Raw genomic sequence first — 50193 nt, forward strand, 5'->3', positions numbered from 1 at the left:
TGGATTTTGTTGCTGCTTGGCGGTCTTGCGGTGCTCGCATGGCCCCTGAGCCGCTTGGCCCCGGTGGCCCCCCGGCAGGCGGCGGCGATCCCGCGTGGCGTGTTCTGGCAAGCGAGCCTGTTGCCCGCGCTGATCACGCCGCTCCTGTTGTGGCCCGTTGAATTTCGCGTCCTGCCGGTGTTGGTCGCGGACTACCTTGGCCTGCATATGCTGGTCTATGGTGGCCTGAGCCTGTTCATTCTGTGGCGCGCGGGGATACTGCGCAGAGACGGGCGGGCGCTGATCTGGGGCGGGGTGTTGGCGCTTTACGGGATTGCGGTGTTTGGCGGGGCGCTGGATCGGTATGTTTCGAGTTTCATGCCCCATGCCGGGCGGATCGCGGTCATTGCGGTGCTGTGTCTGGGGGCCATTCCCTACATGCTGTCGGATGCGATCCTGAGCGCGGGCGGGGCTGCGCCGATATGGCGTCGGCTGATTGTAAAACTCGCGTTTCTCGGCTCACTCGGCATCGCCGTGGCGCTGGATTTCGAGGGGCTGATGTTCCTTCTGATCATTCTGCCGGTGATTGTGTTGTTTTTCAGTGTGTTCGGGCTGATGGGCGGATGGGTGGGCCGCCGGATCGGCACGCCCTATCCGGTGGGGCTGGGGCTTGGGCTGGTGCTGGCGTGGTCACTGGGTGTGACCTTTCCGATGTTTGCGGGTTAGAGGCTTCCAAACCGGTTTGAGGTTCGGCTTGCAACCCGCGCGGAACGGTGCTTAGGGTCAGATCGTTAATCAGTCGCGCAGACCGCGCGCCACATGATTGGAAAGACTATGACCCAGACCGCACCGATGAATGACGTCACCAACTTGCCCCGCCCCACCGCACGGGAAAGCGACCCGACCACATTGGCCGCTGAGATCACGGAGCGGTTGACCTACCGCATCGGGAAGGACGCCGCCGCCGCGACGGAGCATGACTGGCTGACGGCAGCGACGCTGGTGGTGCGCGACCGGATCGTGGATCAGTGGATGCATTCCACGCGGGAGACTTATGCCAAACAGGGCAAGCGGGTTTACTACCTGTCGGCGGAATTCCTGATCGGGCGGCTTTTGCGGGATGCGGTCACGAACCTTGGCCTGATGGAGAACCTGCAAACCGCGCTGAGCGATCTGGGCGTGGACTATGATATCCTCGCGGAATTGGAGCCGGATGCGGCACTTGGCAATGGCGGCCTTGGCCGTTTGGCCGCGTGTTTCATGGAAAGCATGGCGAGCGTGGATGTGCCTGCTTACGGCTACGGCATTCGGTATGTGCATGGGCTGTTCCGGCAGGATGTGCGCGATGGCTGGCAGGTCGAGTTTCCGGAGACATGGCTGCAACACGGCAATCCATGGGAATTCCCGCGCCGCGAATCCTCATATGAGATCGGGTTCGGCGGCCATGTGAATTATGACGACAATGACACCTGCATCTGGACCCCGCGAGAGCGCTACATGGCGGAGGCGTATGACACGCCCATCGTCGGCTGGCAGGCCAAACGGGTGAACACCTTGCGCCTGTGGAAGGCCGAACCGCTGGATCCGATCCGGCTTGAGGCGTTCAACGCGGGCGACCATATCGGCGCGCTTCAGGACAGCAACAAGGCGGAGGCGCTGAGCCGCGTGCTCTATCCCGCCGATGAAACGCTCGCTGGGCAGGAATTGCGGCTGCGGCAGGAGTATTTCTTCTGCTCCGCCAGCTTGCAGGACATTCTGCGCCGGCATTTGCAGCAATATGACAGCCTGAGCAATCTGGCCGATAAGGTCGCGATACAGCTTAATGACACGCACCCGGCGGTCAGCGTGGCGGAGCTGATGCGCCTGATGATGGACGTGCACGGCATGGCGTTTGACGACGCGTGGGATTTGACCAAGCGGACCATCGCCTACACCAACCACACGCTGCTACCCGAGGCGCTGGAAAGCTGGGCCGTGCCGCTATTCGAGCGGATGTTGCCGCGCCATATGCAGATCATTTTCCAGATCAACGCGCGGGTGCTCAAAGAGGTGCGCGTCACCAACGCCTTCTCGGATGAGCAGATCGCGGCCATGTCCCTGATTGATGAGAATGGGGAGCGCCGGGTGCGGATGGGCAACCTTGCCTTTGCGGGCGCGCATTCGATCAACGGCGTCTCGGGGCTGCACACCGATCTGATGAAAAAGACGGTGTTTGCCGATTATCACAAACTCTATCCGCTGCGGATCAACAACAAGACGAATGGGATCACCCCGCGCCGTTGGCTGGCGCAGGCGAACCCTGATTTGTACGCGCTCTGCCGCGAGGTGGCGGGCGATGACATCCTCAGCGATCTTGATCAGTTGAAGGCGCTCGATACCGTGGCGGAGGACGCCGCGTTTCAGGAACGTTTCCGCGCGATCAAGCGGGCGAATAAGGGCAAACTTGCCGATCTGGTGAAGGATCGCATCGGGCTTACCGTCCATCCTGACGCGATGTTCGATATCCAGATCAAGCGTATCCATGAATACAAACGCCAGCTTCTCAATATCATCGAGACAGTAGCACTCTACGATCAGATGCGCAGCCATCCTGAGCGGAACTGGGCGCCGCGCGTCAAATTCTTCGCCGGGAAGGCCGCACCGAGCTATCATAACGCCAAGCTGATCATCAAACTGGCCAATGACGTGGCGCGCGCGATCAACCGCGATCCGGCGGTGCGCGATCTTTTGCGCGTGGTGTTCCTGCCGAATTACAACGTCAGCCTTGCCGAAGTGATGGTGCCGGGCGCGGACCTGTCGGAGCAAATCTCCACCGCGGGGATGGAGGCATCGGGCACCGGCAACATGAAGTTTGCCCTCAATGGTGCGCTGACCATCGGTACGCTAGATGGCGCGAATGTGGAGATGAAAGAGAATGTCGGCGACGACAACATCATCATCTTTGGCATGACCGCAGCAGAAGTCGAGGCCGCGCGGCGCGACGGGCATAACCCGTCCGCGATCATCGACGGATCGCCCGAGTTGAAACAGGCGCTCAACGCGATTGAAAGCGGCGTGTTCTCCCCCGGTGATGAGCACCGCTACCGCGATTTGATCGGCGGTTTGCGCACATCCGACTGGTTCATGGTCGCGGCCGATTTTGAGGCCTATGCCAGCGCGCAGCGCCATGTGGATGGCCTGTGGAAAACGCCCGCAACATGGGACGCGATGGCGATCCGCAACACGGCGCGGATGGGCTATTTCTCCTCTGATCGGACGATCCGGCAATACGCGCGCGAAATCTGGGGCGTGTTGGATTGATCCCGGCACGGAACCAACCCAAGCTCTGATGCGATAGTTAGGGAAGTATGAAGGACAGGCGGGGCGGATCGCGCCCCGCACCCACGACAAACGGGAGACAGGAATGACCCAGCCGGCAGCGCTGACCAACAGGGACGATATCGCGGCAATTCTGGCGGGGCGGCATGGTGATCCTTTCTCGGTGCTGGGGGTGCATGACGGGATCGTGCGTGCCTTTGTTCCCGGTGCCGAAGAAGTCAGCGTCGAAACCCCGGATGGCAAACCGCTGGGCAAACTGACCTGCCGCGACAGTCAGGGCTTTTTCGATGGAGAAGCGGCCAAAATCGGCCCGGTGCGCCTGCGCGCGCGCGGCCATGGCGCGGAGTGGTCCTATCTTGATCCTTATAGTTTCGGCCCGGTTCTGGGGGAGTTGGATGACTACCTGATCGGGGAGGGGTCGCATCTGCGCCTGTTTGACAAGATGGGCGCGCATGTCACCACGCATCAGGGTGTGGAGGGCGTCAGCTTTGCCGTTTGGGCCCCCAACGCGCAGCGCGTCAGCGTCGTGGGGGAGTTCAACCATTGGGATGGTCGCCGCCACGCGATGCGCAAGCGGCTCGGCAATGGTATCTGGGAGATATTCATCCCCGGCGTGCCCGATGGCACCGCCTATAAATACGAGATCGTCGCCAATGATGGCCGCCTGATGCCGCTCAAGGCGGACCCGTTTGCCTTTGCCAGTGAGATGCGCCCGAAAACCGCCTCCCGCGTGCATCGCAAAGGCGGGCATGAGTGGCAGGATCAGGGCCATATGGAGCATTGGGCGGGCGTCGATAAACGCCGCGTGCCCGTGTCGATCTATGAGGTTCACGCCGGGTCATGGCAGCGCGCCGATGATGGCGGTTTTCTGACGTGGGACGAGATGGCGGATCGCCTGATCCCCTACGCGGTGGATATGGGCTTTACCCATATCGAATTTCTGCCTGTGTCCGAGCATCCCTATGATCCAAGCTGGGGCTATCAAACCACCGGGCTTTACGCACCCTCCGCCCGGTTTGGCGATGTGGACGGCATGGCCCGGTTTGTTGAGGGCGCACACGCGGCCGGGCTTGGCGTGATCTTGGATTGGGTGCCCGCCCATTTCCCAACCGACGCGCATGGTCTGGGCCAATTTGACGGCACGCATCTTTATGAACACGCGGACCCAAAGGAGGGGTATCACCCCGACTGGAACACGCTCATCTACAATTTCGGGCGGCGCGAGGTGGAGAATTACCTCGTCAACAACGCGCTGTTTTGGGCGGAGCGGTATCATGTGGACGGCCTGCGCGTGGATGCCGTGGCCTCCATGCTCTACCGCGATTACAGCCGGAAAGAGGGCGAATGGATCCCCAATGATGAAGGCGGGCGCGAGAACAAGGAGGCGATCGCCTTCCTGCGCCGCATGAACACCGAAGTGTACGCCCACCACCCGCATATGATGAACATCGCGGAGGAAAGCACGGCCTTTCCCGGCGTGTCTGCCCCGGTCGATCAGGGCGGGCTTGGCTTTGGGTTCAAGTGGAACATGGGCTTCATGCATGACACGCTGAGCTATCTGCAAAAGGAGCCGATATACCGCAAGCATCACCATGGGGAGATCACTTTCGGCCTTGTCTATGCGTTCTCGGAGAATTTCGTGCTGCCGATCAGCCATGACGAGGTGGTGCATGGCAAAGGCTCGATGCTGACCAAGATGTCAGGCGCCGATGACTGGCAGAAATTCGCGACCCTGCGGGCCTATTATGGCTTCATGTGGGGGTATCCCGGCAAGAAGCTGTTGTTTATGGGGCAGGAATTTGCCCAGCGCGGCGAATGGGCAGAGGCCCGCGCGCTCGACTGGTGGCATCTGGATGATCCGATGCACAAGGGCGTGCAATCCACCGTGCGTGATCTGAACCGGGTTTACCGCGATTATCCCGCGCTCCATGGTCGAGATAATGAAAGCGACGGTTTTGTGTGGTGCGTGGCGGATGACGCGGAAAATTCGGTCTTTGCCTGGGTCCGGCGTGCACCGGGGGGCGAGCCTGTTCTGGTCGTCACCAATTTCACGCCCGTGCCCCGCGAAGGCTATGACATTCCGCTTCCCGATGATTTGACCGGCACATGGTCGGAGATCGTGAACACGGATGCCGCGGATTATGGCGGCTCCGGCATGGGGAACGCGGGCAAGGTAGAGGCCAAGGGCAACCGCCTTACGCTGACCCTGCCGCCGCTATCCACACTCATTTTGGCGCATGATCCGGGGTAAACCCGGACGGGACGCATAACAGGGAGAAACAAGAATGGAACACAGAAATGCACCGCTTGCCCGTGACGCGATGGCCTATGTCCTCGCTGGGGGCCGGGGAAGCCGCCTCAAGGAATTGACGGATGTGCGCGCGAAACCCGCCGTCTATTTCGGGGGCAAGGCGCGGATCATCGATTTCGCGCTGTCCAACGCGGTCAATTCCGGCATCCGCAAGATCGGTGTTGCGACCCAGTATAAGGCGCACAGCCTGATCCGGCACCTCACGCGGGGCTGGACCTTCCTGCGGTCTGAACGGAACGAGAGCTTTGACATTCTGCCCGCGTCGCAGCGGACCAGCGACAACTGGTATGAGGGCACCGCCGACGCGGTGTTCCAGAACATCGACATCATCGAGGACGCCGCCCCGAAATACATGGTGATCCTTGCGGGCGATCACATCTACAAGATGGACTATGAGCAGATGTTGCAGGACCACGTCCGGTCCGGCGCGGATGTGACCGTGGGCTGTCTTGAAGTGCCCCGGATGGAGGCCACGGGCTTTGGCGTCATGGCCGTGGATGAAAGCGACGCGATCACCGATTTCGTGGAGAAGCCCGCTGATCCGCCGGGCATTCCAGCGCAACCCGATTTGGCGCTGGCGTCCATGGGCATCTACGTTTTTGAGACGAAGTATCTTATCGAGTTGCTGAAAGAGGACGCGGACGATCCGAACTCCAAGCATGATTTCGGTGGCGATATCATCCCCAAGATTGTGGCCAAAGGGCGCGCACAGGCGCACCGCTTCCCCCGTTCCTGCGTGCGCTCCCCGTCCGAGCATGGCTCCTATTGGCGCGATGTGGGCACCGTGGATGCCTATTGGCAGGCGAATATCGACCTGACCCACACGGTGCCGGAGCTGGACCTTTACGACACGGAATGGCCGATCTGGACCTATGCGGAAGTGAAGCCACCCGCGAAATTCGTGCATAACGAAGAGGGGCGCCGTGGCTATGCGGTGACCTCGCTCGTTGCCGGGGATTGCATCATCTCTGGGACGGAGATGTCGAATTCGCTTTGCTTTACCGGGGTGCGCACGAATTCCTATTCCTACCTCGATCAGGCGGTGATCCTGCCCGGGTGCGTCGTCAACCGGCGGGCGCGATTGACCAAGGTTGTTCTGGATCGTGGCGTCATCATCCCGGAGGGGCTGGTGGTCGGCGAAGACCCGGAGTTGGACGCCAAACGGTTCCGCCGCACGGAAAATGGCGTCTGTCTCATCACGCAAAACATGATCAACAAGCTGGACCAGTAAATGAAGCTCCTTTCTGTCTCCTCCGAAGCATTTCCGCTGATCAAGACCGGTGGGTTGGCTGATGTCGTGGGGGCGCTTCCTGCCGCCCTTGCGCCTGAGGGGATAGAGATGCGCACGCTTCTGCCGGGCTATCCGGCGGTGATGGAGCGGATCAAGGGGGCCAAGGTCGCCGCGCGCGTCAGCGCGCTCGGGGTTGAGGCGCGGGTGCTTGCGGTCACGGAAGGCGGGCTTGACCTCTTTGTGCTGGATGCGCCCGCCCTCTATGACAGGCCGGGCGGGCCATACACGGATGCCACCGGGACAGACTGGCCCGACAATTGGCACCGCTTTGCAGCGCTCAGTTTCGTGGCGGGCGAGATCGCAAAAGGCTTGGTGCCCGGTTTCGTGCCCGATCTTGTCCATGCGCATGACTGGCAGGCGGGGCTGGTCCCTGCCTATCTGCGGTTCGGCGGCGCACACCAGCCCAGCGTGATGACAATCCATAACATCGCGTTTCAGGGGCAATTCCGTGCAGATATCTTCAGCCAGCTTGGCCTGCCGGATGCCGCGCATGGGATCGACGGGATCGAGTATTATGGCGATGTGGGGTTCCTCAAGGGCGGGATGCAGCTTGCCGATGCGATCACCACCGTCAGCCCGACCTATGCGCAGGAAATCCTGCATCCGGAGTTCGGCATGGGGTTGGAAGGGGTCGTCGCGGCGAAACGGGACCGGGTGATCGGCATCGTCAACGGGATCGACACCACCGAATGGAACCCGGCTCAGGATCCGCATTTGCCCGCGAAATACGGTCCCCGCCGCCTGCCGAAACGCAGCGCGAACCGCGCGGCGGTGCAGGACGCATTCGGATTGGATGACGGGCCGGAGCCGATCCTGTGCGTGATCTCTCGCCTGACATGGCAAAAGGGCATGGATGTGCTGGCCGACAGCCTTGACGATCTGGTGCGCGCGGGGGCGAAACTTGCGCTCCTAGGCTCCGGGGATCGCGGGCTGGAGGGCGCGCTCCACGCGGGTGCAGCCCGCCATCCGGGCAAGATCGGGGTCAAGATCGGCTATAGCGAGCCGATGAGCCATCTGTTGCAGGGCGGGGCGGACGCAATCCTGATCCCCAGCCGGTTCGAGCCGTGTGGCCTGACCCAGCTTTACGGATTGCGCTATGGCTGTGTGCCGGTCGTCGCCCGCACCGGCGGGCTGAATGACACGGTGGTTGATGCGAATATGGCCGGGGTGCGCGCGGGCGTGGCCACGGGCGTGCAATTCACCGGCGTGACCCGCACCGCGCTGATCGGAGCGGTGGAGCGGACGGTGGCCCTTCATGCCCAGCCCGACATCTGGCAGCGGATACAGGTCAACGGGATGCGCGCCGATGTGGGGTGGGAGCAGTCAGCGCGCGAATACGCCGCCCTCTACCGGAGCCTCATGTGAGCATGAAAGCAGGTGTTGACGTGACCCCGCAGGGCGCGCGGTTCTGCGTGCACGCACCCCGCGCGCGGGCGGTGTCGCTCTGTCTGTTGGAGGCAGGGCAGGAGGTGCGGCACCCGATGACGCAACAGGGTGCGCATTGGACGATAGACCTGCCCGGTCTCGGCGATGGCGCGCGCTATGCCTACCGGGCGGAGGGCGCGCACGCGCCGGAGCAGGGCTTGTGGTTCGATCCCGCAAAGCGCCTGATCGACCCAGCCGTGACCGAAATTGACCGGGCTTACAGATACGATCCGGCTCTTGGTGAATATGGGGCGGAGACGGGGGATTTGATGCCATGGGGCCTGTTGCGCGCGCCCCTGAGCGGGCAGCCCCCCGCGCCTTTGTTCCAGCCGGGTGGGCTGATTTATGAGTTGAACGTGCGCGGTTTCACCATGCGCCACCCCGATGTGCCGGAGGCTGAGCGCGGCACCGTCGCGGCCCTTGCCCATCCGAGTGTGATTGCGCATCTGACGGCGCTGGGCGTTGATGCGGTGGAGTTGATGCCGATCACGGCGTGGATCGACGAGCGGCATTTGCCGCCCCTCGGCCTGACGAATGCGTGGGGCTATAACCCGGTGACGTTCCGCGCACTTGATCCGCGCCTCTGCCCCGGTGGGGTGGCGGAATTACAGGCGACGGTCGCGGCGCTGCGCGCGGCGGGGATCGGCGTGATCCTTGATCTGGTGTTCAACCACACCGGGGAGAGTGACACCGGCGGGCCAACCCTGAGCTATCGCGGGCTGGACCCTGACGTGTACCGCACAGGGCCGCATGGGCTGGTGAATGACACGGGCTGCGGCAACACGGTTGATTGCGCGCGGGATGCGGTGCGGGCCGATATCCTTGAGACATTGCGCCATTTCGCGCGCTGCGGGGTGGATGGCTTCCGGTTTGATCTGGCCCCGATCATGGGGCGGAATGCGGACGGGTTCTCTGCGCAGGCGGTGCTGTTTCAGGAGATGGCAGCCTGTCCCGTGATCTCCTCCCGCGTGTTGATTGCGGAGCCGTGGGATATCGGGCCGGGGGGCTATCAGCTTGGGAAATTCCCGGATCGCTGGCTGGAATGGAACGATGCCGCGCGCGATGACATGCGCCGGTTCTGGCGGGGCGATGTGGGGGCTGGGGTGCTGGCCACGCGGCTTGCGGGTAGCAGCGATGTGTTTGACGGTGCTGCGACGCGCAGCGTCAATTTCATTGCCGCCCATGACGGCTTTACTCTGTGGGACATGGTTGCCCATACCCACAAGCACAACCATGCCAATGGCGAGGACAATCGCGACGGCCATAACGAGAATATCTCTTGGAACAACGGGGTTGAGGGCGCGAGTGATGACCCGCGTGTGACAGCGGCACGACGGCAGGACGTGAAGGCGTTGCTTGGCACGTTATTCGCCAGCCGCGGCACGATCATGCTGACCGCAGGCGACGAGTTTGGCCGCAGCCAGCAGGGCAACAACAATGCCTATGCGCAGGATAATGAGATCACATGGCTGGATTGGGCAGGCCGTGATCTGGAGATTGAGGCCCACGCGCAGGCACTCGGCCAGATGCGGCGTGCGCATCCCGATCTGCGCGATCTGGCGTTCCTCACAGATGAAACCGTGACATGGCATCGCCCCGATGGCGGGCAGATGCGACCCGAGGATTGGGCCAGGCGGGCGTTTGCCAAGGTGCTGCCGACGATCGCGATCCTCGTGAACGGCACGGACGCGCCGGTGCATTTCACGCGGGAGGACCAGATGGTGCCGGCGCGGAGTGTGATCATGATCGAAGGACAGGCCGGGTGATTGTTCGGACCGGCTCACCCATCAAGTAAGAAGGCAAAAAGATGCTGACATCAGACCCGGATTGGTGGCGCGGGGCCGTCATCTATCAAATCTATCCCCGCAGTTTTCAGGACACGACCGGCTCCGGCTCGGGCGATCTGAAGGGGATCACGCGGCGGCTTGATCATGTGGCGTCGCTTAATGCGGATGCGATCTGGATCAGCCCGTTCTTTACCTCGCCCATGGCGGATATGGGCTATGATATTTCCGATTACCGGGATGTCGATCCGATGTTCGGCACGCTGGCGGATTTTGACGACCTCATTGCTCGCGCGCATGAATTGGGCCTGCGGGTGATGATTGATCAGGTGCTGTCACACACATCCGATCAGCACGCATGGTTCAAGGAAAGCCGCAAAAGCCGCGATAATCCGAAAGCCGATTGGTATGTCTGGGCGGATGCAAAACCCGATGGCACCGCACCGACGAATTGGCTGTCTGTCTTTGGCGGGCCAAGCTGGGAATGGGATAGCGTGCGGCGGCAATACTACCTGCACAATTTCCTGACCTCCCAGCCGGACCTCAATTATCATAACCCCGATGTGCAGGATGCGATCCTTGATACCGTGCGGTTCTGGTGTGAGCGGGGGGTGGATGGGTTCCGGGTGGATGCCTGCAACTACCATTTCCATGACACCGAATTGCGAGACAACCCGGTTGCGCAGCGCAGCGCTGGCTCCAGCTTTATCGAGGCATCGAACCCCTACAGTTTCCAGCAGCATGACTATGACAAATCGCGCCCGGAAAACGTCGCGTTTCTGGAGCGGTTGCGCGCGGTGCTGGATGAATTTCCCGATCGTGCCAGCGTGGGGGAGATCGGGGATGAGGGGCGGTCGGTGCAGACGGTCGCGACCTACACGTCGGGCAAGCGGCTGCACATGGCCTACACGTTTGACCTCCTTGGCGATGAATTCAGCGCGGATCATATCCGCACGGTTGTCGAACGGTTCGAGCGGGAGGTGGCGCGCGGCTGGGTCACCTATTCCTTCTCCAACCATGATGTGACGCGGCATGTGACGCGGTTCGCGCGGGAGGGGGAGGACATAGATACGCTTGCGCGGTTCTGCCTGACGCTGTTGGCCTGTTTGCGCGGGTCGATCTGCCTTTATCAGGGGGAGGAGTTGGCGCTGCCCGAGGCGGAGGTCGCGTTTGAGGATCTGAACGATCCTTACGGCATCCGGTTCTGGCCGGGCTTCAAGGGCCGCGATGGCTGCCGCACGCCGATGGTATGGGAGGCGTCAGCGCCGATGGGCGGGTTTTCCACCGCGCCGAAAACATGGCTGCCGGTCTATGGCCCGCATCTGGAGCGGGCGGTGGATGCGCAGGGCGACGGCTCGATCCTTGCGCATTACCGGGAGGTGCTGGCCCTGCGCCGGGCGACGCCCGCGCTGGTGAAAGGGGATATCCGGTTTTTGGATGCAGACGGGGACGTGCTGATTTTCGAGCGCAGCCATGAAGGGCAGGTCGTCACCTGTGCCTTCAATTTCGGCGCGGCTGCCGTTGAGGTGGATGTGGCGGGCGACCGGGTGCTGCTTCCGCCGCGTGGGGTTGAGTTGCGCGGTCTCTAAGCCTCCGGCGGGAGGTATTTAGGGAAAAAAGAAAACAGGGGGCCTGTCAGTAATGGGGCGGGCGTTCATCCGCGAAATAGGCGCCACCATCCTTGGTCGCGTCGGCCTCTGCCGCGCGGCGGCGCAGGGCCTGCACGCGGCGTTCAAGGAGGGCGATACGCTCGGCCTGATCGGCCACGATGGCACTCAGATCATCGGTCAGTTTGGCCTGATGGGCGAGGGCCTCTTCCAAGCGCGTGATGCGGTCGTCGGTCATGGCATTTCCGGGGTTGGGTTCGGCACGGGGCGGCCCGCGAAGAACGCGTCGAGATTGTCGAGCGCCATATTCCCCATCGCCTCCCGCACGAGCAGGGACGCGCTGCCGAGATGCGGCAGGAGCACGGCATTTTCCAGCGCCATCAGACGGGCGGGGACATGCGGCTCCTGATCATAGACATCAAGGCCTGCGGCGAAGATGCGGCGCTGTTCGAGTGCGTCAATCAGCGCCGCCTCATCCACCACGTCGCCGCGCGCGGTGTTGATCAGGATGCCAGTGGGTTTCATCGCCGCGAGGGCCTTTGCGTCAATCAGGTGGCGATTGCCGCCGGGCGCATGGATGGCGACGACGTCCGCCGTGGCGCAGACTTCCTCAATGCTCCCCAATTGTTCCGCCGGGAAATCGGCGGTTTTGGGGGAGCGGTTGTGGAACACGATCCGCATCCCGAAACCGTAATGCGCCTTGCGCGCCATTGCCTGCCCGATCCGGCCAAAGCCGATAATGCCCAAGGTCCGCCCGGTGACGTCCTCCCCCATGAGTTGCGTCGGGTGCCAGCCCTGCCAGTTGCCCGCGCGCAGCATCCGCTCCCCTTCGCCCGCGCGGCGCGCAGCCATCAGCATCAGGGTCATGGCGATATCCGCCGTGGCATCGGTCAACACACCGGGGGTGTTGGTGACCATGACGCCCGCCTGCGCGGCGGCAGCGGCGTCGATATGGTTATAGCCAACACCGAAATTGGCGATGATTTTGGTCCGTGCGGCGGGAAAGGCGCTGGCGGGGAAAGTGTCCCCCAGTGTGGCCATGATCCCGTCATACTCAGACAAGGCCGCCTCCCGCGCGGATTGGTCCAGCGGATCGGGGCTGTCATGGAGGGTGACGTCAAACAGGCGCTCGGCGCGTGCGATGATGCTGTCGGGGAAGCGGCGGGCGAGCAGGACTTTTGCCATCAGAACATCCTCCCGCCGATGGGAATATCCTTGTCCGGGCGCAACAGCACCACCTCCCCCGCCTCATCCGGTGCGCCAAGCACGAGCACTTCGGACATGAATTTACCGATCTGGCGGGGCGGGAAATTCACCACGCCAAGCACAAGCCGACCGGGCAAATCCTCGGGCGTGTAGTGGCTGGTGATCTGGGCGGAGGTTTTGCGCTCTCCGATTTCGGGGCCGAAATCGACCCACATCTTGATCGCGGGTTTGCGCGCCTCTGGAAAGGGTTCGGCGCGGATCACACGGCCGACGCGGATATCGACCTTCATGAAATCGTCAAAGGTAATCTCGGTCATCGTATCCTCCCCAAGCCTGTCTGCCCTGTTATGGGCCGGAGGGGCGGGGCCGACAATGCAAAATCGCCCGCATCGGGGGACGCGGGCGATCAATCGTCTGGGGAGAGACTTGCTTACTTGGCGGCTTTATCCGCCATGTCTTTCAACTCAGCCATCGAGTCTTTCATGCGCGCGGCCACGATTTCATAGGCTTCGGTGTTTGCCTTTTTCGCGGTCTCGGTCAGTTCGGACATATGCGCGATCGCTTTCTCGTAAGCGGCCTGCATCACGGCGCCCTGTGCCTGCGCGGCCTCAGGCGTCATTTTGGAGACGTCAAACTCAGCCAAGGTTTTCTTGGCTTCTTCCATCGCTTCTTCAAACAGGGAAACCTGCTTTTTGAACATGTCCTGGAAGCCCGCTGCGGCGGCTTTGTTCGCCTCGACAAGCGCGTCCATGTTGGCCTTTTGTGCGGCCATCATCGCGTTGGTGTCGACGTTCGGCATGGTCGTGCCAGAAAACATCTTGGTGAAATCATTGGTCTTGAAGAACTCCGCCATGGCTTCGGCGTCGAACGGGAATTGGTTTTTCGTGAACATCGGGGTGTCCTCCATCGGGTTGATGAAACACATATGGTGCACTGCAACATAAAAATCAAGAGGAGATTATGCTGCGGTGCACAATACTCCTATTTCCCCAATTCGCGCGATCGTTCCGCCGCAGCCGCGACCGTGCGTTTGATCAGGGGGGGCAGGCCGGTTTGGTGGTCCATCAGCACTTCAAGCCCAGCGGCAGTGGTGCCTTGGGGGGAGGTGACGTTGACGCGCAGTTGGGACGGGTCTTCGTCCGCTTCCATCGCGAGCACGCCTGCGCCTGCGACCGTGGCTTTCGCCAATTGCATCGCGAGGTCCTCCGGCAGGCCCTCTGCCACGCCCGCAGCTGCCATGGTTTCGATCATATGAAACACATATGCGGGGCCGGAGCCGGACACGCCCGTGATCGCGTCCATCATCGTCTCGTCTTCAATCCGCACGGTTTGACCCACGGCAGAGAGCAGGCTTTCGGCCATGGCCATCTGCGCCTCGGATGCTTGAGCATTTCCGACCAGCGCCGTGATCCCGCGACCCACGGCAGCGGGTGTGTTGGGCATGGCGCGGATAATGGGCGCGCGGCGACCCAGCGCGCCCTCGAACCAATCAATAGAGGTGCCTGCCGCGATGGACAGAAACACCGTATCCGCTTTCGCCAGATCCCCGATCTGGGGCAGGGCTTCGGCCATCATCTGCGGCTTGACGGCCAAGAGGCAGACAGCGGGCGCCTTGGGCAAGGGTGTGTTGAGGTGCAGCCCTTCGGCTTGCAGTGCTTCCAACCGGGCCGATGGGTAGGGGTCAATCACCGTTATGGATGATGCGCTCAGTCCCTGCGCGAGCCAGCCTTCCAGCATGGCCGATCCCATTTTTCCGCATCCCAACAGCACAAGGCCGCGGGCTTCAATGGATTGCATAGACATTTGATCCTCCTTCGCGTGATACGCTCAGGCCCGACCATACGCCCCGGAAATGGCAATGCCTAGCGCTTCGTCCCGCGAAGTTTCCCCCCGGCAGGCAAGCTGGAAGGCGGGATAGTACCGCTCGCAGGCATCCACCGCGTTGGCGATCATTTCGTCGATCTGCCAGCCGCTCGCATGGGCCCCACCCGCAAGGTTCAGGCCATAGCGGAACACGATCATCTTCTGCGCGGCCCATGTGGTGAACGACCCGGACCAAAGCCGATCATTCGCCCCGTCGATCACATCAAGAAGCTGCGCGCGGGTGCCCTCCGGCGGGGTCAGGTCAAACGTGCAGATCAGGCGGAGTGTCTCATCCATCGGGGACCAGGCGAGCGATAGCGAATAGCTTTGCCATTGCCCCTCGATGATCATGGCAATCTGGTTGTCGGCCACGCGGTCGAATTCCCATGCGTTATGGGTGGCGAGCGACTCAACAAGGTCGATCGGATCGGCGTCCTCGAAATCAAGGGTGAGTTCCTGCGCGTCCATGACATCTCCCTCTCACAGATATGCCGCTTGGCGGGGTGTCCGCCACCTGTGGCTGAGGAACTTCCAATCCTTCGTGGTGTTTGGAAATCACGCCACAACATATGGTTGAACGCTCAACCCGAGTCTGTAAAGCGGAAAGTGATTGGCGCTGGGGGTGCGGGACCGCGCGCCGAACCCCACGCCCGGTCACCCTTCCGCTTTTTTCGGTCAATGCTCTTGACCTTTGGCGCGAAAGGAAAACAGTTGTCTCCCGCCCTGCGGCGGGAAGAACAAGGACCGACCGGCATGACCACCCCGCGCATCGCGAACCCACCCCATATCGTGACACTCGTCCTATTGGCAGGAATAGGCGCGCTGTCGATGAATATCTTTCTGCCCTCCCTGCCGGGAATGGCAGAGTATTTCGCGGCTGACTACGCGCTGATCCAATTGGCGATCTCCGCCTATCTCGGTGTGATCGCGGTGTTGCAACTGATCATCGGCCCCTTGTCTGACCGCTACGGGCGGCGACCGGTGATGCTTGGCTCGCTGGTGATCTTCTGCTTGGCGACGCTGGGCTGCCTGTTGTCCACGACGATCGAGACATTCCTGATCTTTCGCTTCGTGCAGGCCGCCGTGGCCGCCGGGATCGTGCTGAGCCGTGCGATCGTGCGCGACATGGTGGCACCGGACAAGGCCGCCAGCATGATCGGGTATGTCACCATGGGCATGTCGCTGGTGCCGATGATCGGGCCGATCATTGGCGGTTGGCTCGACAGCCTGTTTGGCTGGCAATCCACTTTTGTCGCGCTCTTGGTGTTTGGTGTGGCGGTCCTGCTGATCGCGTGGCGCGATCTGGGGGAGACGAACATGGACCCCTCCGACAGCTTTACCGAGCAGTTCAGCGCCTATCCCGAGTTGATCCGCGCGCGGCGGTTCTGGGGGTATGCGCTGACGGCGGCGTTTGCGAGCGGGGCCTATTTCGGCTTTCTCGGTGGTGCGCCGTTTGTTGCGTCCGAGCTGTTGGGGCTTAATTCCGCGCAGGTGGGCATGTATTTCATGGCCCCTGCCGTCGGCTATCTGATCGGGAATTTCCTGTCGGGGCGCTATGCGTCGCAGGTCGGGCTGAACGGGATGATGGCCGCAGGCGGGATCGTTGCCACGATGGGCGCGGCACTGGCGCTTGTGCTGTTTGGCGTGGGGTTGGAGCATCCGATGTCGCTGTTTGGCTCCATCGCGCTCATTGGGATCGGCAACGGATTGACGCTGCCCAGTGCGAATGCGGGGATCGTCAGCGTGCGGCCCCGGCTTGCGGGCTCTGCGTCCGGCTTGGGCGGGGCATTGATGATCGGTGGCGGGGCGGCGGTCGCGGCCTTTACCGGCAGCCTCCTGTCGATGGAGAGCGGCGCGTGGCCGCTCCTCATCGTGATGCTGGTCGCATCGGGCCTGTCGATCCTGACGACGCTTTATGTGATCCGGCGGGCGCGGACGGTGGGTGATCTGGACTGATCCCTGATCCGACCGCGCCTTCCCTTGGATCAGAGCCAGAGTGCCGCTGCGCCACTCACCGTGATCAGCGCGAACAACACCGCTGGCGGAAAGGCCAGTGGTGAAATTCCACCGCGCAGCGCCATTGCCGTGCTCAGCACCATCAATAGGCCGCAATGCACCGTGGTGAGCACCACCACCTGACTGTCCATCACGCCCAGAGCCGCCAAAAGATAGGCCGCCGCGACAAAGATCAGGAACAGGCTCGCCGCGTGCCACGCAAAGCTGACCGTAACGCGCGGGCCATTCGGCAAACCCGGTGCCGTGAGGACAGGTGCTGCGTTCTTTGGCCCCCCGACGAAGATGTGAGCCGCCGCCGTCACGGTACCGAGTGCGGCTGCAAGGAAAAGGAAAGGGGTGTTCATGTCATATCTCCATGCATGAGGAAAAAGGGTCAGTTGCCCAGAATCATTTCAAAGATGGCATCGCGGCCAAGGGACGGGTCGGGGGGATAAATCCATTGGGTGTTGATCTGCGTTTTCATCGCGGCCCCCTCGGCGCGGGTTTTGCCCACCGCACGGTCCCAGCCGGTTGTGAACACCGCGCCATAAGGGCCAAGGGCAAGACATGTCGCGTAGAAAGGCTGGCTGTAGGCCTGCGTCGACTGACCCGCGAGGTCAAGCACCGCATTGCGCCCCGCCGCGATTCCCATCGGCATCGCGTGTTGGCAGGACATCAGCGTGGCGTGGGTGTCATCGGCCATGGCCCGCGCCACGTCGCCCGCCGCGAAAACGGTCTCTGCCGCGCCGACGCGCAAATCGGGGTGGACCACCAGCCTGCCATCGGCAGCACGCTCTGCCTCCAGCGTTGCGGTGAGGGGAGACGCCCTGAACCCCGTGGCAAAGATGACCGTCCGGCACGGTAGATCGCTGCCGTTTGAGAGGCGCACCATCTCGGCGGTGACCTCCTCAACAGTGGTTTGGGCGTGGAACGCGATATCCCCCTCGGCAAGGGCGGTGGCCACTTCGGCCTCCATCGCGTCACCCAGCCCCGCGCCCGGTGTCGCGGCCTGATCCAGAATGTGGATGCGCGGCACCGCGCCCAAACGAGCCCGCAAGCCGGTGGCGACCTCCAGCCCGGTAAAGCTTGCTCCGACAACGACAATGGTGCCCGCCGCATCATCCGCCAGATCAAGCGTCGCCAGATGCTGGTCAAGGATTGCTGTGCTGTCATGGGTATCGACGGCAAAGCCAAATTGATCCGCACCCGGAACGGCAGGAACGCGGATCGCGCTGCCGGTCGCAAGCACCAACCGGTCATGCCCATGGGTCGCGCCGCCGGATAGCTGCACCTCGGCGCCGCTGACGCGCGTGATCTTACCGACCGTCAGCTCAACCCCGATCTCATCAAAAAGCGGCTGAAGTGGGACGCGCATGTCGTCGCGCGCGCCCTCATAGAGCCGGGGGCGGATTGTCAGGCTACCGCTGTCAGAGATCAACTCAATCGCCAGATCATCCAGACCGATGCGCTGTCGTGTGGCTGCCGCCGCCATCGCGGCCCAGACCCCCGCAAAACCACCTCCGGCGATCACAACGTTTTTCATCATGTGCTCCTGTATCTTTCCTGTCTGGCTGGCATATGATTTGCGCGGATGCGACTGAAGCGAATAAAATGCGAAACGGAATCGCAAAAATGAGACAGTGATGATCGACTGGGATGACTACAAACTGGTGCTGAGCATTGCGCGCGCGCGGCGGATCGCCGGGGCAGCGGAGGATTTGGGCGTGACCTCCTCCACCGTCTTTCGGCGCTTGGCGGAACTGGAAACGCGGTTGGGCCACCCGCTGTTTCATCGCGATCAGGGCCAATATACCCCGACAGAGCAGGGCATTCCCCTTATCGACGCGGCCGAGCGGATGGAGCAGGCGAGTGCCGCCGCGATGCGCCAGATCACCGGGCAGGGCGCTGAGGTGAAAGGCAGCGTGACCATCGCGGGCAGCGAAGTGTTGGCGCCGTTCTTTCTGGCGCGCCATGTGGGGGTGATCGCGGCACAGCACCGGGCGCTGGAAATCACGGTTTTGGCGGGCAATCAGGTGCTGAGCCTCGCCAATCTGGAGGCCGATATTGCCATTCGCCCCGCGCGCCCGACCGATCCGGCACTGTTCGGGCGCAAACTCGCCACCATCCGCTGGGCCGTTTATGGGCCAAAAGACGCGGAGGAACGGTTCATCGGGTTTGCGGGCGGGGCGTTGCCGAACCGGACGATGAGCGCGCAAAAGCAGCACCTTCCCGACCATGCGCCGCAGGTTTTTTCCAACAGCCTGATCCTGAGCGCGAGCCTCGCGGTGCAAACCGGCTCCTGCGTGCTGATCCCCATGCTGCTCGGGGAGCAATGGCCGGGATTGATCCGCCGCTCCGACCCGATGGCGCATGAATTTGGGGAGCTGTGGATCGTGTGTCACCACGACATGAGAAAAGCCGCGAAGGTGCGGCTGGTGTTCGACGCACTGATCGAGGCGGCGAAAACGGATCGTGCTTTGTTCGAGGGATGACAGTGCAGGGGGAAGGTTTGGCGCACCCATCAGGATTCGAACCTGAGGCCTCTGCCTTCGGAGGGCAGCGCTCTATCCAGCTGAGCTATGGGTGCGTCGCAAGTCGGATACACCACGCGCCTACGATCCGCAATCGGGTTCTTGCACTCCGGCGCACCGCCGCCCTAGGCTGCACGCTCAGAGGAGACCGATGACCCAAACCTTCAACGTCATGGCCGTCGTTCAGGGCGGACGCCTGCAATATGAGGCGCTTTTGTTCATGGCGTCCTTGCAGGCGGCGGAGCCGGATCGGCGCTTTCGCGTGTTTCTGGCAGAGCCGCAACCGGCCCCGCGCTGGCGGGACGATCCTCGGATCACGGATGAGGATCTGCGCGCGCGATTGGTGGAGTTGGGGGCCGAAATCGTGCCTTTCGAAAACGTCGTCTTCGGGCAGGACTATGCCCATGGGAACAAGATCATGGCGCTCACGGCCCTGCCCAAAGGCGAGCCGTTTGTGTTTTTTGACACGGATACGCTGTTTCTGGGGCCGCTGAGTGCGGTGCCGTTCCCGTTTGAGCGGCCATCCGCGTCGATGCGGCGGGAGGATAGCTGGCCCTCGATTGAGCTTTATGGGCCGGGCTACACAGAAATCTGGGGATCGCTCTATGAGCGGTTCAAGCTCGACTTTCAAAGCTCCCTCGATCTCTCGCAGCCTGACGAGTATTGGGAGCGTTACCTTTATTTCAACGCAGGCTGGTTTTATGGCGCGTGCCCGCACGCTTTTGCCGACCTGTTTTGCCATTACGCGGCAGAGATCGCGCGGGAGCCCGGGCCAGTGCTGGAGGGCCAGGCGCTCTATCCGTGGCTTGACCAGATTGCCTTACCGCTGGTCATTCATGCGCTGGGCGGTGGGCGGCCGGGGCCAGACTTGGCGGGGTTGGATGGGGATGTAACCTGCCACTGGCGCACCTTGCCGCTTCTTTATGCGCGGGAAAGTGACAGCGTGGTTGAGGTGCTGGAAAGCGTGGCTCAAGCGCAGAAAAACAAGAAATTCCTGCGCGAATACCCGGCGTTCAAGGCGATAATTTATGGCAATCGGGGCCAAAAGGCGCGCGCGATGTTTGATCGCGACAACCTCCCCCGGCGGGAGCGCGCCCTGCGCCGGGAGTTGAAAAAGGCGGGCCTGTGGATGCGCTAGCTGCGCTGGCCTTTCTGCACCCCACGCCCGGCTTGCAAACCGAACAGGAACGCTTCGGCCAAGGGTGGGGTTTGTGCGCTGGTTTGCGGTGCGGGGTGTGCGTGCGGCACGTCGCTGCGCCGGGCGGAGGCCAAACCGATCAGGATCAGCCCGATGCCGACATAGACCGCGCCAATGATCCCGGCGGCAAACAAGGTGCCCTCCAGCGTGGCAAGGTAAATCCATGCAGCGACCGTCAGAAAGCCCGCGCCGACGGCAAGGCAGAGCGCGCCGCCTGTGCCCAGAGCCGCGCTTTTGGCAGCACGGCTCGCTTTTTGTTCGATCTGGTCAAACATGAGGGATCACTTGCGGCCCGACATCATGCCCACCAGAAAACCAACGCCAGCGGCAATGCCAAGCGCGGTTGCAGGTTGGGTGCGGACAAATTCGTTGGCCTGATCGTTGAGGTCGTTCGCCGCGCCGCGCGCGCGGTTGATCTGATCTTCGCCCGCGTCGCGCAGGGCTGCGGCTTTTTCTGCGGCGGCGTTCTTGGCGGCGGCGCCCTGCGCCTTGCCCAACTCACCGAGCGTATCGGTGAGCGCCTGAACGTCTGCTTTTAGCGTTTCGATCTGTTTGACGAGGTCGTCTGTCGATGCGGAAGTCGTGCTTGCGGCGCGTGCCATGTCATTTCTCCTTGCTTTGTTAAGCATGTGATAGAGAAACGCGGGCCGCGCGCAGGAGTTCCATAAAGGAGCGTCCATAAAATATTGGAACTGAATCCGCCCCGCCAACATTCTTTAGTTATCGGAAAGCGGCGGGAAAAGCCCGCATCGCTGATCTAAATGGGAGAAAACCGAAATGCTTTATTGGGCAATCGTCTTCTTTATCGTGGCGCTGATCGCTGGTGTTCTAGGATTTGGTGGTATTGCGTCTGCATCGGCAGGCATCGCGCAAATCCTGTTCTTTGTCTTTATCGTGTTGTCCGCGATCGCGATGGTCGCGCGCGCGCTGCGGGGCAAGACGCCTTAACCACGGTTGTGACTAATGAACGGAACAGGGCGGCCAATGAAGCCGCCCTTTTTCCTGTTATCCCGGCACCTTGATCATGCGGCCAAGAAACCCGCCGGCAAAAACATGGATATGCAAATGCGGCACTTCCTGATGCCCATCGGGGCCTGCATTGGTCAGCAAGCGATAACCGGTGCCGTCCTCTAGCGTGACGCCCAATTTGCGGCAGACAGCGCCGATGGCGCGAGTGTAATCCACGATCTCCGCATCGGTCGCTTCGGCGGCGAAATGGTCATAGGTGACATAGTGGCCTTTGGGGATGACCAGGACATGCTGCGGCGCCTGCGGATTGATATCCTCAAAGGCCAGCGAATGCTCTGTTTCCAGAACCGTCTTGTTCGGGATTTCCCCGCGCAGGATTTTGGCAAAGATGTTCTGATCGTCATAGCTATAGGGCATCGGGGCGTTCCTCACTCCTTGAAAATGCGATGATCGCGCAGGCAGGTCGTTGCCTGTTCGGGCGGCACGCTGAGGAAGCGGGCCACGTTTTCGACATTGATGGGCAGACTGGCGCGGTCATCCACGCTGTAGAAATGCGTGAGGTTGAGATCGCGCAGCGCGTCGCTTTCATCCTTGAACTGGCGGTGCAGGGCCATCAGGAGCGGGCTTGCGACGGTCACGTCACTGACATCCGCAATCATGCCGATGCGTTTGGCGTGGCCCAGCATATAGGCATCATCGACGGTGCAGCGAATCTCCAGAACCCGCAAACCGCAGTCATCCTGCTGAATGTCGCGCAGCGTGTCGATATTCGCGGGATCAAGGCAGATCACAAGCCGTTCGGTATCGTGATACTCAAACAGCATTTTGAGGAATGCGCGCCGGTGCCGGCCCCGCTTTTCCTTGCTGCTTTCGATCCCGCCAAGGGCGGGCAGGGCGTCGCCCTCCTCATCAAACACATAACCGAGCGCCTCTGGCCCGTCGATTTGCCGCACGCCATCCACAAACCGCTTCGCGACATGCCATTTCTTGCACACCACGACCAGCACATCATGACCCCGCCCGATCTGCCCGCCGCGTTCCCAGAAACGGCCGGTAAACCGCCGCCCGATCCGCCCGCGTTTGGTGATGTAGCTATATAGCGGGATCGCCGTATCGGCGGTCTCGATCCGGTCATCGGCGGACAGGAACAGGTCGGACAATTGTGCCTTCAGTTTCCGTGCATTGGGGGAGACCTTGCGGGTAAACAGGGCCGATTGGGTGCGCAGCAACTCGTAATGGTCGTCATATTGCACCATCGGCAGCCCGTAATCGGAGAACGCCAGCAGCGTCAGCGTTTGCGATTTCACCTCCGCGCGCGGCACGAGGTGCATCACCAGTGTCTGAAAGAACGTCTCATCAGGGATCCATGTGGTGCGGAAAAAGCGGATCACGTCCCGCCGCTTGGCCACGAAATCGAGGATCTTGTCGAGGGTTTCACGCCGCAGCACGCACCATTGCGACCCGATGAAGATGCGCAGGTCTGACGGGATGTCTCGCTTCAGCCCCAAGGCGCGTTGCAGATTGAGCGCGCGGTAGAACAGCGCCTTTTGCTCCCGCTCATTGAAATAGTGACGATAGATCAGGCGATCCTCTTTCAGGCCGGTCTTGATCCAGTCGCTTTCCAGAAAATCGTGATGCTCCACGAAATCATAGGGATTGTTCTCCAGATAGCGGACGATGTGCCCGCGCGGCTTGATCGGCATGCAATCGCCGGAGATGAAGTAGAAATGCGTGGCATCGGGGAAGGTCTCGCGCGCGGCACGGAGTGCCGAAAGCGTGCCTTCCACCAGCGACCATTCCCCCCAGCCGCCCTTTACCCGCTTTTTGGCGAAGGTGATGTTTGGGTTGTCGCCCAGCGCCTCTTGCAGGCGGGCATAGTCCTCTGCCGGGGCGGAGCGGTCGAAATGGATCGCCACACAATCGCCACCTGCCGCCAGTAATTCTGCCTGCGCGATGATCGCATCGGGCAATTTGTGGCACAGAAGGATGAAGGCGATTCTGACCATGGGCGGGCGGACCTTATGACTATCCGTCTGGAATAAGTGCATTGCGCGTCAATTGCCAGCCCGCCGCCATCTTGACAGGCTCAGATGGCTTGCACACAACGAACCTCACGGCTGAGAGGAGCAAACCATGCCATTTCCCGGCACTTGGATGACCGAAAGTGAAAGCATGATCTACCGCGTGGTGCCCAAATGCGCGTGCTCCACCATTGGTCAGATCATGTTCTATTCCGACCATGGCCATTATTATGACGGGGATATCCACGACGCGACTTCTGGCATCCACAAATGGGCGCTGGATCGCAGCCAGCCCATATTGGAACGGGGCGTGACGGCGCGGGAGACCTATACATTCACCTGTGTGCGCAACCCGTATAGCCGGGTGCTGTCCTCCTTTTTCGACAAGATTTGCGGCATTCAAAGGAACGGTAAACGCTATCGCGGCAATCTGGTCCCGATGCTGACCAAGCGGTATGGGATCGAGGTGGAAGGCGATTTTGACCAGATCGCTAGTTTCCGCCGGTTTCTCCTGTTCGTGCGCGATACGATCCGGTTTCGCAAACCGATGGACCCAGATATCCACTGGTCCGCCTGCTCTGGCCATGTGTCGACCCTGATCCGCAATGGCGGGCGCTATAACCTGATCTTTCCGACCGAGCGGTTCAATGACGGGATGAAAGAGGTGCTGGCAAACACGCAGCACGCCTATGACATTGATATCGACACGATGCCCCGCTTCAACGAAAGCGAAGGCCATGGGCCAAAGCGGCTGCATCCGGTGGAGGACTATTTCGACGATCTGTCAAATCACCTGATGCAGGAGATTTATCGTCGGGACTTCAACCTCTTTAAATACGCGAAAGAACCCTATGCCGGGCCACCGGTGCGGGAAATGGACCTCGACGAAATCCACGCGAAACTCAACGGATAAGGCGGCGCTCCCGCACGTCGGCTTCGCCTCCCTTTGGGGTGAGGGCGAGAGACAAACGCTGCGGGGCAGCGTTTGCGCCCGAACGCGCGGAATGAAATGAAGCGCCGGGAAAGGCCGGCGCTGCGCGCCGGTTTAAGATTGCGCTGAGGTGTTTGAGGAACAGGTGTGTTCCTCAAATCACCCGCTCGATTGTGGGTGTCACGATTCGCCCGCGCGTCAAGGCCGCTCGTTCCTCGGACCTTGACCCACGGCCGAATCGCGGGGCTGCTCTCGCCACACCAAGTCCAATTCACTTTCTTCAAATATACCCCGCCGGAGGCACCCGCCCGCGTAAGCGGGCGGCCCGGCCCAACGGGAGGACGGAGCGCAGCGACGGAACGACGGGCGGGAGCGCCCCCGGTCATTAAAGGCCGAGGCAGTGCCGCAAGATGCCCTTCTGCGCATGGAGGCGGTTTTCCGCTTCATCAAAGATCACCGATTGCGGACCGTCCATCACGCCGTCGGTTGCCTCTTCGCCCCGATGCGCGGGTAGGCAGTGCATGAACAAGGCCTGCGGGCCCGCTGCCGTCATCAGCTCTTCGGTCACCTGATAGGGTTTGAGCATGTTGTGCCTGCGGGAGCGTTTGGATTGATCATCATGCATCGACAACCATGTGTCCGCGACCACCAGATCGGCCCCTTCAGCGGCGCGCAGCGCGTCCCGCTCGATCGTGATCTCCACCCCTTGCGCGCGGGCGAAGGCCACGGCCTCAGCCTCGGGATCCAATGGTTCCGGCCCGCTGAATGTCAGGTTGAAACCGAATTGCCCTGCGGCATGGATCATGCTTGCGGCCACGTTGTTGCCATCCCCGAACCAGACCACTTTCTTGCCGGCAATCGGCCCGCGATGCTCCTCAAATGTCATGACATCGGCCATGATCTGACAGGGGTGGCTGCGGTCCGTCAGGCCGTTGATCACCGGCACGCTGGCATAATCCGCCATCTCATTGAGCGTGTCCTCGGCGAAGGTGCGGATCATGATCGCATCGACATAGCGGCTCAGCACGCGTGCGGTATCGGCAATCGTCTCCCCATGGCCAAGCTGCATATCGGAGCCGGACAGAACCATCGTCTGCCCGCCCATCTGGCGGATGCCCACGTCAAAGGAGATGCGCGTCCGCGTCGAGGGTTTCTCGAAAATCAGCGCGACCATGCGGCCAGAGAGCGGCTGTTCATCATCGGGTGCGCCTTTGGGGCGGCCCGCGCGTGCTGCTTTCATCGCATGGGACTGGTCGATGATCGCGCGCAGCGCGGCTTTGTCCGTCTTATGCAGATCAAGGAAATGGGTCATGTCACTCCTTTCCCGGGCGCTACCCGGTGAATTCCAGGATCAGCACCGGATCGCCATCCTCGCAAGGGGCCACCCGCGTGCCGTGAAAGCCTGCCGCGCGATAGGTCGCGACGGCGGCAGCGTTGTCAGGGGCCGGGTCCACCACCACACGGATGGCCCCGGCGTCGATCAGGTCACGCGCGCGCTGGCGCAGATACCCTTTGGCATGCCCTTTCCCAAGGAAAGCCGCGTCCCCGAGAAAGGTATCAAGTGCGCGGGTGCCCACAGGCTGGTTGGCATATTGGGGCATCGGCCAATGATGGGCGGGATAATCCTGCACAAAGGCAAAGGGCGCCCCGTCCAGACACACCACACGCATATCCATCACCGGATTGTCGAGATCTTCGAGCATCAGGGCGATCTCCTTCTCCGGGCTACCCCACCAGCCGCCGATATGCGGCGACGCGAGCCAATCACCGATCATCGGCAGATCGGCCCGCGTCAATGGCCTGAATGTGTACTCAGCCCGCATCGCTCTTGATCGAGGCGGCCGCCTGATCCAGACGGCGCAGGGCCTCATCAACCTCCTCAATAGTCAGATTGAGCGGCGGCAGGATACGGATCACATTGTCCCCACCCGGCACCGTGAGGATATGCGCGGCATAGCCCGCATTCACCACGTCGATATTCGGCACCTTGCATTTGACACCGATCATCAGGCCTTCGCCCCGGACAAGCTCGAACACATCCGGGTGGGCCGCAATCAGCCCCTCAAGCCCCTGTCGCATATGCCCGGCAAGGCGGGAGACATGATCAAGGAACCCGTCCTTGAGCATCTCATCCACCACCGCGATGCCAACGGCACAAGCGAGCGGATTGCCGCCATAGGTCGTGCCGTGGGTGCCTGCGGTCATGCCGCTGGCCGCATCCTCGGTTGCAAGGCACGCTCCCAGCGGGAAGCCCCCGCCGATCCCCTTGGCCACGGCCATGATATCGGGTGTGATGCCGGACCATTCATGGGCAAACAATTTGCCCGTCCGGCCCATGCCGCACTGGATTTCGTCCATGATCAGGAGGATGCCATGCTGGTCGCACAGATCGCGCAACCCTTTGAGGCATTGCGGCGGAACGGGCAGAATCCCGCCCTCGCCTTGCACCGGCTCGATCATGATCGCGGCGGTCTCATCCGTGATCGCGGCGGTCAGCGCGTCGTGATCGCCAAAGGGCAGGATATCAAAGCCCGGCAAAAGGGGGCCAAAGCCTTTGGTCAGCTTCTCCGCCCCCGCGGCAGAGATCATGCCAAGGGTCCGGCCATGGAACGATCCCTGAAAGGTGATGATCCGATGCCGCTCCGGCTGGCCCTTCGCGTGGTGATATTTGCGCGCCATCTTTACCGCGCATTCCGTCGCTTCCGTGCCGGAATTGGTGAAAAACACCGTATCGGCAAAGGTATGCTCGACCAGCCGCTCCGCGAGCGCCTGCTGGTTGGGAATGTTGTAAAGATTGGACGTGTGCCACAATCGTCGTGCCTGCTCTTCCAACGCGGCAACGAGGGCCGGGTGCGCGTGGCCAAGGGCGGCAACGGCAATGCCGGCTCCCATGTCCAGATAGCGCTCACCGCTCTCGGTAATAAGCCAGGGGCCCTCGCCTTTCTCAAAAGACAGAGGTGCCCGCGCGTAGGTTGGCATGACGGGCGTGATCACGTTCAATAACTCCTGTTCAGGACCGCAAAAAGGAAAACCCTCCGGCGCGGTCAGCCAGAGGGAAGTGTCGTTATCGGGGGAAGTGGCGCGCCTGTCAATAATTGTGGGGGCAGGGGGCGGGTTCTGGACTGGCACACACGGCGCTGTCCGGCCTGACAGAAAAACCGCGCTGTGGCCCGCGCCGCTGGCGAAATCCCCCTCGCCAAATCCGCCGAACAGGCGCATGAATGTGCCCATGATCGAGAATAAACCCCTTGCCGCCCTGTTCATGCTGACCGCCGCCGCCTTTGTCGCCGGATCGACCCTGTTTGCGAAGGCGCTGGGCGTGGCCGGGATGCATCCATTTCAGGTGTCGTCGGGGCGGTTTATCTTTGCGCTGTTGGGGCTGGCGGTGGCCTCCCTGATCCTGCGGCCCCGGATCATCCGACCGAACCTGCCCTTGCACACCTTGCGGGTGGTGCTGGGATGGTTGGGGGTGACGTGCATGTTTGCCGCGGTCGCCGTGATGCCCGTGGGGGAGGCGACGGCGATCAGCTTTCTCAACCCGATCATCGCGATGATCCTTGCTATTCCGCTGTTGGGAGAGCGGGTCGGCCCATGGCGCTGGGCGGCGGCGGTGATCGCTTTTGCGGGCGCGCTGATCCTGATCCAGCCGGGGGCCGACGCGTTTCAGCCAGCGGCCCTGATTGCACTGCTTGGCGCGGTCTTCATGGGGGCCGAGGTCATCACGATAAAGCGGCTGACGCGGGCGGAAAAGCCGCTGCAAATCCTGATCGTGAATAATGTGATCGGTGTGGTGATCGCGTGCAGTGTGGCGAGTTTCGTCTGGGTTTGGCCAACGCCGCTTCTGTGGGGGTTGATGGCGGGGACGGGGCTGTTGATGGTCTGCGCGCAGGCGTGTTTCCTGAATGCGATGGGCCGGGCAGATGCGAGTTTCGTGGGTCCGGTGTTTTACGCCACGCTGGTATTCGCGGCACTCTATGATTTCGTGATCTATGGCGTGGTTCCGGTGCCGACAGCGATTGCCGGGGCCCTGTTGATCCTTGCCGGTGCCGCGCTGATGGTGTGGCGGGAGAGCCGGAAGGCGTGAGGGGTGATCCTGCGGCGGTGAGAGGCGAAACGGAAAGTTGGTCCAGCGTCCGCCTGGGGGCGGGCGGACGCTGGACCGGCGCCTTCGGCGCTATTCGGTCCGGCTTGCGGTAGAACTGCGCGCATCTTGGCCCGGGATCAAGCGCGAAGCGCGCCGGGCCAGCGCCGGACCGGCCCTTCGGTCTGGCGCTTTGAAGCTGGGAACGCACTTCGGATACTGCGTCCGATGTGGCTGAGATAAAGCATGAAGCAGCACCGATACAGCGCCAGCCCCCGGCCCGGCGCTGGCCCGTCGCGCTACCCCGTTTCGTTCTCATCGGGGGAGAAGAAGCCGGGGTCATCGCGCAGGTGGAAATCCTCCGGGATGCAATCCGGCCCGGCCAGAAAGGTCGCGACGCCAAAGCAGTGATGCATCCGCGACAGCGCGCGCAGCCGCTCCCCGGTGATGTCGCGGTAAAGTTGCAGGTAATCGGGGCGGCCATACAGCTCCTTGATCTTGGCGCGGTGGGCGGCGACGCAGGCGTGGTGCTGGGCGGCGATGTCCGGATCGGCCATGAACGCGTCGAACTCCGCGCGTTGGCGTGGGATCATCCGCTGGATCGCGGTGTCCTGTTCGGCGTTGTTGTTCATCCGAAACCAGTAGGCCAAACCCTGATCTCGGTCCACATGGTTCACCCGGCCCCTGTCCCGCTTCACGAGGTAACTCTCTGCCGAGCGGACGGCGTAATGGTTGAGCGTGACCAGATCATAGCCCCATGTCTGCACCGTGTTGCGCCAGCCCGTGCGCAACATCGCATCGGGAAACCGCTGGCCTGAGCCATTGACCCAGTTGATCAGATGCATCGCCTCCGATTTCAGGCCCTTGGGACGGTGCACGCCGAATTTGTTGTAATAGCCAAGCGGGCGGAACATCGTCTTGAACCCCCATGCCTGATGCGGCTTGCGGATGTATTCCGGCGCGCAGGCGGTGAACTGCTCGGTCGTGAACCGCTCCTCGAATGCTGCCACATCGCCATTGCCAAACAGCCGCCACGTCATGGAGATCATGTTGGCATCCGGCACCGCGGCAAAGAGGTCATGCAATGTCCCCTCCCCCGCATGGATGGAGATATATTCGTCCACATCCATCGGGATCACCCAATCGGCGTTCATCGCGATCTCGGTCGATTGGGCATCCTGATAGGCCGCGTGTTGTGGCTTCATCCCCACTTCGCGGTAGGGGTTCTGCCGGTGGGTCAGGTATCCCTTGGCCTGCAACAGATCGAAAAACGTGTCCGTCCCGTCATTGCAGTCATTGGTATAGACCAGAAAATCCGTGACCCCGATGGCCCGGTGATAGGCCAGCCATTCAAGGATGAACGGCCCCTCGTTCTTCATCGTGGTGACAGCGAGGATGGTGTCGTTCCGCATCGGCTCTGAGGGCGGCTTCATCGGGGCAGGTGCGGTTTTCGGGGTGGCGTCGAAATGCTGGCGGATCAGATCTCGGAACACCGCGTGATCCTTGAGGCTCGATTTGGGGGAGAGTGCCGCGGCAGGCTCCCCCGGATGGCGGATCGCCTGACAGCGGTAATAGCTCCATTCCTCCGACACCGGATCGGGCGACTGGATCGACACACGAAACGGCCGCCAGATCGTGTCTTTCATCGGGCCTTGCGGGGCGACGCACCAGATATTCTCTGCCACGCTGCCATCAAAGCGGTAGCAGGCATGATCCCCGTGGCGGGGGCGGTCCGCGTCGGGCAAGCGCCACGGATACACCCGCTCGCCCCCGAATTTGAGGTAGCTTTCGGACCCTGCCGCCATGGTGAACACGCTGTCGTCACTGTCCCCGCGCGGCACCAGATCGGCAATGTCGCACATCAGCACGGCATTGGCTTGCGCAAGGAACCGGTGCTGCATCACGTCATAAAGCGCCAATTCCGTCAGGGGGCTGCGCCATGGATCGGGGTCATAGCTGCGCATCCCCTTGCCGGGCGCGTTGGGGGCAAAGGCATGGCTGGTAAGCGCGGGCTGGTCCGGCGCACCAAGGGGCTGCGTGGTGGTCGCGATCACCACCGATTTGAGGCCAGCCAAGTCAAGGGCCGCGAAAAGGGCCGCGTCCTCTGCCGCGATGGCCTGATCGGGGGCAGCCCGGCGCATCAGGAACAGCGCATCCGCCCCTTGCTCCGCGATGTGAAAGCGGGCCCAATCGGCCACCGTGTCCGGGTCGGGCGACAGGATCAGGGCCGCCAGCACATTGCATCCCGCGAGATGCCTCTGATCGTTCTGTGCAATGGGCTGGGTCATCATCACGCCATTGCGGATGAAGCTGACCGCATCGCTGGTCTGTGGCAGATGCAGCGCCATGCCGCGCGCGGTGCCATGGGCAGTGGCCTCTGCCACGTCCTGCCCGTCCATGGACAGGGTCAGCCCTTTCAGAAACAGGGCGGGGTCGTGATGGTTGGCCAGATTGATCCGCACCCCGCCCGCGACCGCGTAGGCATCGAGCGTCAGCAGGAGCCGCTGTGGGTCCACCCCTGCCGCCTTGGGATAGAGCACGTCGCGCCATTCGGGCGGTGCTGGCAATCCGGTGAGGCGTCGGCTGATGAAATGCGGCACGGTGGCTCCGGTGTCAGTGGTATCGGGCTTCTTGTTAAGGGATCACGGATCGGTCAACAATGCAGCAGAAAGAAGGAGGACCATCGTTTTGCGCATCCTTATGGTGACGACCATGCGAAACGAGGCACCCTTTGTGCTGGAATGGGTCGCGCATCACCGGGCCATCGGGTTTACCGATTTCCTGATCTACACCAATGATTGCGAGGACGGCACCGACCGAATGCTGGAGCATCTGCCCGGCGTGACCCATGTGCCGAACCCGCGCAAAGGCGACAAGCCAATCCAATGGCAGGCGCTGGCGCGCGCGAGCAAACACCCGCTGGTCGCGGCGGCGGACTGGATCATGGTCGCGGATGTGGATGAGTTCGTGAATATTCATGCGGGCGAGGGCACGCTCGCGGATCTGTTTTCCGCCGTGCCGGAGGCGCAGGGCTTTGCGCTGGCGTGGCGATTGTTTGGCGCGGGCGGGCAGGGCGGCTATGCCGATCAGCCGGTGACGACACGGTTCACGCAAGCGGCCCCGCCGGTAATGCTCTGGCCGTTTCGCGCGCGCTGTTACAAGACGCTGTGGCGCAATGATGGCTGTTTTGCCAAGCTGGGCGTGCACCGCCCGAAACAGCCCGATCCCGCGCGATACGCGCCGCAGCTTTGGGTTGATGGGTCCGGGCGGACACTGCCGCAGGACATCACCCGCGGCATGCTGCCCGCGATCATGGACGAGACGGATCAATACGCGCTCGCGCAGGTCAATCACTACGCCACGGGCAGCGCGGAGGATTTCCTCATCAAACGCTGGCGCGGCAAGCCGAACCATGAGGCGGATGAGATCGGGCTGGACTACTGGATCGCCAACAATCAGGGCGCGGTAAAGGATGTGAGCATCACGCGCACGGCGGCGATTCGGGAGGAGATGTTGGCCCAGTTGCGGGCCGATCCGACCCTCGCGGCGCTTCATGCGGAGGCGGTCGCGTGGCGACGGGCCAAGATTGCGGAGCTTTTGGAAGATGAGGCGATGTTCGGCGTGTATCAGGCGATTTTGCAAACCGGGCCAAGCCTGCCGCTGCCCTTACCGATGCAACATGCGCTTTTGCGCCATCATAACCGGCTTGCGCGGGCGCGGCGGGGGCTGGAATGAGGGTGGCTGATCTGGTCGGGCCGGAGGATGCGCTCGATTTTTGTGATTGTCATCGCATCGCGCTTGCCGCCCCAATCACATCGATTGCCGCGTGGGACCGGATGACGCGCGGACCTGCGCCGCTGCTGAAGGCCGCGTTCTGGCTGCGCGACACGATTTCCGCCCCGTTTGGGGTACGCAAATCCGGCGGATTTGCCGGGCGGCGCGGGGCTGATCCGCGTGTGGGCGAGATGCTCGATTTCTTTCTGATTGAGCGACTGGAGGACGATATCCTGTCGCTCACGGCGCGGGACAGTCATCTTGACGTGATGGCCTGCCTGACCCTGACCGGGACGGAGGCCGCGATCACCACATCGGTGATCACGCATAACCGGTTTGGCCGCGCCTATATGCTGCCCGTGGGCATCGCGCATCCGTTTGTCGTGCGTGCCATGCTGCGCCGTTTGGCATAAAAAAACGGCCCGGGGGGGAGGGCCCCGGGCCGCCTTGTTTTGCGCCTAAAGGGAGGAAAAGGCGCAAATTCCAGTGTTACTTGGCGTTATAGACCACGTCATACGCGGTTGCATGAATGCTGCCCCGGTTCAGCCCCAGATCGTCCAGCTCATGGGCAGACAGTTGGGACAGTTCGCGCACGGTGCGGCGATACATCATCCATTTGGAGAAGGCAGTGCGCTGTTCAGCAGCATAGGCCGCGATGCGGGCCACGATGCCGTGATGGGCGGGTGCGTTTGCAGAAATAAAGGCCATTTCGATGTCTTTCTTTGTGTGGTGTGCGGGCCGCGTTCGGTCCCGCAAGTGCTGTGTTTGGGAGCATCCGCGCCCCCACCGTTTTATGAGTTCTTGAAGGTTGCCCGTGCGGCGCGGCCCTCAATATCGGCGTAGTTCATGCCGAGGTCTTCCAATTCGCGCTCCGACCGGGTCGAGAGAGCTTTGACCGTCCGTTCAAAGGCTGCGCGCTTTGCGGCCTCCGCCCGGCGGGTTTCGATGTAATCCGTTACGCGCGCGACAAACTCTTGGGCGAGCGTCTTTGGTTGTGCAGTCAGAACCATTTTTCGCCTCCTTGCGAAGTATGGGGCGGAAACTTCGATGCCCCGGTTTCGTGTCTTGCTGCACCGCAATATGGGGAAGAACCCAAGCCCTACAATTCCCTTTGCGTCCCTATCGCCATGCGCTGGGCGCATAGCTCTTGGCATAAGTCATGCTTCAAACCGGTTTGAGCTAATCTGCTAGCGCTTTCGCAACGCCAGCAGTAGCGTGCGCTGACATGAGCTTTCCCGACGCCCTCAGACATCGCGACTTCCGCATCTATATCCTCGGCGCGTTCTTTGCGCTCAACGGGGTTTGGGTGGGGCGTATCGCGGTCGGGTGGCTTGGTTGGTCGCTGACCGGGTCGGCTTCCTATGTCGGGCTGTTGGCACTTGCGAGCCTGTTGCCCACGGTGATTGTCGGCCCGATTTTTGGAGCGATTGCAGACCGGGTGAACCTGAAGACCGCCGCATTGGCGATACAGGCGAGCCTGTGTGTGGTCACGCTTGTGTTCTTTCTGATCTATCTCAGCGGCGCGGTGGGGAAGCTGCTTTTGCTGATCTATGCGATCGTGTCGGGCGTGATCACGGCGGCCTATCATCCGATCAGGCTGGCCTTGGCACCGCGCCTTGTCCCGAGGGAGGTGATCGGAAGTGCCGTGCCGATGATTTCCATCAACTTCAACATGAGCCGGTTTATCGGGCCGTTCATCGCGGGCAGCCTGATCGCGCTTTATGGCGTCGGGGCCGCGTTTGCGGTGACTGCCGTGAGCGTGGTGCCCTTGCTCATTGCCATTGCGGTGGTGCGCCCGCGCGCGCGGCAAGCGCCGGACCGCGCGCCCCTTTCCATGGCGCGCAGCATCATCGAGGGGCTGCGATTCGCGCTGGCCGATCCGATGATCCGGCTGGGCATGGCGATCACGGCGGTGACCTCGCTTGCCGCGCGCGGGGTGCAGGAGATTTTGCCGGTGATCGCGGATGGGGCCTTTGCCCGTGGGCCGGAAGGGCTTGGCCAGTTGACGGCGGCGGCAGGGTTGGGTGCGGTCGCGGCCTCCGTCTGGATTGCGACCCATCCCGTCGCAGATGGCGACAGGCTGCCGCGCCGCTCCGTCTGGTCGGCATGGGCGTCGCAGGCGCTGGTCGCCTGTCTGGCCGTGGTGCCGGTCTGGTGGGGGGCGGTTGCGTTGACCGTCGGCTTAGGGGTTACGGGGACGCTCACTGCGGTCGGTATCCAATCCGCGATCCAGATGCGGCTTGATGACGGGATGCGGGGCCGGGTGATGAGCACGTGGGTCATGCTCGCCATCGGGTCCATGGCTGGAGGGGCGCTGATGCTGGGCGCGCTGGTGGACCTTTTGGGACTGGGGCCTGCGCTGATGATCGGGGCGGGCACGGGGGTGGTGCTGTTGGGGATATTGTCGCGACGGGTTGCGTGATCCCTGAGCCGGTCCAGCGGGCGCCCGAGGTGGCCGTAATTGGCGCAGGGCTGGGCATTTGATCTCTCACTCCCGCAATACCGCGCCGCTGCGGCTAACGTTGCAAAGCGGCCGCCTGAGGGGCGGGCGGCCGCTGGACCGGCGCCTTCGGCTTGATTCCGGTCCAAGTTGAGAGTGTGGATGCTTGACCCCACCAAACCGCCCGGTGATAACGCATCCAACTTCGAGCTGAGGATCAGATCATGACAGAGCAGAGCTTCAAACACCGCGTCTTTTCCGGCATCCAACCGTCGGGCAACCTGACGCTGGGCAACTACCTTGGTGCCGTGAAACGGTTTGTGGAGATGCAGGATAGCGGGATCGAGACGATCTATTGCGTTGTCGATCTGCACGCGATCACCGTCTGGCAGGATCCCGAGAAGCTGCGCCACGCGACCCGCGAATTGGCAGCGGCCTATATCGCCTGCGGGCTTGATCCGACACGCTCCATCCTGTTCAACCAGTCGCAGGTCAGCGCCCATGCCGAGCTTGGCTGGTTGTTTAATTGCGTGGCGCGTCTGGGCTGGATGAACCGGATGACCCAGTTCAAGGACAAGGCGGGCAAGAACGCGGAGAAAGCCTCTCTTGGCCTTTACGCTTACCCGTCGCTGATGGCCGCTGATATCCTGACCTATCAAGCGACCCATGTGCCCGTGGGCGAGGATCAGAAACAGCATGTGGAATTGGCGCGCGATATCGCGGGCAAGTTCAACCATGACTACGGGACCGAATATTTCCCTCTGCCCGAACCGATCATCGAGGGTGCGGCGACGCGCGTGATGTCCTTGCGCGACGGGACCAAGAAGATGTCGAAATCCGATCCCAGCGATCTGAGCCGCATCAACCTGACCGATGACGCGGATACGATTGCCAAAAAGATCAAGAAGGCGAAAACCGATCCAGAGCCGCTGCCCGACAGCGTCGATGGGCTGGATGGACGGCCCGAAGCGAAAAACCTCGTCAGCATCTATGCAGCCCTATCGGGCAAATCGAAGGCCGACGTGATCGCGGAATTTGCGGGCCAGCAATTCGGGGCGTTCAAACCCGCGTTGGCCGATCTGGCGGTGGCGGAGCTTTCACCGATCACCGCGCGCATGTCCGATCTGATGGCCGACCCGGCAGAGATCGACCGCATCCTCGGGGACGGCGCGGATCGGGCCGCAGCACTTGCCGAGCCGGTACTTGCAGGTGCGAAGGACGTGATGGGGTTTGTGCGCAGTCGCTGAGGCGGTCAAATGTGACACCCGTCGGAGCCTCCGGCGGGAGGTATTTGGGGAAAAAAGAAACGCTGGGCAGTGCGCTGATGCGATAACGCGGCAAGGAGGCCATCATGCTGCTCACATTCTGGGCCATCCATATCGCGGCAGTGATCAGCCCCGGGCCATCGTTCATCGTGGTGTTGCGCACGGCGGTTGCGCAATCGCGGGCGGCGGGGCTTGCGGTTGCGTTCGGGCTTGGGCTTGGCACGCTGATCTGGGCGGGGGCCGCGTGGTTTGGCCTCTCTGCCCTGTTTGCGGTGTTTCCGTGGTTGTTTGATGCGATGCGCTATATCGGAGCGCTGTTTTTGGTGTTTCTTGCTGTGATGTTGTGGCGTCATGCGGCACAGCCGGTCTCTCTTGAGCCCAAAGGCGGCGCTGCGGGGAACGCAGGGATCGTGGCCGCGATCCGGCTGGGCCTGTTGACCCAGTTGGCGAACCCGAAAGTGGCGGTGTTTTTCGGCTCCGTCTTTCTGTTGGTCTTGCCGCCCGATCCGTCGATCCTGATGCTGGCGGGCGTGTTTGCAATCGTCTTTCTCAATGAATTTTGCTGGTATGCATTGGTCGCACTGGTGATGGCGGCAGGGCCGGTGCGCGCCCGCTATGCCCGCTCCAAACCGATTGTGGACCGGGTGACGGGCACGTTCCTTGGTGCACTTGGGCTGCGGCTTCTGGTGGATTGAGGTGTTGCGCGCACAGGGTGCATCGGTCATGCTCCACCCCGTGCGACCAGCAAAAACCTTGGGGGATATATGCGCAAGTTTCTCGTCGTGATGGATGACAGCCCGGAATGCATCAACGCAATCCGCTTTGCCGCGACCCGTGCGATGAACACGGGCGGTGGCGTTGAAATCCTTGCCGTGATCGCGCCTGAGGAGTTCCAGCACTGGATCGGTGTCGGCGATCTGATGCGGCAGGAAGCGCGCGAAAAGATCGAGGAGAAATTCGCCTTCTTCAAGGAAAAGATGGAGGAGAATGAGGGCATTACCCCCGAACTCGTCGTGCGGGAGGGCGAGTTGGTCAAGGAAGTGCTGGCCCAGATCAAGGATGACCCGGAAATCGGCGTGCTTGTGCTTGCCGCCGGGGCGCAGGGGGACGGGCCGGGGCCCCTCGTGACGCAGCTTGCCGGGAAGATGGCAGGCGAGATGCCGGTTCCCGTAACGGTCGTGCCCGGCTCCATGACGCTGGAGAAGATCCGCGCGATCTGCTGACCCACGCGCTCGTGATGGGGTGGGGCTAGCCAAGGAGGCAGGGCCTGACCATATAGGATGCCATGACACAAAGACTTCTTCGCACGGCCCTCGCGGCCCTGATGCTGAGCACGCCCGCCATGGCGCAGAATGCGGATCTGGCGGCGATTTCCGATTATCTCAATGGGATCGACACGGCGGAGGCCACGTTCCGGCAGGGCAACCCGGATGGGTCAATCTCCAGCGGTGTGCTCAAGATTGATCGGCCGGGTTTGATGCGGTTCGACTATGCCGGGCCGGGCGCGCCCGTGGTGATTTCGGACGGGTGGTGGGTCGCGGTGGTGGATCGCGCGTCGAACGCGGAGCCGCAACGCTATCCCTTGTCCGCGACGCCGCTCAAGCTGTTGCTGTCCGACAATATCGACCTCAACGGTGAGAATATGGTGCGCGCGGTGGAGGAGCGGGACGGGCACACGATCGTCACCGCACAAGACCCCGACCAGCCAGAGATTGGCACCATCCGCATGGTGTTTTCCGCCGAGCCCGTCGAATTGCGCGAATGGGCGGTGACGAATGAGGCGGGGCAAACCACGTTTATCGTGCTTGATACGCTTGCATACGGCGTGCCGATGGAACGACGCGATTTCGCCATCGAATGGGAAGCGTTGCAGCGGTAGCGCTCCCGCACGGGTCAGCCCCATCGAAGATGGGCCGGACCCCCTTTGGGCCGGGCGCCGCGCCTTGCGGCGCGGCGGGGCCTCCGGCGGGGTATATTTAGAGAAAGTGAATTCGGGGACGGGGTGCGCCTAAATCGGTTAAGCCCCGTCAGCGGATGATTTCTGGAACAGGCCCGTCAGCGCCGTTTGCACGATGCCGGAGACCGAAGGACGCTTGAGCGCCTCAAACGGCATCGGGCGGCAGACCTCCATCGCGGCAACGCCGACACGGGCCGTCAGCGCGCCATTCACCACGCCCTCGCCAAACCGGCGGGAGAGTTTCGACAGCATGCCCCCGCCCACGATGGAACTGATCAGATCATCGCCCACCGCGACCGCCCCTGTCGCGATCAGATGCGCGCCCACCGCGCGAAAGAGCCGCCATGAGCCGATCAGCCCGGCCCGGGCGCCATAGCATTCAGCGATGCGCCGGATCATCCGAGTGTTTGCCGTGAGGGCCACGAGGATATCCGCCAGTGCCAGCGGAACCAGCGCCGTGGCCGCAGCCACCTGCCGCGTGGCGTTGCGCACTTCCTCCGCCGCGATCCGGTCGAGCGGGGCAAGGAACGCGCGCTCCGTCAGGTCAAGGAGCGCATCGGCATCGACCTGCTCTGCCCCCTTCTCCGCCAGCATGTCCCGCGCCCAGCGGGTATCGGCGCGGTTTGCGTAGAGGCGGCGGACCGCTTTGCTGACCTCCTGCGCCTCAGACATCCCGCCTGCACGGGCAAGGGCAGCGCGGCTGCGCAAGGCATCGACGCTGCGCAATCGGGCAAGGGCCGCGACCTCCCGCAGGATCATCAGAACGAGGGTCAGCGCCGCCACAGCACCTAGACCCGCTACCGCCAAGCCCAAGACGGGATTTCGCGCCAGCGTCGCAACGCCAAAATCCCATGCCGCGACCGTCGCCGCCGTGGTGATCAGCAAAAGAAGGGACGAAAGGAACAGCGTGCCAAGCCAGCCGCGCCCGCTCTTGCGCGGGCCAATGCGGGCGGCTTTCAACACTGCGGGCAAGTCATCGGTGATGGGGGCGGCGGTTGCGGGTGTATCCGCAAACGTGTCCTCCTCTGCGATGTCGATCACCACGGGGCCGCGGGTGGGGGGCTGTTCGGTCATGCGCTGCCCTTCCAAGTCATCTGCACATCGGGGAGTTTTTCGACATTGCGCGCGCCATCGCTGTGATCCGTCTCGATCAGGCCCTCGCGGGCATAAAAGCGCAGCGCACCCGTATTCGCGGCAAAGGCCCAGAGGATAAATCCATCGGGCATCCGCAGCTTCGCGTCATCAAGGAGCCGTTTGCCGAGCCCCGCCCCGCGCGCGCCCCGCCGTAGATAGAGGCATTCGACCTCTCCTTCGGACGTGGCGATAAAGCCCGCGACCCGACCGCCATGGCGGACCACGCGAAGCCGCCCTTCGGAGATCAGGCGGCTGACATAGAACAGCGTTTCCTGATCGGTCCAGAGCCGGGGCATCCAGCCGCATTCGCGGACCCACGCCATCAGAATCTCCGCGCAGGCCGCCGCGTCGCGCACAGTGCCATCCGCGATGCGGGGGCGCGTGGCAAGGCGCAGGATCACAGCTTGTCCCCGATCAGGAAATCGGCTGCGCGGTCCAGCCGAATATGCGGCGGCCCATCGCCGGGCTGAAGCGTCAGATGGGGCGGATCGAACCGCATCACGGAATAGGACGCGTCAAGCCAAGCCTCCGCCCCCTGCCGGGCGGAGGACAACAGCCGCGCCGGATCGCTCGGCAAATCGCCCGCATGAAGCGCGATCATCTTCCCCGTCTCGGCGGCGCGTCCGCGCACCATGTCGATCTGCCGTCCGTCATGGGTGCCCTCATGCTCCACAGTCGCCCGAAGCGAGGCGAGGGCAATCGCCTCTGCCGCCGCACCCTTATACTGCGCCCGGTCCATCGCGTCGCGCAGCATCGCTTGCATGAAATTGCTCAGCGCCGGGTGCTGGGATTGGTGCAGGTGATCGGCCTTGGTCGCGGCAAAGAGGATTTTCTCGACCCGTTTGCCGATCAGGGGGGCCAGCCATGAATTCTGACCGGGCTGAAAGGTCTCAAGGATGCGGGCCATGGCCGCGCGCATATCCTCCACCGCCTGTGGTCCGGCATGGATCGCGGTCAGCGCATCGACGAGCACGACCTGCCGGTCGATCCGGGCGAAATGATCGCGGAAGAACGGCTTGACCACCAGCCGTTTGTACGCGTCGAACCGCCGCTCGAACGCGCGGCCCAGCATCCCCGATTTCAGGCGCTGACCCTCCAGCGGCAGCGGCGTGAAGGTGAGCGCGGGGGAGCCATCCAGATCGCCGGGCATCAGGAACCGCCCCGGGGCAAGGCCCGACAGGCCCGCTTTCTGGCAGGCCGCGAGGTAATCCTTGAACGTGTCCGTCAGCGCCCGCGCCTGCGGCTCATCAAGCGGGATGGTGGGGTCCAGCCCTTGGATCATCGCGCGCCACTCAGCGGAATGGGCCGCGCGGGAGGGATGGTTGGCCATGGCGATCGCATCCTGCGACCATGTGGCGAAATCCATCTCCATCAATGGCAGGTCCAAGAGCCATTCGCCGGGATAATCCACGATGTCGATATGCACGACGCGCGGGCCGGACATGCCGCTCAAAAGACCCTGCGGGCGGACCTTGAGCGACAGGCGCAACTGGCTGATCGAGCGGGTCGAGGCCGGCCAATGGGGCGTGTCGCCGCGCAGCGCGTCGCGGTGCGTCTCATACTCAAAGCGCGGCACGCCATCATCGGGTTGCGGCTCCAGATAGGCGGCGAGGATACGCCCCTCCGCCTCTGCCCGCAGGCCCTGCATCCGGCCCCGATCCAGCAGATTGGCGATGAGGGACGTGATGAACACCGTCTTGCCCGCGCGGGCAAGACCCGTGACGCCGATGCGTAGCACAGGCTCGAACAGGGCCTCATTCACGCCCGATTGCACGCCTTCGATGCTGCGCCAAATCCCGTCTGCTACGCGTCCAATCCCGAATATGGCCTGCACTCCTGTGGTTCTCACGCCCTGATGCGCTCTCACATAGGTATCGCGCAGGCGGATGGCGAGGGGCAAGGGAGGAGGGTGTTTCCTCTTGGCAATGCGGGCGTCACGCGCTATCGCCCCGGACATGCCACGCTATGCCCTTTTGATCGAATATGATGGTGCGCCCTATTCAGGGTGGCAGCGCCAGCCCGATGTGCCCTCCGTTCAGGCGGTGATTGAGGCCGCCTTGGCCCGGATCGCGCCCGAGGGCGGCATCGTGACAGGCGCGGGTCGCACGGATGCGGGCGTGCACGCGATGGGGCAGGTGGCACATATCGACCTTGCGCGCGCATGGGACGGGTTCAAGCTGAAAGAGGCGCTCAACGCGCATATCGGGCGCAAACCGGTCGCGATCCTCGATGCAGCTGAGGCAGATGCCGCGTTTCACGCGCGGTTCTCCGCAACCGAGCGGCGTTATATCTACCGCATCCGCAACCGCCGCGCGCCGCTGACATTCGAAGCCGGGCAGATGTGGCATGTGCGGCGCGCGCTGGATGTGGAGCGGATGCGCGCCGGGGCCGCGCATCTGATCGGGCATCATGATTTCACCACCTTCCGCAGCACGATCTGTCAGGCGAAAAGCCCGGTGAAAACCCTCGACCGGCTGGACATCACCCGGATCGGGGATGAGATCGTTCTTGAGATCGTGGCCCGGTCATTTCTGCACAACCAAGTGCGCAGTTTCGTAGGCTCACTGGAGCGGGTCGGAGCAGGCACATGGGAGCCAGAGCAGATCAAGCGGGCACTGGAGGCGCGGGACCGCAAGGCCTGTGGCCCAGTGGCCCCGGCTTGTGGGCTCTATCTGTCGGCCGTGCGTTACCCGAGCGATCCGTTTTCCGCCCGCTGACGCGGACGGAAGCCTCCGGCGGGGTATATTTGAAGAAAGTGAAACGGTTTTAGGGCGCAAGCAGGGCCATGGTCTGGGGCCAGGCTTCGGGGTCAGCGACGCTCTTGTCCCGGCAGAACGGGTTGCAATAGCCGATGACCGTGCCATTGATCCGCGCAAGGCTATCCTCCCGCACCGGATCGCCGGAATAAGGACAGGTCGCGTTGATCGGGGTCATCCCGGTCACCGCCTCAGCAGGCAGGCGCGCGGGGCCGGGCCACGGCGCTTGATCAAAGGGCAGGACGTACCGTTCCATCACCCGGTTCTGGGCAATGCCCATCGCGCGCCAGCGGCGGAAAGGACCATGGGCGAGATGGGCGTCTACATAAGCCATCGCATCCGCGCCGACAGGCAGGCCATAGCCCGCGATCCGGGCCGCCACAGGCGCGAAGAACGCATCCGCCGCCGTATACTGGCCAAAGAGCCAAGGCCCATCCCGACCGGGCGCACGCGCCGCCGCCCAAAGGGTTTCGAGCCGCGCAAGATCGGCAAGGACCGCCTCATCGGGGACAAAACCGGCCCAGGCATGGGCGACATTCATCGGGCAGGCGCCGCGCAGCGCGGTAAAGCCCGAATGCATCTCAGAGACAAGGTTGCGCGCCATCGCACGGTCCGCCGGATCGCTGGGGTAGTGGCCCGCATCAGGTTCCAACTCGGCCAAGGTTTCGACAATTGCGAGGGAATCCGTGACCGCATAGGTGTCATCCACCAGCAGCGCGGGCACCGTTTTGGCCAATCCGAAATCCTTGAGCATTTCGGCGAAGCCGGGGGTGAGCATCTGCGCGCGACGCTCCGTGAACGGGATGTCGAACGCGGCAAAAAGCAGCCAGCCGCGCAAGGACCATGAGGAATAGGTCCGGTCACCAATGGCGAGTGTGTATGTCATGGGAGCCTCCATCAATCTGTCAAAGCAGCATGGGTGGCGGCCTGTGCAATGTCCAATCAGGGATTTTGGCCTATCCCGTCACATCCCTTGATGCGAAAAAGCCCTTGATACGAAAAAGCCCGGCGACAGCGGCTCGTCAGAGCCGCCCGCCGGGCCATCGCCAAAGGGCAGCGCCCTGCGGCAGGGCTGCCGTTAGTCCTTGTCTTCGTCGTCAGACCCGCCTGCCGGCAGGTTGAAGAGCGCATCCGCATCGGTGATGCCCGCGCCCGCCTCGTCCTCTTCCTCATCCTTGGTATCAGACCCAAAGGTGAAGTTTTCCAGCCCCGCCATGGAGGCGGGCATTCTGGCTTCGTCCTGCGCGGCGAGCGACTCTTCGGTGCTCATCAGCTTGAGCTTCTCGTCCTCGGTCAGGGCGGTGCCCTCTTTCGCCTTCTTCTTCATCGCCTTGGCGATGGCTTCATCCAATTCGCCTTGCGAACACAGGCCAAGGGCCACCGGATCGACCGTCTGGATGTTGGCGATGTTCCAATGGGTCCGGTCGCGGATCGACTGGATCGTTGGTTTTGTGGTGCCGACAAGTTTGGACACCTGCGCGTCCGACAATTCGGGGTGGAACTTGACCAGCCATGCAATCGCGGACGGGCGATCCTGACGCTTGGACAGCGGTGTGTAGCGCGGGCCCTTACGCTTGGTCTCGCCTTCGGCTGCGGGGTTGTGCTTGAGCTTCAGCCGCTGGGTCGGGTCGGCCTCGCAGCGGTCGATCTCCTCTTGCGTCAGCTGGTTGTTCACGATGGGATCGAACCCTTTGACGCCAACGGCCACTTCGCCATCCGCGATGCCGTTCACTTCCAGAATATGCAGGCCGCAAAATTCCGCGATCTGAGTGAAGGAGAGCGTCGTGTTATCAACCAGCCAAACGGCGGTCGCCTTGCGCATCAGGGGCATAGCCATGGGTTCGTTCCTTAGTCCAAAAGGGCAAATCTTCTCCGAGCCGAGAATCGGATGGCCGGGGCCGTCATTCCGTTTCCGAATTGGGGATTGGCGGGTATATAGGCACAAACAGGGCAGGAATAAAGGGAAATCGGAATGCGGGCAGTGATCGGGATCATCGCGGCACTTTGGGCAGGGATCGCCACGGCACAGGACCGGGCGGGCGTGTTTGACTATTATGTCATGGCGCTCAGCTGGTCGCCCTCGTGGTGTGCGGCGACGGGCGATGAGCGGGGAGCGCCGCAATGCGATCCGGAGGCCGATACCGGCTGGGTGCTTCACGGGTTATGGCCGCAATACGAGCAGGGCTATCCAGAATATTGCAGCACCACCGCGCGCGATCCGTCCCGCCGCGAAACCGCCGCGATGGGCGATCTGTTCGGTGATGGTGGGGCCGCGTGGTATCAGTGGAAAAAGCACGGGCGCTGCGCGGGCCTCTCGTCCCGCGATTATTTCGATCTGGCGCGGGAGGCGTTTGACAGCATTGAAAAGCCCGCCGTGCTGCGCCGCGTGACCGAAGCCCTGCGCCTGCGCCCGCAGGTGATCGAGCAGGCGTTTCTGGAGGTCAATCCGCAACTGGAGCCAGATATGATCACGCTCACCTGCCGCTCGGGCCGGATTGCGGAGGCGCGGGTCTGTCTGACCCGGGATCTGGAACCGCGATATTGCAGCGCAGATGTGGTGCGCGACTGCACACGCACCTCGACGTTTCCACCGATCCGCTAGAACCGCGACGGAAAACCGTCCTTCGCCCGTGTACCTCCCACACCAAAAGCAAAAGGGGAGGGTCGGTCATGCGCCGTTTTATCATCACGGGGTCGATCCTTGGCCTGATTGGCTGCGCGCCCGCGCCGGTGATTGAGGCGCATGTGCCGCCTCCGACGCCTGACCTTGCTTGGGTCGATCAATCCGCGCTGCTGGCCGCGTTTGACGGGCGGATTGACCTGACCGATCTGCCGAATTACGCGGACCCCTATATCCCGCTATGGATCACGCCCGCGCGGTTTGGCACCAATCCGGTAAGTGACACCGGAGCCACCTTGGGCCGGGTGCTGTTCTATGACACCGCACTGTCGGTGGATGAGAGCCGGTCCTGCGCGTCCTGCCACCAGCAGGCCCATGCTTTCGGTGATCCGGCACGGGGGAGCATCGGGGGTGGTGGCCGCACGGCGCGCCAATCCATGCGGCTGGTCAACCTCGCCTATCGCGCGCCCAGTGTGGCCGACGATGACGCCCTCACGCGGTTTTGGGACAATCGAGCCGAAACGCCCGAGATGCAGGCGATTATGCCCCTCCTTGATCCGATCGAGCATGGGTTCAGCACCGGTCTTGCCCCCCTGATCGCGCGGCTGGAAGGGATCGCCTATTACGCGCCATTGTTCACGGCGGCGTTTGGCGATGCAGAGATCACGGAGGCGCGGATTGCCGCCGCCCTCGCGCAATTCTCAAATTCCATCATCTCTTTTGACAGCGCATTCGATGAAGGCCGGGGAAGCGCCGTAAGCCAAAGCGCGGATTTCGCGACGTTCAGCGCGGCGGAGAACGCGGGCAAGCGGTTGTTTTTGTTTGGCAGCACCGGGCGGCGTGGCGGGCCGCCGGGGGTTGCCTGTGCCGATTGCCACGCGGCGCCGGAATTCGCGAGCGTGGATATGGCGGGGCATAACGGCATCACGGGGGTGATCGGGGATCGGGACGGCTCCGACCTGTCGGTCATGCGCGCGCCGAGCCTGCGCGATCTTGTGGCCCCGGATGGCAGTCTGAACGGCCCGTTCATGCATGACGGATCGCTGCGCACGCTGGGGGCGGTGCTCCGTCATTACCGGACTGCCGATGAGCCGGGGCGGTTTGACGATGCAAGCGATTTTCGAGCGACGCTCCATCCTCAGTTGCGCGGCGGCCTGCGGCTGACCCGAACGGACGCCAGCAATATCGAAGCGTTCCTGCGGACCCTGACGGGGCGCGCGCTCTATACCGATGAGAAATGGAGCGATCCGTTTGGGGAGTAGCCCCCCATCTGCGATCCGAAGGGAGCGCTCCCGCACGTCGGCAATGCCTCCCCTTGGGCCGGGCCGGCGCTGCGCGCCGGAAAGAGATATTATGCCTCCGGCGGGGTATATTTGAAGAAAGTGAATTGGGGTTTGCGTTGGCAGAGCAGCCCCCGCGATGTCAGGGGACCAGCACGATTTTGCCGATATGCGCGCTGGATTCCATCCGGGCATGGGCCGCCGCAGCCTCCGACAGGGGGAAGGTCTGATCCATCACCGGGGCGATTTTGCCAGCCTCCAGCAGGGGCCAGACATGCGCCTCGAGAGCCTCAGCGATGTCAGCCTTGTAGGTAATCGACCGGGGCCGGAGGGTAGAGCCGGTGATCGTGATCCGCTTGGCCATCACGGCGGCAAAATTCACCTCCGCCTTTGGCCCGCCCAGAAACGCGATCATCGCAAGCCGCCCGTCAGGGGCAAGGGCTGCGATGTCGCGCGGGGTGTAGCTGCCCCCGACCATATCGAGGATCAGGTCCATGCCACCGACGGATTTGGCGACCTCAACGAAGTCCTGATCCCTATAGTTGATGGCTGTCTCCGCGCCCAATGTTTCGCACGCGAAACATTTCTCCGCCGATCCGGCGGTGGCGAAGACCCGTGCGCCGAACGCTTTTGCCAGTTGGATTGCCGTGGTGCCGATCCCCGATGAGCCGCCATGGACGAGGAACTTCTCCCCCGCTTTCAGGCCGCCCCTGTCGAACACATTGACCCAGACGGTAAAGAACGTCTCCGGCAGGGCAGCGGCCTGTTCCCAGCTCAACCCCTTTGGCACGGGCAGGGCATGGGTGGCGGGCGTGGTGACATACTCGGCATAACCGCCGCCGGGCAACAGGGCGCATACCGCGTCCCCCATCTGCCAGCGGGTGACGCCCGCGCCAAGGGCCGCGACCTCCCCTGCTGCTTCCAGACCGGGCAGGGGGGAGGCATCGGGGGGCGGGTCATAGGCGCCCGCGCGTTGCAGCGCGTCGGGGCGGTTCACGCCCGCAGCTTTCACCCGGATCAGGATCTCCCCGGGGCCGGGGGTCGGCACCGGGGCGGTTCCGGCGCGCAAAACCTCCGGCCCGCCGGGGGCGGTGATCTCAACAACATTCATCATGTCAGGCAGGGTCATTCACACTCTCCCATGGGCATAGTCCCAATAGAGCGCCCGCGCGCGCGCCGATACCGGGCCGGGCTGCATTTCGTGATCCTCATAGGCGGTGACGGGCATCACCTTGGACGCGTTGCCGGTCAGGAACATCTCATCCGCTGTCAGCAGGTCATCGGGGGTCAGCACGGCCTCCTCAACGGTGTAGCCATCGGCCATCAGCAGCGCCATCACGCGTTGGCGCGTGATCCCGTTGAGGAACGTGCCATTAGGCACCGGGGTCAGCACCGTTCCATCGCGCACCATGAACACATTAGTGGAGGCCGTTTCCGCCACGTTGCCATCGGCATCAAGGCTGATTGCGTTGTCGAACCCTTTGGCGCGGGCCTCTGACAGCATCCGGCCATTGTTGGGGTAAAGGCAGGCGGCTTTTGCTTCGGTCAATGCCATGTCCTGCCTTGGGCGGCGGAAGGACGACAGGCACAGCCGCACCCCGGTGGGTGGGCTGAGCGGCAAATCCTCGATGCACAGAGCAAAAGCGCAGCTATCGGGTGCGGGCGCGATCATGCCCGGTGCGCCCTCGCGGGACCACATCATCGGGCGGATATAGAGCGGCTCCTCCGACGGGTAGCGGGCGATGCCCTCCTTCGCGATGGCGAGCACCTCCTCGGCGGTCATGCACGGCTCCATCCCCATTGCGGTCGCGGACCGGATCAGCCGGATGCAATGCAGATCAAGATCGGGTGCCGTCCCTTCAAAGGATCGCGCGCCGTCGAACACGAGCGTGCCAAGCCATGTGGCATGGTCAGCGGCCCCCATGATCGGCGTGTTGCCCTCATGCCATTGCCCCTCAAACCAAGTGCTGATCCGTTTGCCGAACGCCATGCCTGCGCCCCCCGTCCTGAAATACCGGGCCAGAGCCTAGGCCGCTTCACCCAGCGTTGCAATCAAACGCCCCCGGCTTTATCTAGCTTGCAACAGCATGAGGGGCATCACATATGAGCTGGCTTTCCAATTTCACGCGGCCAATGATCAACACCCTGTTCTCCCGACGCGAAACGCCGGAGAATTTGTGGACGAAATGCGAGAGCTGCGGAACGATGCTGTTCCACCGCGAATTGTCGGACGCGCTCAACACCTGCCCTAATTGCGATCATCACATGGCGATCACGCCGCGCGAACGGTTTGCGGCCCTGTTCGACGGTGGCGTGTTCTCAGAGGTGAAAGTGCCCGATCCGATCGCTGATCCGCTGCATTTCCGCGATCAGAAGAAATACCCCGACCGGATGAAAGAGGCGCGCAAGAAAACCACCGAGCATGAGGCGATGCTGGTCGGCGAGGGCGACCTTGGCGGGCTCAAGATCGTGGCGGCTTGTCAGGATTTCAGCTTCATGGGTGGGTCCATGGGCATGTTTGTCGGCAACGCGATTATCGCGGCGGCAGAGCGTGCGGTGGCCCTTCATGCCCCATTGATCCTGTTTTCCGCCGCAGGTGGCGCGCGGATGCAGGAAGGTATCCTGAGCCTGATGCAAATGCCGCGCACCACTGTGGCCGTGCAGATGCTGAAAGAGGCGGGCCTGCCCTATATTGTCGTACTCACCCATCCCACCACCGGCGGCGTGACCGCGAGCTATGCGATGCTGGGGGATGTGCAGATCGCAGAGCCGAACGCGCTGATCTGCTTTGCCGGGCCGCGTGTGATCGAACAGACGATCCGCGAAAAACTGCCCGAAGGCTTCCAGCGGTCTGAATATCTGCTCGATCACGGGATGCTCGACCGCGTGACCCACCGCAAGGATCTGCGCGACGAGTTGGCCACCATCACCCGCATGATGATGAAAGAGCCCGCGCGCAGCCATGGCGATCTGCCCGCACCGGTCGTCGAGGAGACCCCGCAGGACCAAGCCGAAGCGATCATCGAAGAGGTGAAAGCCGAGGATGCCGCCGTTCCCTCAGAGGACGCGCCAAAAGCATGAGCGCACCCACAGGGTCCGACCGCATCCTAGAGCGGATGATGGCGCTGCATCCAAAGATCATTGACCTGACGCTGGACCGCGTCTGGCGGCTCTTGGCGGCGCTGGATCACCCCGAACGGCGGCTTGCCCCGGTAATCCACATCGCAGGCACGAATGGCAAAGGGTCGAGCCAAGCGATGTTTTGCGCGGGGCTGGAGGCGGCGGGTAAGCGCGTCTGTGCTTATACCTCCCCGCATCTCGCGCGATTTCACGAGCGGATCCGCCTGCCGGATGGGTTGATCTCAGAGCCTGATCTGGAGGCTGTGCTGGCGGAATGCGAGGACGCGAATGGCGGTGCGTCGATCACCTATTTCGAGATCACGACGGTGGCGGCCCTGTTGGCCTTTGCGCGGGCGCAAGCGGATTACACGCTCTTGGAGGTGGGTCTTGGCGGGCGGCTTGATGCCACGAATGTGGTTGAGAAACCTGTGCTGACGATGATCACGCCCGTCAGCCTCGATCATCAGCAATTTCTGGGGGACACGATCGGGGCGATTGCGGGTGAAAAGGCGGGCATCCTGAAGCCGGGCGTGCCATGCGTGGTGAACCGACAGGCGGATGAGGCGCTTGCGGTGATCGAAGCACGGGCGGAGGCGCTGGGCGCGCCCCTGATCGTTGCCGGGCGTGATTTTGATGTTTGGGAAGAGCGCGGGCGGATGGTGTTTCAAGATCTCAATGGTCTTCTGGACTTGCCGTTGCCGAACCTGATTGGCGCGCATCAGGTTGAGAACGCGGGCGCGGTGATCGCGGGTTTGCGCCAGTTGGGTTTTGACGACACGGTGGTCGAGGCGGCGGTGACCCGCGCCGAATGGCCTGCCCGGATGCAGCGCCTCCGGCATGGCCCGTTGGTCGAGGCGGCTGGGGCGGCGGAGCTGTGGCTCGATGGCGGGCACAATCCGGCGGCTGGCGTGGCCATGGCGGAGGCGCTTTCGCGCCTCGCGCCGCGCCCGACCCATGCGATCTGCGGGATGCTGAACACGAAAGATATCGGGGGTTTTCTGGCGCCCTTGCGCGCCCATGTCGAAAGCCTTCATGCGGTCAGCATCCCGGGGGAGCAGGCGACGTTGCCTGCTGAAACCACAATGGAGTTTGCGCAAAAGGCGGGCATCACATCATCCTGCGCACCCAGCGTGCTGGATGCGGTGCACGCCATCAGGGCCAAAGATCCCAACGCCCGGATCGTGATCTGCGGCTCGCTCTATCTTGCCGGGAACGTGTTGCGCGAAAACGGCTAGCGTGGCGCTCCCGCACGTCGGCTTCGCCTCCCTTTGGGGTGAGGGCGAAAGACAAACGCTGCGGGGCAGCGTTTGCGCCCGAACGCGCGGAATGAAATGAAG

50 protein-coding genes and 1 tRNA gene (1 of these 51 running past the window's edge) are annotated in these 50193 nt (G+C 62.7%); 25 read left to right on the plus strand and 26 right to left on the minus strand.

Annotated features, from left to right (window positions below):
- The 7 genes from FHS89_RS14150 to FHS89_RS14180 form a co-directional block, all read left to right on the plus strand.
- Positions 1 to 705 carry the 3' end of an alpha/beta hydrolase gene (locus FHS89_RS14150; protein WP_184012775.1) on the plus strand. Its footprint begins 768 nt before the window's first position, so only the last 705 of its 1473 coding nucleotides appear in the window; its start codon lies off the left edge, out of view; it ends in the stop codon at positions 703 to 705.
- A 108-nt stretch (positions 706 to 813) separates the two neighbouring features.
- On the plus strand, positions 814 to 3279 hold the full coding sequence (locus tag FHS89_RS14155) for a glycogen/starch/alpha-glucan phosphorylase (RefSeq protein WP_246413930.1): 2466 nt from the start codon (positions 814 to 816) through the stop codon (positions 3277 to 3279).
- 103 nt (positions 3280 to 3382) lie between these two features.
- Positions 3383 to 5548 carry a 1,4-alpha-glucan branching protein GlgB gene (gene glgB, locus FHS89_RS14160; RefSeq protein WP_184012776.1) on the plus strand — a complete coding sequence of 722 codons (2166 nt, stop codon included), beginning with the start codon at positions 3383 to 3385 and terminating at the stop codon, positions 5546 to 5548.
- A 34-nt stretch (positions 5549 to 5582) separates the two neighbouring features.
- Entirely contained in the window at positions 5583 to 6839 is a 1257-nt protein-coding gene (gene glgC, locus FHS89_RS14165) for a glucose-1-phosphate adenylyltransferase (protein ID WP_184012777.1), read from the plus strand.
- Positions 6840 to 8264, plus strand: a complete 1425-nt coding sequence (gene glgA / locus FHS89_RS14170) for a glycogen synthase GlgA (protein WP_184012778.1) — start codon at positions 6840 to 6842, stop codon at positions 8262 to 8264. It abuts the gene before it with no gap.
- A gap of 2 nt (positions 8265 to 8266) precedes the next feature.
- On the plus strand, positions 8267 to 10090 hold the full coding sequence (glgX, locus tag FHS89_RS14175) for a glycogen debranching protein GlgX (protein ID WP_184012825.1): 1824 nt from the start codon (positions 8267 to 8269) through the stop codon (positions 10088 to 10090).
- Between the two features lie 41 nt (positions 10091 to 10131).
- Positions 10132 to 11697 carry an alpha-glucosidase family protein gene (locus tag FHS89_RS14180; RefSeq protein ID WP_184012779.1) on the plus strand — a complete coding sequence of 522 codons (1566 nt, stop codon included), beginning with the start codon at positions 10132 to 10134 and terminating at the stop codon, positions 11695 to 11697.
- Between the two features lie 46 nt (positions 11698 to 11743).
- Here the strand turns inward: FHS89_RS14180 and FHS89_RS14185 are convergent, their stop codons facing one another.
- The 6 genes from FHS89_RS14185 to FHS89_RS14210 all read right to left on the minus strand — a co-directional run bounded on the left by FHS89_RS14185 (position 11744) and on the right by FHS89_RS14210 (position 15252).
- Positions 11744 to 11953 (minus strand): SlyX family protein, encoded by a 210-nt coding sequence (locus FHS89_RS14185; RefSeq protein ID WP_184012780.1) that lies wholly within the window; start codon positions 11951 to 11953, stop codon positions 11744 to 11746.
- The gene (locus FHS89_RS14190) at positions 11950 to 12900 is read right to left on the minus strand and encodes a 2-hydroxyacid dehydrogenase (protein ID WP_184012781.1); all 951 of its coding nucleotides are present in this window, start codon (positions 12898 to 12900) and stop codon (positions 11950 to 11952) included. The genes FHS89_RS14185 and FHS89_RS14190 overlap by 4 nt, the downstream gene beginning before the upstream one ends.
- Complete coding sequence (locus tag FHS89_RS14195) at positions 12900 to 13238, minus strand: tRNA-binding protein (protein ID WP_184012782.1); 339 nt, start codon at positions 13236 to 13238, stop codon at positions 12900 to 12902. Before FHS89_RS14195 ends, FHS89_RS14190 begins: the two co-directional genes overlap by 1 nt.
- A gap of 113 nt (positions 13239 to 13351) precedes the next feature.
- The gene (gene phaP, locus FHS89_RS14200; protein WP_184012783.1) at positions 13352 to 13813 is read right to left on the minus strand and encodes a phasin family protein; all 462 of its coding nucleotides are present in this window, start codon (positions 13811 to 13813) and stop codon (positions 13352 to 13354) included.
- An 89-nt stretch (positions 13814 to 13902) separates the two neighbouring features.
- On the minus strand, positions 13903 to 14724 hold the full coding sequence (gene proC, locus FHS89_RS14205; protein WP_184012784.1) for a pyrroline-5-carboxylate reductase: 822 nt from the start codon (positions 14722 to 14724) through the stop codon (positions 13903 to 13905).
- 24 nt (positions 14725 to 14748) lie between these two features.
- The gene (locus FHS89_RS14210; protein ID WP_184012785.1) at positions 14749 to 15252 is read right to left on the minus strand and encodes a type III secretion system chaperone family protein; all 504 of its coding nucleotides are present in this window, start codon (positions 15250 to 15252) and stop codon (positions 14749 to 14751) included.
- Positions 15253 to 15537: 285 nt separating this feature from the next.
- Here FHS89_RS14210 and FHS89_RS14215 point away from each other — a divergent pair, with 285 nt between their 5' ends.
- Positions 15538 to 16740 (plus strand): multidrug effflux MFS transporter, encoded by a 1203-nt coding sequence (locus tag FHS89_RS14215; protein WP_184012786.1) that lies wholly within the window; start codon positions 15538 to 15540, stop codon positions 16738 to 16740.
- A gap of 29 nt (positions 16741 to 16769) precedes the next feature.
- Here the strand turns inward: FHS89_RS14215 and FHS89_RS14220 are convergent, their stop codons facing one another.
- Both FHS89_RS14220 and FHS89_RS14225 read right to left on the minus strand, forming a co-directional pair.
- Positions 16770 to 17144: a hypothetical protein gene (locus tag FHS89_RS14220; RefSeq protein ID WP_184012787.1), complete on the minus strand. Its 375-nt coding sequence runs from the start codon at positions 17142 to 17144 to the stop codon at positions 16770 to 16772.
- A 29-nt stretch (positions 17145 to 17173) separates the two neighbouring features.
- Positions 17174 to 18322 carry an NAD(P)/FAD-dependent oxidoreductase gene (locus FHS89_RS14225; RefSeq protein ID WP_184012788.1) on the minus strand — a complete coding sequence of 383 codons (1149 nt, stop codon included), beginning with the start codon at positions 18320 to 18322 and terminating at the stop codon, positions 17174 to 17176.
- 100 nt (positions 18323 to 18422) lie between these two features.
- Between FHS89_RS14225 and FHS89_RS14230 the strand changes: the two genes are divergently transcribed.
- Complete coding sequence (locus tag FHS89_RS14230) at positions 18423 to 19271, plus strand: LysR family transcriptional regulator (protein ID WP_184012789.1); 849 nt, start codon at positions 18423 to 18425, stop codon at positions 19269 to 19271.
- A gap of 18 nt (positions 19272 to 19289) precedes the next feature.
- Here FHS89_RS14230 and FHS89_RS14235 read toward each other — a convergent pair.
- A tRNA-Arg gene (locus FHS89_RS14235) sits at positions 19290 to 19366 on the minus strand.
- 95 nt (positions 19367 to 19461) lie between these two features.
- Between FHS89_RS14235 and FHS89_RS14240 the strand changes: the two genes are divergently transcribed.
- Positions 19462 to 20448, plus strand: coding sequence for a hypothetical protein (locus FHS89_RS14240; protein WP_184012790.1), 987 nt, complete (start codon positions 19462 to 19464; stop codon positions 20446 to 20448).
- Here the strand turns inward: FHS89_RS14240 and FHS89_RS14245 are convergent.
- Entirely contained in the window at positions 20445 to 20783 is a 339-nt protein-coding gene (locus tag FHS89_RS14245) for a phage holin family protein (RefSeq protein ID WP_184012791.1), read from the minus strand. The two genes, FHS89_RS14240 and FHS89_RS14245, sit on opposite strands and share 4 nt — an antisense overlap.
- A 6-nt stretch (positions 20784 to 20789) precedes the next feature.
- Positions 20790 to 21110: an ElaB/YgaM/YqjD family protein gene (locus FHS89_RS14250; RefSeq protein ID WP_184012792.1), complete on the minus strand. Its 321-nt coding sequence runs from the start codon at positions 21108 to 21110 to the stop codon at positions 20790 to 20792.
- Between the two features lie 175 nt (positions 21111 to 21285).
- Here FHS89_RS14250 and FHS89_RS14255 point away from each other — a divergent pair, with 175 nt between their 5' ends.
- Positions 21286 to 21456 carry a DUF1328 domain-containing protein gene (locus FHS89_RS14255; RefSeq protein ID WP_184012793.1) on the plus strand — a complete coding sequence of 57 codons (171 nt, stop codon included), beginning with the start codon at positions 21286 to 21288 and terminating at the stop codon, positions 21454 to 21456.
- Positions 21457 to 21513: 57 nt separating this feature from the next.
- On the opposite strand, the gene FHS89_RS14260 is transcribed toward FHS89_RS14255, so the two are convergent.
- Positions 21514 to 21894, minus strand: coding sequence for an HIT domain-containing protein (locus FHS89_RS14260; protein ID WP_184012794.1), 381 nt, complete (start codon positions 21892 to 21894; stop codon positions 21514 to 21516).
- Positions 21895 to 21905: 11 nt separating this feature from the next.
- Positions 21906 to 23483, minus strand: a complete 1578-nt coding sequence (locus FHS89_RS14265) for a DUF5928 domain-containing protein (RefSeq protein ID WP_184012795.1) — start codon at positions 23481 to 23483, stop codon at positions 21906 to 21908.
- A gap of 127 nt (positions 23484 to 23610) precedes the next feature.
- On the opposite strand from FHS89_RS14265, the gene FHS89_RS14270 reads away from it, so the two are divergent.
- Complete coding sequence (locus FHS89_RS14270; protein WP_184012796.1) at positions 23611 to 24411, plus strand: sulfotransferase family protein; 801 nt, start codon at positions 23611 to 23613, stop codon at positions 24409 to 24411.
- A gap of 403 nt (positions 24412 to 24814) precedes the next feature.
- Here FHS89_RS14270 and argF read toward each other — a convergent pair whose 3' ends face one another.
- Genes argF through FHS89_RS14285 form a run of 3 tightly spaced genes read right to left on the minus strand, consistent with a single transcriptional unit; the run spans position 24815 to position 27423 of the window.
- Positions 24815 to 25741, minus strand: a complete 927-nt coding sequence (gene argF / locus FHS89_RS14275; protein WP_184012797.1) for an ornithine carbamoyltransferase — start codon at positions 25739 to 25741, stop codon at positions 24815 to 24817.
- Positions 25742 to 25760: 19 nt separating this feature from the next.
- Complete coding sequence (locus tag FHS89_RS14280; protein WP_184012798.1) at positions 25761 to 26225, minus strand: GNAT family N-acetyltransferase; 465 nt, start codon at positions 26223 to 26225, stop codon at positions 25761 to 25763.
- Positions 26226 to 26241: 16 nt separating this feature from the next.
- Positions 26242 to 27423 (minus strand): acetylornithine transaminase, encoded by a 1182-nt coding sequence (locus tag FHS89_RS14285; RefSeq protein ID WP_184012799.1) that lies wholly within the window; start codon positions 27421 to 27423, stop codon positions 26242 to 26244.
- Between the two features lie 235 nt (positions 27424 to 27658).
- Between FHS89_RS14285 and FHS89_RS14290 the strand changes: the two genes are divergently transcribed.
- Positions 27659 to 28513: a DMT family transporter gene (locus FHS89_RS14290; RefSeq protein WP_246413932.1), complete on the plus strand. Its 855-nt coding sequence runs from the start codon at positions 27659 to 27661 to the stop codon at positions 28511 to 28513.
- A 296-nt stretch (positions 28514 to 28809) separates the two neighbouring features.
- Here the strand turns inward: FHS89_RS14290 and FHS89_RS16460 are convergent, their stop codons facing one another.
- On the minus strand, positions 28810 to 31110 hold the full coding sequence (locus FHS89_RS16460) for a glycosyltransferase family 2 protein (protein WP_184012801.1): 2301 nt from the start codon (positions 31108 to 31110) through the stop codon (positions 28810 to 28812).
- A 112-nt stretch (positions 31111 to 31222) separates the two neighbouring features.
- On the opposite strand from FHS89_RS16460, the gene FHS89_RS14300 reads away from it, so the two are divergent.
- Both FHS89_RS14300 and FHS89_RS14305 read left to right on the plus strand, forming a co-directional pair.
- Positions 31223 to 32245, plus strand: coding sequence for a glycosyltransferase family 2 protein (locus FHS89_RS14300; protein WP_184012802.1), 1023 nt, complete (start codon positions 31223 to 31225; stop codon positions 32243 to 32245).
- A complete protein-coding gene (locus tag FHS89_RS14305; RefSeq protein WP_184012803.1) occupies positions 32242 to 32697 on the plus strand; it encodes a DUF2867 domain-containing protein in 456 nt (151 codons plus the stop codon). The genes FHS89_RS14300 and FHS89_RS14305 overlap by 4 nt, the downstream gene beginning before the upstream one ends.
- 76 nt (positions 32698 to 32773) lie before the next feature.
- Here the strand turns inward: FHS89_RS14305 and FHS89_RS14310 are convergent, their stop codons facing one another.
- Together FHS89_RS14310 and FHS89_RS14315 are read right to left on the minus strand one after the other, a co-directional pair.
- The gene (locus FHS89_RS14310; RefSeq protein ID WP_184012804.1) at positions 32774 to 32992 is read right to left on the minus strand and encodes a DUF1127 domain-containing protein; all 219 of its coding nucleotides are present in this window, start codon (positions 32990 to 32992) and stop codon (positions 32774 to 32776) included.
- Positions 32993 to 33075: 83 nt separating this feature from the next.
- Positions 33076 to 33294 (minus strand): YjiS-like domain-containing protein, encoded by a 219-nt coding sequence (locus tag FHS89_RS14315; protein WP_184012805.1) that lies wholly within the window; start codon positions 33292 to 33294, stop codon positions 33076 to 33078.
- Positions 33295 to 33509: 215 nt separating this feature from the next.
- Here FHS89_RS14315 and FHS89_RS14320 point away from each other — a divergent pair, with 215 nt between their 5' ends.
- The 5 genes from FHS89_RS14320 (at position 33510) to FHS89_RS14340 (ending at position 37868) form a co-directional block, all read left to right on the plus strand.
- Positions 33510 to 34706, plus strand: a complete 1197-nt coding sequence (locus FHS89_RS14320; protein ID WP_184012806.1) for an MFS transporter — start codon at positions 33510 to 33512, stop codon at positions 34704 to 34706.
- A gap of 242 nt (positions 34707 to 34948) precedes the next feature.
- Positions 34949 to 35971 carry a tryptophan--tRNA ligase gene (gene trpS, locus FHS89_RS14325; RefSeq protein ID WP_184012807.1) on the plus strand — a complete coding sequence of 341 codons (1023 nt, stop codon included), beginning with the start codon at positions 34949 to 34951 and terminating at the stop codon, positions 35969 to 35971.
- A gap of 104 nt (positions 35972 to 36075) precedes the next feature.
- Positions 36076 to 36684: a LysE family translocator gene (locus tag FHS89_RS14330; RefSeq protein ID WP_184012808.1), complete on the plus strand. Its 609-nt coding sequence runs from the start codon at positions 36076 to 36078 to the stop codon at positions 36682 to 36684.
- A 69-nt stretch (positions 36685 to 36753) separates the two neighbouring features.
- Positions 36754 to 37212: a universal stress protein gene (locus tag FHS89_RS14335; RefSeq protein ID WP_184012809.1), complete on the plus strand. Its 459-nt coding sequence runs from the start codon at positions 36754 to 36756 to the stop codon at positions 37210 to 37212.
- Positions 37213 to 37274: 62 nt separating this feature from the next.
- On the plus strand, positions 37275 to 37868 hold the full coding sequence (locus FHS89_RS14340) for a LolA family protein (protein WP_184012810.1): 594 nt from the start codon (positions 37275 to 37277) through the stop codon (positions 37866 to 37868).
- A gap of 138 nt (positions 37869 to 38006) precedes the next feature.
- Here the strand turns inward: FHS89_RS14340 and FHS89_RS14345 are convergent, their stop codons facing one another.
- From FHS89_RS14345 to FHS89_RS14355, 3 genes are read right to left on the minus strand one after another with little or no spacing between them, the layout of a single operon-like run.
- Positions 38007 to 39020 carry a YcjF family protein gene (locus FHS89_RS14345; RefSeq protein WP_184012811.1) on the minus strand — a complete coding sequence of 338 codons (1014 nt, stop codon included), beginning with the start codon at positions 39018 to 39020 and terminating at the stop codon, positions 38007 to 38009.
- Positions 39017 to 39481 carry a GNAT family N-acetyltransferase gene (locus tag FHS89_RS14350; protein WP_184012812.1) on the minus strand — a complete coding sequence of 155 codons (465 nt, stop codon included), beginning with the start codon at positions 39479 to 39481 and terminating at the stop codon, positions 39017 to 39019. Before FHS89_RS14350 ends, FHS89_RS14345 begins: the two co-directional genes overlap by 4 nt.
- Positions 39478 to 40929, minus strand: coding sequence for a YcjX family GTP-binding protein (locus tag FHS89_RS14355; protein WP_343051499.1), 1452 nt, complete (start codon positions 40927 to 40929; stop codon positions 39478 to 39480). Before FHS89_RS14355 ends, FHS89_RS14350 begins: the two co-directional genes overlap by 4 nt.
- A 106-nt stretch (positions 40930 to 41035) precedes the next feature.
- On the opposite strand from FHS89_RS14355, the gene truA reads away from it, so the two are divergent.
- Positions 41036 to 41797 carry a tRNA pseudouridine(38-40) synthase TruA gene (gene truA / locus FHS89_RS14360; protein ID WP_184012814.1) on the plus strand — a complete coding sequence of 254 codons (762 nt, stop codon included), beginning with the start codon at positions 41036 to 41038 and terminating at the stop codon, positions 41795 to 41797.
- A 49-nt stretch (positions 41798 to 41846) separates the two neighbouring features.
- On the opposite strand, the gene FHS89_RS14365 is transcribed toward truA, so the two are convergent.
- Positions 41847 to 42722 carry a glutathione S-transferase gene (locus FHS89_RS14365; protein WP_184012815.1) on the minus strand — a complete coding sequence of 292 codons (876 nt, stop codon included), beginning with the start codon at positions 42720 to 42722 and terminating at the stop codon, positions 41847 to 41849.
- A 192-nt stretch (positions 42723 to 42914) separates the two neighbouring features.
- Positions 42915 to 43673: a DUF1013 domain-containing protein gene (locus tag FHS89_RS14370; RefSeq protein WP_184012816.1), complete on the minus strand. Its 759-nt coding sequence runs from the start codon at positions 43671 to 43673 to the stop codon at positions 42915 to 42917.
- 135 nt (positions 43674 to 43808) lie between these two features.
- Between FHS89_RS14370 and FHS89_RS14375 the strand changes: the two genes are divergently transcribed.
- Positions 43809 to 44438 carry a ribonuclease T2 family protein gene (locus FHS89_RS14375; protein ID WP_184012817.1) on the plus strand — a complete coding sequence of 210 codons (630 nt, stop codon included), beginning with the start codon at positions 43809 to 43811 and terminating at the stop codon, positions 44436 to 44438.
- Between the two features lie 68 nt (positions 44439 to 44506).
- On the plus strand, positions 44507 to 45718 hold the full coding sequence (locus FHS89_RS14380; RefSeq protein ID WP_184012818.1) for a cytochrome-c peroxidase: 1212 nt from the start codon (positions 44507 to 44509) through the stop codon (positions 45716 to 45718).
- Between the two features lie 160 nt (positions 45719 to 45878).
- Here the strand turns inward: FHS89_RS14380 and FHS89_RS14385 are convergent, their stop codons facing one another.
- Together FHS89_RS14385 and FHS89_RS14390 are read right to left on the minus strand one after the other, a co-directional pair.
- Complete coding sequence (locus FHS89_RS14385; protein ID WP_184012819.1) at positions 45879 to 46865, minus strand: NAD(P)H-quinone oxidoreductase; 987 nt, start codon at positions 46863 to 46865, stop codon at positions 45879 to 45881.
- The gene (locus tag FHS89_RS14390) at positions 46866 to 47726 is read right to left on the minus strand and encodes a branched-chain amino acid aminotransferase (RefSeq protein WP_184012820.1); all 861 of its coding nucleotides are present in this window, start codon (positions 47724 to 47726) and stop codon (positions 46866 to 46868) included.
- A gap of 113 nt (positions 47727 to 47839) precedes the next feature.
- Between FHS89_RS14390 and accD the strand changes: the two genes are divergently transcribed.
- Complete coding sequence (accD, locus tag FHS89_RS14395) at positions 47840 to 48817, plus strand: acetyl-CoA carboxylase, carboxyltransferase subunit beta (protein WP_184012821.1); 978 nt, start codon at positions 47840 to 47842, stop codon at positions 48815 to 48817.
- A complete protein-coding gene (locus tag FHS89_RS14400) occupies positions 48814 to 50091 on the plus strand; it encodes a bifunctional folylpolyglutamate synthase/dihydrofolate synthase (protein WP_184012822.1) in 1278 nt (425 codons plus the stop codon). The genes accD and FHS89_RS14400 overlap by 4 nt, the downstream gene beginning before the upstream one ends.
- The last annotated feature ends 102 nt before the right edge of the window (positions 50092 to 50193 follow it).

This window comes from Rubricella aquisinus, assembly GCF_014199445.1.
GTDB classification, from domain to species: domain Bacteria; phylum Pseudomonadota; class Alphaproteobacteria; order Rhodobacterales; family Rhodobacteraceae; genus Rubricella; species Rubricella aquisinus.

What these genes read in the sequence shown, in the direction of transcription:
- FHS89_RS14210 (WP_184012785.1), bottom strand. Translation starts at nt 15,252, where the DNA reads ATGGACGCGCAGGAACTCACCCTTGATTTCGAGGACGCCGATCCGATC.
- FHS89_RS14250 (WP_184012792.1), bottom strand. Translation starts at nt 21,110, where the DNA reads ATGGCACGCGCCGCAAGCACGACTTCCGCATCGACAGACGACCTCGTC.
- truA (WP_184012814.1), top strand. Translation starts at nt 41,036, where the DNA reads ATGCCACGCTATGCCCTTTTGATCGAATATGATGGTGCGCCCTATTCA.
- FHS89_RS14180 (WP_184012779.1), top strand. Translation starts at nt 10,132, where the DNA reads ATGCTGACATCAGACCCGGATTGGTGGCGCGGGGCCGTCATCTATCAA.
- FHS89_RS14385 (WP_184012819.1), bottom strand. Translation starts at nt 46,865, where the DNA reads ATGACCCTGCCTGACATGATGAATGTTGTTGAGATCACCGCCCCCGGC.
- FHS89_RS14225 (WP_184012788.1), bottom strand. Translation starts at nt 18,322, where the DNA reads ATGAAAAACGTTGTGATCGCCGGAGGTGGTTTTGCGGGGGTCTGGGCC.
- FHS89_RS14215 (WP_184012786.1), top strand. Translation starts at nt 15,538, where the DNA reads ATGACCACCCCGCGCATCGCGAACCCACCCCATATCGTGACACTCGTC.
- glgB (WP_184012776.1), top strand. Translation starts at nt 3,383, where the DNA reads ATGACCCAGCCGGCAGCGCTGACCAACAGGGACGATATCGCGGCAATT.
- FHS89_RS14315 (WP_184012805.1), bottom strand. Translation starts at nt 33,294, where the DNA reads ATGGTTCTGACTGCACAACCAAAGACGCTCGCCCAAGAGTTTGTCGCG.
- proC (WP_184012784.1), bottom strand. Translation starts at nt 14,724, where the DNA reads ATGTCTATGCAATCCATTGAAGCCCGCGGCCTTGTGCTGTTGGGATGC.
- FHS89_RS14330 (WP_184012808.1), top strand. Translation starts at nt 36,076, where the DNA reads ATGCTGCTCACATTCTGGGCCATCCATATCGCGGCAGTGATCAGCCCC.
- FHS89_RS14375 (WP_184012817.1), top strand. Translation starts at nt 43,809, where the DNA reads ATGCGGGCAGTGATCGGGATCATCGCGGCACTTTGGGCAGGGATCGCC.
- FHS89_RS14400 (WP_184012822.1), top strand. Translation starts at nt 48,814, where the DNA reads ATGAGCGCACCCACAGGGTCCGACCGCATCCTAGAGCGGATGATGGCG.
- FHS89_RS14290 (WP_246413932.1), top strand. Translation starts at nt 27,659, where the DNA reads ATGATCGAGAATAAACCCCTTGCCGCCCTGTTCATGCTGACCGCCGCC.
- glgA (WP_184012778.1), top strand. Translation starts at nt 6,840, where the DNA reads ATGAAGCTCCTTTCTGTCTCCTCCGAAGCATTTCCGCTGATCAAGACC.
- accD (WP_184012821.1), top strand. Translation starts at nt 47,840, where the DNA reads ATGAGCTGGCTTTCCAATTTCACGCGGCCAATGATCAACACCCTGTTC.
- FHS89_RS14320 (WP_184012806.1), top strand. Translation starts at nt 33,510, where the DNA reads ATGAGCTTTCCCGACGCCCTCAGACATCGCGACTTCCGCATCTATATC.
- FHS89_RS14185 (WP_184012780.1), bottom strand. Translation starts at nt 11,953, where the DNA reads ATGACCGACGACCGCATCACGCGCTTGGAAGAGGCCCTCGCCCATCAG.
- FHS89_RS14195 (WP_184012782.1), bottom strand. Translation starts at nt 13,238, where the DNA reads ATGACCGAGATTACCTTTGACGATTTCATGAAGGTCGATATCCGCGTC.
- FHS89_RS14190 (WP_184012781.1), bottom strand. Translation starts at nt 12,900, where the DNA reads ATGGCAAAAGTCCTGCTCGCCCGCCGCTTCCCCGACAGCATCATCGCA.
- FHS89_RS14305 (WP_184012803.1), top strand. Translation starts at nt 32,242, where the DNA reads ATGAGGGTGGCTGATCTGGTCGGGCCGGAGGATGCGCTCGATTTTTGT.
- FHS89_RS14270 (WP_184012796.1), top strand. Translation starts at nt 23,611, where the DNA reads ATGCCATTTCCCGGCACTTGGATGACCGAAAGTGAAAGCATGATCTAC.
- FHS89_RS14245 (WP_184012791.1), bottom strand. Translation starts at nt 20,783, where the DNA reads ATGTTTGACCAGATCGAACAAAAAGCGAGCCGTGCTGCCAAAAGCGCG.
- FHS89_RS14300 (WP_184012802.1), top strand. Translation starts at nt 31,223, where the DNA reads ATGCGAAACGAGGCACCCTTTGTGCTGGAATGGGTCGCGCATCACCGG.
- FHS89_RS14390 (WP_184012820.1), bottom strand. Translation starts at nt 47,726, where the DNA reads ATGGCGTTCGGCAAACGGATCAGCACTTGGTTTGAGGGGCAATGGCAT.
- glgX (WP_184012825.1), top strand. Translation starts at nt 8,267, where the DNA reads ATGAAAGCAGGTGTTGACGTGACCCCGCAGGGCGCGCGGTTCTGCGTG.
- FHS89_RS14345 (WP_184012811.1), bottom strand. Translation starts at nt 39,020, where the DNA reads ATGACCGAACAGCCCCCCACCCGCGGCCCCGTGGTGATCGACATCGCA.
- FHS89_RS14230 (WP_184012789.1), top strand. Translation starts at nt 18,423, where the DNA reads ATGATCGACTGGGATGACTACAAACTGGTGCTGAGCATTGCGCGCGCG.
- FHS89_RS14240 (WP_184012790.1), top strand. Translation starts at nt 19,462, where the DNA reads ATGACCCAAACCTTCAACGTCATGGCCGTCGTTCAGGGCGGACGCCTG.
- FHS89_RS14260 (WP_184012794.1), bottom strand. Translation starts at nt 21,894, where the DNA reads ATGCCCTATAGCTATGACGATCAGAACATCTTTGCCAAAATCCTGCGC.
- FHS89_RS14220 (WP_184012787.1), bottom strand. Translation starts at nt 17,144, where the DNA reads ATGAACACCCCTTTCCTTTTCCTTGCAGCCGCACTCGGTACCGTGACG.
- FHS89_RS14370 (WP_184012816.1), bottom strand. Translation starts at nt 43,673, where the DNA reads ATGGCTATGCCCCTGATGCGCAAGGCGACCGCCGTTTGGCTGGTTGAT.
- FHS89_RS14155 (WP_246413930.1), top strand. Translation starts at nt 814, where the DNA reads ATGACCCAGACCGCACCGATGAATGACGTCACCAACTTGCCCCGCCCC.
- FHS89_RS14265 (WP_184012795.1), bottom strand. Translation starts at nt 23,483, where the DNA reads ATGGTCAGAATCGCCTTCATCCTTCTGTGCCACAAATTGCCCGATGCG.
- FHS89_RS14340 (WP_184012810.1), top strand. Translation starts at nt 37,275, where the DNA reads ATGACACAAAGACTTCTTCGCACGGCCCTCGCGGCCCTGATGCTGAGC.
- FHS89_RS14365 (WP_184012815.1), bottom strand. Translation starts at nt 42,722, where the DNA reads ATGACATACACACTCGCCATTGGTGACCGGACCTATTCCTCATGGTCC.
- argF (WP_184012797.1), bottom strand. Translation starts at nt 25,741, where the DNA reads ATGACCCATTTCCTTGATCTGCATAAGACGGACAAAGCCGCGCTGCGC.
- phaP (WP_184012783.1), bottom strand. Translation starts at nt 13,813, where the DNA reads ATGTTCACGAAAAACCAATTCCCGTTCGACGCCGAAGCCATGGCGGAG.
- FHS89_RS14255 (WP_184012793.1), top strand. Translation starts at nt 21,286, where the DNA reads ATGCTTTATTGGGCAATCGTCTTCTTTATCGTGGCGCTGATCGCTGGT.
- trpS (WP_184012807.1), top strand. Translation starts at nt 34,949, where the DNA reads ATGACAGAGCAGAGCTTCAAACACCGCGTCTTTTCCGGCATCCAACCG.
- FHS89_RS14335 (WP_184012809.1), top strand. Translation starts at nt 36,754, where the DNA reads ATGCGCAAGTTTCTCGTCGTGATGGATGACAGCCCGGAATGCATCAAC.
- glgC (WP_184012777.1), top strand. Translation starts at nt 5,583, where the DNA reads ATGGAACACAGAAATGCACCGCTTGCCCGTGACGCGATGGCCTATGTC.
- FHS89_RS14380 (WP_184012818.1), top strand. Translation starts at nt 44,507, where the DNA reads ATGCGCCGTTTTATCATCACGGGGTCGATCCTTGGCCTGATTGGCTGC.
- FHS89_RS14310 (WP_184012804.1), bottom strand. Translation starts at nt 32,992, where the DNA reads ATGGCCTTTATTTCTGCAAACGCACCCGCCCATCACGGCATCGTGGCC.